The sequence below is a fragment of the Alteromonas sp. I10 genome, assembly GCF_003201515.1.
Taxonomy (GTDB): Bacteria; Pseudomonadota; Gammaproteobacteria; order Enterobacterales; family Alteromonadaceae; genus Alteromonas; species Alteromonas macleodii.
In genome coordinates, this window is sequence record NZ_QJJN01000007.1 from 57,672 (window position 1) to 115,342 (window position 57,671).

Sequence of the window (57,671 nt, forward strand, 5' to 3'; positions counted from 1 at the left end):
TCAGCAACAGCAGAAAGTTTATATACCTCACAGCCGGGTATCAGCAAACAAGTTCGCATGTTGGAAGATGAACTAGGTGTTCAGATTTTTGGCCGTAGCGGTAAGCATTTAACACACGTAACAGACGCCGGTAATGATGTAATCAATATAGCTCGTGAAATACTAGCCAAAGTAGAGAGTATTAAAGCGGTAGCAAGGGAGCACACGCTTCCAGATCAAGGTAAACTCAATATTGCGACAACGCATACGCAAGCCCGTTATGCATTACCTGATGTTATTCAGGGTTTCATGAGCAAGTATCCAAAAGTGTCATTACACATGCATCAGGGCACGCCGTCTCAAATTAGCGACCTGGCTGCCAAAGGCGAAGCCGATTTTGCTATCGCTACCGAGGCTCTCCATTTGTACAACGATTTGGTCATGCTTCCTTGTTATCACTGGAATCGCAGTGTAATAGTAAACAAAGACCATCCCTTGTCGAAAAAGGGCACTATCGATATTTCAGACATTGCCAAATATCCGTTGGTTACTTATGTTTTCGGTTTCACCGGGCGCTCTGAATTAGACCAAGCGTTTGAAAGAGCAGGGCTAACACCTAAAATCGTGTTTACCGCAACAGATGCCGATGTTATTAAAACCTATGTTCGCTTAGGTGTCGGTATTGGTGTTATCGCGTCGATGGCGGTAAGCGAAGAGTTAGATGATGATCTTGTGAAGATAGATGCAAGTCACCTGTTCGATTACAGCACGACGAAAATTGGATTTAGAAAGGGGTCGTTCTTAAGAAGTTATATGTACGATTTCATTGAGCGTTTTGCGCCTCACCTGACCAAGGACAAGGTTGAAAAGGCTATGATGCTGAAAAATAACGAAGAAGTAGAAAAAATGTTTAAAGGCGTGACGCTTCCAGTAAAGTAAACGTAGCGCTTGTTGAAAACGTTCATTAAAAAAGGGGCTAATTGCCCCTTTTTTGCGTTTCACATATTGTCTAGTTAGAACGAGGCGCTAACATTCGATAATATTTACCGCGAGTCCGCCTCTCGCCGTTTCTTTATATTTAGTCTTCATATCATTACCGGTATCGCGCATGGTTTTAATGACCTTATCTAGTGATACTTTTTGCTCACCGGTTCCGCGCAGTGCAAGACGAGAAGCATTAATGGCTTTGATTGCACCCATGGCATTTCGCTCAATGCACGGAACCTGAACCAAGCCACCCACGGGGTCACAAGTAAGGCCGAGGTTGTGCTCCATACCGATTTCCGCAGCGTTCTCTACCGAGGCAGCTGTGCCCCCCATAATTTCAGCTAGCGCGCCTGCAGCCATCGAACATGCGACGCCTACTTCTCCTTGGCAACCTACTTCAGCACCTGAGATTGACGCATTCTCTTTATAGAGAATACCAATAGCGCCTGCGGTAAGCAGGAATCGGCTTGCTACTTCTTCATCAACAGGTCGAATAAACTTATCTACGTACTGTAGAACAGCCGGAATGATACCCGCTGCACCATTTGTAGGTGCTGTTACAACACGGCCGCCAGCAGCATTTTCTTCGTTTACAGCTAAAGCAAACAAGTTAACCCAATCCATAGTCTGCATGGGGTCGTTTGTGTGTTCAGTTTGAAGTCGACGGTATAGTCCAGGTGCGCGGCGAACTACTTTAAGCCCGCCAGGTAAAATACCTTCGCTTTCGATACCTCGTTGAATACAAGCTTTCATTACTAACCAAATGTTGTGTAGCTGTTGCTTCACTTCGTGCTTGGGCCTGAAAGTTGATTCGTTACGTAGCATCAGTGAACTAATGCTTAAGCCGTTAGTTTTACACAGAGCAAGAAGGTCACCGGCCGTTTTAAAAGGGAAGGGTACTGATGCTTGCAGGCTGGCCGCATGCGCTTTGGTCGCATCGAAGTCTTCGTCTTTTATGATAAAACCACCGCCAATACTGTAATAAGTTTGCTGTTTTACAAGCTCATCTTTCGCGTACGCATAAAACGTTAAGGCATTAGCGTGTTTGGGGAGCGTTTTACGGCGGTGAAAAACGATGGCGTTTTTGTTAGGAAAGCGCACTAATTTCTGGCCATTAAGGCAAAGCTTTTCCGTGTTGCGTATTTCTTCAAGTTTAGTCTCGATGCTGTCCACATCGACAACGTCTGGAAGTTCTCCTAGTAAACCGAGGATAACAGCTTTTCCTGTTCCGTGGCCGATACCGGTTTGGCCTAATGACCCAAACAGTTCAACTTTCACGCTATCCACTGAATCAAAAAGCGCAGCTTCCTGAGCGAGTTCGGTGACAAACTCGGCGCCTGCTTTCATTGGTCCTACGGTGTGCGAACTCGATGGGCCAATGCCCACGCTGAACATATCAAATACACTGATCATAAACTTTCAAAATTAAAACAAAGTAATAGTAAGATCATGCATCCACCACGGAAAAACCACAATACAGAAAAGCTAATAAAGGGATTAGTTTTGCTAATACGCTGTAAAGTTTAATTTATAGTACACGCAAGAGCGGTTAAGCAAATACAAAGGCTATGGATGAATATGATGAGATAAATTGCGTAACATTGCCGCCGTTGCGCCCCATATCATGCGGTTTTTCCATGGGATAAAGTAAATTGGAAATGCCTTTTTATCGCGATGCGTCGTGTGAACTAAATGATTTCTTCTGTCTAAAACATGTGCGAGCGGTACTTCAAAAGCGCTTTCTACCTCATTTTTGTCAATAATCGGTGTAAAGTCAGGATTTACAAAGCCAACAACTGGCGCAATTTCATATCCGCTGATTGTTCGGTATCTAGGCAACATTCCTACTACGTCTACGTGAGTAGCGGGTAAACCAACTTCTTCTTCAGCTTCTCTAAGTGCCGCGTCAAAAAAAGAGTTATCAGCTTCGTCGACCGCTCCTCCTGGAAAACTGATTTGACCTGGATGATGCTTGAGGTGGTGCGCTCGTTCGGTAAGCAGTAGTTGAAGCGAATTGCCATAATCTATCAGAGGGATAAGTACAGCCGCAGGGCGCCCTGTTTTTCGCAACGGAAAATCTGGCTCGGTGTGAGGCTGCCTTAAGTGGTGAAACTGTGATAGAAATTCGTTCTTTGTCATAGATATTTGCTTACAAACTATATGCTTACCTTTGTGCTAGCACATCACATACAAATACTGTGCTATTGGTTAATTGATTCAAGTACTGGCAGTATTCTAGACACTTTATCTAGGGTTTCTTGATATTCTTCACTAGAAACCGAATCTAGCACAATACCACCACCGGCCCAGCAATGTAATCGACGGTTCTCTGCCAATACGGTTCTAATGCAAATACTTGAATCCATGTCTTCACGAAAACCCATATAGAACACGCTGCCACAGTAAATATTCCGGCGGTGAGGCTCTAGCTCATCGATAACTTCCATCGCGCGGATTTTCGGTGCTCCAGTTATTGACCCCCCAGGAAATGCTGATGCCAGAAGCGATAAAGGCGAAGAAGATTCATTTAATTCACCAGTTACCGTACTTACTAAATGGTGCACAGCCTGATAACTTTCAAGAGCAAAGAGTGCAGGTACGTTCACCGAGTGAGGTTTGCAGTGCTTTGAAATATCGTTGCGCAGCAGATCTACAATCATGAGATTTTCTGCACGGTCTTTTTCTGCTGAGAGCAAGTTCTGAGCACTGGCGGCATCTTCTGCTTTGTCTTCAAATCGCGGGCGTGTACCCTTTATCGGTTTTGTTTCTACAACTCCATCTTTAACGCGTAGAAAGCGTTCTGGTGAAATGGAAGCAATACAGCCTTGGGGAAGGTTATAAAAAGCTGAAAATGGCGCTTGATTTTGATTGCGTAGCTCACAATATGCTTGCCACATATTCCCTTCAAACGCCGCGCTAAAACGTTGCGCCATATTTACTTGGTAGCAATCACCGGCACGCAAATAGGCGTGTATTTTATCTAAACAAGCTTCATATTCCGTTTTAGACAAATTTGATTCGAACCGCGACGTTAACTTGAAATTTGGTTCAGGTGTTTCGTCGTTGAACGAAGAAAAAAACTGAGTCAGCGGTTGACTGTCAACGGAGCAATAATAGATATAACCTGTTTTTGTATCTTCAATAAGTGAACGAAGATAAAGGCCAACCGCGAAATCAGGGGTTTCGTAGTCATCTTTGGCGATGCTTGGCATGGTTTCATAAAAGCGCCCAGTATCATAGCCTGCCATACCAGCCACACCGATAATGAAAGGGAGGTGCGCTGTATTTACACTGGCATGTATCTCCACAATTGAAACGCGCGCATGTAAGTGTGATTGCACCGCTTCAAAGGGGGTCAATGTCAATTGCTGACGCTTTGAAGTGTTTAGTTCGATGAGTTGAACCTTATCACCTTTTGCTTCGATAACTGCAGAAGGCGAAAATGCCATAATATTGAAGCGACCTTCACTTTTCGACGAACCGGAAGTATCTAGTAAAAGGGAGTATGGGTGTGTAGATACTCGCTTAAAAAGTGCATTGAAAACGGCTGCGTTCTCGTCACAATTTAGCGCTAATTTGTCGGCTAATTCCTCTGCAGTGAAACGGGAAACATGAACGTGAATAGTATCTGCGTGTGACATAGGTGTTTTCTGTACTTCTTTTTATCGTGGGCGTTTGGTGCTTGAATTAAGCACAAACGTCCTTCTATTTCTAACTGGCGTTAACAAATAACGGCTAATAACCAATGACACTAGGCTACTTTTTCAGATATCCCTTCAGCATAGTTTTTAAAAATGACTGGAATTAGCCACAAGCACATGGTTTTACATGGTGCGTTGTCTTTAGATGCGCTAGTATACGCTTTTTTAGCTAGCTAAGACCACGAAAGCCAAATAAAAAGAGGATGTCATGACCGTTATCCGTCAACAAGACTTCATTGACAGCATTGAAGATGCCCTGCAATTTATTTCTTATTATCACCCGCTCGATTACGTTAAAGCCGTAGAAGAAGCCTATAAAAAAGAAAAGAGCCAAGCCGCGAAAGACGCGATGGCACAAATTCTTATCAACTCACGCATGTCTGCAGAGGGTAAGCGCCCTTTGTGTCAAGACACGGGGATTGTAACCTGTTTTGTTAAAGTTGGTATGGGTGTGACGTGGGATAAAACTGACATGACCGTTCAAGAAATGGTTGATGAAGGTACACGTCGTGCGTACCTTAATCCAGACAATCCACTTCGCGCCTCTATCGTTGCAGACCCTGCCGGTGCGCGCAAAAACACCAAAGACAATACGCCATCTGTTGTGCATATCGACATGGTAGCGGGTGAAAAGATCGAAGTGATGATCGCGGCTAAAGGCGGCGGCTCTGAAAACAAATCAAAAATGGTAATGCTAAACCCAAGCGATGATATTGCTGACTGGGTAGTAAAAACATTGCCGACAATGGGCGCTGGCTGGTGTCCGCCTGGTATGCTTGGCATAGGTATTGGCGGTACGGCTGAAAAAGCAGCAGTACTTGCGAAAGAAAGTCTTATGGACCCAGTAGACATTCAAGAGCTTATTGAACGCGGCCCACAAACTACCGACGAAAAACTTCGCTTAGAAATTTTTGACCGCGTAAATAAGTTGGGTATCGGTGCGCAAGGCCTAGGCGGTTTAACGACTGTTGTTGACGTTAAGATTAAGTCGCTACCTACTCATGCTGCGTCAAAACCTGTAGCAATGATCCCTAACTGTGCGGCGACTCGTCACGCACATTTCTATTTAGATGGTTCAGGTCCAGCCGAGTTAACACCACCAAAGTTAGAAGATTGGCCAGAAGTAACTTGGGAAGTGAGCGAAAACACTCGCCGCGTTAACCTTGATGAAGTAACAAAAGAAGATATCCAAGAGTGGAAAGTAGGCGAAACGGTACTGCTGTCAGGTAAGATGCTTACCGGTCGTGATGCTGCTCACAAGCGCATTCAAACCATGATGGAAAATGGTGAAGGTTTACCAGAGGGCGTTGATCTAACTAACCGCTTTATCTATTACGTTGGTCCTGTTGACGCTGTAGGTGACGAAGTGGTTGGTCCGGCTGGCCCGACAACGGCTACCCGTATGGATAAGTTCACTGACATGATGCTAGAGAAAACAGGCCTTATTGGCATGATTGGAAAAGCAGAGCGTGGTCCAGCAACCGTTGATTCAATTGCTAAACACAAAGCGGTCTACCTAATGGCAGTTGGAGGTGCAGCGTACCTTGTATCTAAAGCCATTAAGAAATCTCGTGTCGTAGCATTCGAGGACTTAGGTATGGAAGCAATTTACGAGTTCGACGTAGAAGACATGCCAGTAACCGTTGCAGTAGACAGCACGGGTGCCAATGCTCACAAAAATGGTCCGGCCATTTGGAAAGCAAAAATTGAAGAGCTTGATGCCTCGCTATCTAAATAGATATAAAGGCAAAACTTAAGATGAGCCGTTCTGCTAAAGAAAGCTAATTAGGTTTTTCATCACAATATAAAAAACGGGTGCAATAGCACCCGTTTTCATTTGTGTAGTTTCATTTTTTCAAAGGTTTACGTGCTAGACGTTTTGCCCCAATTTCATTTTAAATTTATACCAGTTGGTATATTTATCTGATTTTGTTTATAGTGCTGTACAAAATAACAGTATGAACGTGCACTATGTTAATTAACCTTATTTCTAGCGAGCCCATTTCCTTTCTTATAGCCTTCGTAAGTGTGTGTGCTTTTTCACTTTATTCATTTATTCGAGGCCAGGCGAATGCCACCAAGATAGCGCAGCTTTCGCAAATCAATGAGCAGCTACAAAATGATTTGAATAGCGAGCGTATTGCTATTGCCAAGCTTCAAGCACAAAACGAAGCGCACCAAGCAAGAATTCAGGCGCTTCATGCTGCGCATGAAGATAAGCTTGCGTCTATGAATGCATCTGAACAACGTCTGCATACGCAATTCGAAAATCTAGCAAATCGGATATTTGAAGAAAAGCAACAGCGTTACACGCAACAAACAAAACACAATATAGAAGCTGTTTTGGCGCCATTCAAAAACGAGTTAGATGGTTTTAAACGTCAAATCTCAGAACAACACATACGTGAGGGGCAGGAGCGAGCCTCACTTAAAACAGAGATTCTAAGTTTAAAGGCTCTCAACCAGAAAATTACGGAAGAAGCTGCAGCGCTGACCAATGCACTAAAAGGTGACAATAAAAAGCAAGGAAACTGGGGCGAAGTAGTGCTTGAGCGGATACTCAAAGAATCTGGTTTACGCGAGGGTCATGAATTTGAAACACAAATGTCAGCAACATCAGAGCACGGCAAGCGATTTCAACCAGATGTCGTGGTGCATTTGCCAAATGATAAAGATGTGATCATAGATTCAAAAGTAAGTTTGGCGGCCTATGAAAGGTATTACAACTGTGATGATGAAGCTGAGAAAGCGCAATTTTTAAGTCAACATGTGGCTTCTATAAAAGGTCACATCAAAGGCTTAGGCGCGAAGGACTACCAAACGCTTAAAGGCATAAAGACACTGGATTATGTGTTACTTTTCATTCCCATTGAGCCTGCATTTTTAATTGCTGTCGAAGAAGAACCAGATTTAGTCACAATGGCACTTAATCATAATATCATGTTGGTTAGCCCAACTAATTTACTGGTTGCACTGCGTACTATTAATAACATTTGGCAGTATGAGTACCAAAATCAAAACGCACAGCTTATTGCGGAACAAGCAGCAAAGCTTTATGACAAGTTCGTTGGGTTTGTGACGGATATGGAAAAAGTAGGTAAGTCGATGGATACCGCTCACGCTAACTACGAACAAGCAATGAATAAGTTAACCAGTGGAAGAGGGAACTTGGTAAGGCAAATAGAAAAGTTTAGAGAACTTGGCGTACAACCCAGTAAGCGAATGTCTCAGCATTTTCAGCAACTTTCTCAAGACGATTAAAAAAGGCCGCAATTGCGGCCTTTTTTCTCTTATCAAAAAACGTTATGAACGTTTCATGCGTCTACGTAGGTAAACTGCTGGAGCAAGAAGCAATGCAATCCAGCCCATTGAACCACCACCCGATGTATCGTTTACACGAATTGTTACGGTTTCTGTCGTAGTATCGATGCCGTCAGTTGCAGTTACTTCAACCGTTACTTGACGAGCCTGTTCATGACTTGGCGCGGTGTCAGTGATTGATGATGTAGCCATACCATTTACGGTAATAGTAACGTCGTCACCGTCCGGGTCAGTTGCAGAAGCCGTCACGGTGTATGACTCACCCTCATCTACACTTGTTGGTGCAGAGATTGAGATAACAGGTGCGTCTTGCACACCCGCAACCGCTACAGTTACTGTGCCTTCACCAACAATATCACCTTCTACCGGCTCTTCATTTTCATCAATGGTACCTTCAACACGCACGGTATACGTGAATGAATCTTCACCGAAGAAGTTAGTATTTGGAGCGTAGGTCACCGTACCATCTTCATTTACTGTAACTGTACCGTTTGCAGGCTCAGTAGTTACTTCAACAGTCGATGGATCAAGCGGCGCTTTATCAATAGTGATTGGCGTAAACGTACGGAAGTCACCTGAAAGCGATTCCATGGTAAATGTGTTGATGATTGTGCTGTCCATTTCATTAGCAAGGATGTTAGCCGTTACCGACGCATCTTCGTTAACTGACAGCATGTCATCCATGTATTCGCTTGAAGGAACAACGGTACCGTTATAGCTGAACTCAATTTCATCACCAGGAGATGATGCTAAAATGAATTCATCACCTGAAACAGGTAACGTTCCTTGTGCCCCCGCAGATGTTAACGCACCTAAAGTAAAGCCAGCTGTACCCGTTGGATTCTCGAACCCAGCAACAGTAGCGTATTGAGGGCTATCCATATTTCCGTATACGAAGTGGATGGTATCAAAAGCAAAGTCATACCAAATTTGGAAGTTAAAGCTTGTATCAGGAATGCCCCACAGCTGTGCATTTTCCCATTCAATTACAAGCAATGAGCCATTAGGACCATTCAAGCTAGCAGCATATAAGTTACCTGTACCTTCATCTCCTGCGTCAGTACCTAATAAATCAAGGTCTGTCCAGAAAGGTGCTAGTACATTGTTAGGTTCATTACTGTTTGGCATAACAGCAGGCGTAGGCGTTGTTACGTTTCCTGAAGATGTCCCCAAAGATATATAACCGTTTGAAGAAATCTGCATTGAGGTGTATGCCTTACCTAGATACGTCATCTCAGGAAGGTCTGAGATAGTGATTGAGGTATCATCACACGAACCTGAACAGGTAAGAGGTTGTACTCCCAGCGCGGCCATTGGAAGGTAACCACCCGTTAGTGCAGCGATAGTAGTATCTGCGTCTAATGAGTAAGACGAGGTGTTCAACGCACCTTCCCAGTAGATTTGACCTTTATCAGCATCGTAGGATACAGGCTCTTGGTTTCCGTTCTTAACCGCAGCAATAGTAGATGGATCAATCTGGAACTTGTGGTCTACTGTTCCTGTAACACCAATCATGCCAGTAACATTTTGGTTTGTCGCTGATGCAGAAACTCTAACCAGTTGACCTTCTTCAGCCACTTGCGTGCTAACGTCACTGCTAAATAATTCAGGTCTATCTGTGCTGATTGGATAAACTGCAACGGGAATAAAGTAATCCGTTGTTGTATCGTCTGTGTCTGCCCAGTTAATGCCCCCGAAAGACCATGACCCAGTTGAAGCCGTTGTAACGTCTACTGCAACCATGATTTCAGCAGATGCACCTGCAGGTAGCGTTGCCATTTGCGGCGTCACTGTTGCCGAAATTGCTGGATCATTGAACATAGCTGTTGCATCAACAGTTATGTCTTCATCGCTGGTGTTAGTTACCGTGATAGACATTTCACAGTTCAAGTAGCAATTACCATCTACAAGGCTTAGGTCGCTATAAGTTAGCTCAACTGTAGTTGCGCGCGGTAAGTCTAAACGGCCAGCACCCATGTCGAAGTTGTCTGCTTGTGTAGTCGCATCTTCTTTTAATACGTCACGAATTGAAGAGGTTACTAGCGCGCTCTTAATTTGTTGTGCAGTCCAATCAGGATGCATTTGTTTAAGAAGTGCAGCTGCTCCAGCAACGTGAGGCGATGCCATCGAGGTACCGTTTTTGAACGAGAAGTTCTGGTCTTCGTGTCCTGGTGCATCTGGAGATTCACCAGAGAAAATACGCGTACCAGGAGCGGCAATGTTGGGCTTAAGGAATGAAGGATCGCCATTCGGTCCACGAGAGCTGCTTTCATTCATGATGTCAGCAAGGCTATCTGAAACAACGCGAACGATGTCACTTCCAATGGTTACGTTTAGTGCTTCGTCTGTTGCTACCGCTAAAGACGCAAGTTCTTGCCCTGATGTCGCAGGAAGCATAAGTGAAGGAATGGTTTGTGCTTCACTCAGGCCGCCCATTAATATTGGCGCTTCGCCGCGTCCATCGACATTGTGAACAAGAACAGCAGTTGCACCAGCAGCCTCTGCGTTCTCGATTTTTGTTACAAAGCCACATGTACCACGGCTGATAAGCGCAATTGCACCGTCAAACGCGCCTGCAGCAAATGCATCACAACCTTCAACGTTTGCCGCATCTACTTCACCTGCATAAACAACCGGTGCGGTAATTGGGCTATCAAATACAATGGCTGGATTGCCTACAGAATAAAGTGCTGGAATTGAACCGATAGTGGTGTCACCTTCAATTGTCACTTCATTTGCAAATAGACGACCCGTTGTTGTGTTTGCAACGGTGATTACATCTTCTGAGCAGCCAGGGCAGCCAATCGTACCTTCATTTGGACCGTCATTACCCGCTGCGAAGACGGTAACCACGCCAGCATCGTGCATTGCTTCAAGTACATCTTCATAAATAGAGCCGTTCGGGTTGCCGCCAGCGCCGCCGCCCCACGAGTTATTTACAATGTCGGCGCCGTCAGTAAGCGCGGCTTCAAGCATTGATAAGAGCATTGAAGAGGCGCCGCTAGAAGACGCTGGGTTAGCAGGTGTGGCATAAAGGCCTTTATAAACCATTAGGTAAGCGGCTGGAGCAACACCTGAGATTTCAGCTTCTGCACCATCGCGCTCAGCCATTACACCGTAATTACCAACAGCAGTACCGGCAACGTGAGTACCGTGACCGTTAAAACCGAGTGGGCTTTCATATTCTTCTTCAACAACTGAGAAGCCTTCTACGATATCGGCTGCGCGAGCTACGATAAGTTTGTTGTTACAGAAATCAGGAACTTCTGAGCAGTAGTCATCAGTAGGAAGCGTTTCAGCATCTGGAGCTGTGAAGTTTTCACCACTGAATAGCGGGTTTTCTGGGCGAATACCGCTATCAATAATCGCAACTTTTACACCTGCGCCTGCATTTTCTTTACCACCAAGCTGTTCCCAAGTTTCTACGGCACCAATGAGGTCCAAACTTGCGTCCATTTGTGCGTGATGAATGACGTCAGGATATACTGCTTTCACCGTTGACAGGCTTGAAAGCTGATCAAGAGCACTTTTTGAAACGATACCCGCAAAGCCATTGAACGCAGCCGTATATGACATATCAGCTTTAAATGACTTGTCGAAAGACTTGATAGATTGAACAACGGATTGCTGTTGCGATTCAAGGAATGACTTATATTCCTTTGCTGCGCTTGACTCAAAGTTAACCTTTTTACCTTTGTGCGCAGCCATACTGCTTACACTTGGGTTTACAGCGCTGAATTGCGCCATCGGTACATCAGTTAGCTGGACGATAACACGTACACTATCGCTATTTGCTTGAATGGCATTTGCAAGAATATTCTTCTTGTCGAACGACGCCTCAATGGCATTTTGTTGCTCTACGCCGTAACCAGATAGTTGATTTGATATAGCTAAAGCACCAAAAGCTGAGCCCGCTAATGCGGTAGCAATAACTGTACTTAGGATTGTTTTTTTCATAATTATTCTCGTGTGAATAGTTCCCTGGAGCCCAACGATTTTCTTGTTTGCTTCAAAGGTCATTCGCCTCGTTTAAAACGCAACTTATCGTTGTGACTATCTATTACTAGCACACTTTTTTTCTTTTTGTAACGTGTGTTTCTGCAATACACAACTTACATATTTTGTTACATTTAACGGTGAATAGACGTTGCATAGATAACTCCCTTTTTTACTTGAAGTTATACACCGACGTGGTTTGGCATCCTAAGTTGTAAAAATCTAAATACTTTGTCCACTTAGACGAATAAGAAACATCTGTCCTACGTGATTTTCATATTTTTTACATAAGGTTTACGTTTTTAGGACGAATATCCTTTTCATTTAGACTAATTGAGTATGTCTATTTCACCCATTTGAAAAAATGCCAATGAATAAGTAGGACGCTCCTGCATTTTCTCAACTAGCATATTGGTATCACTATAAGTCGCTATTAACCCTCATATTTAAGGGGAACAAACGTGAAAGACAGAAATCATTTGGCCGAAGTAAAAACAACAAATAAGGTCGAAATTATTACTAAAGGGGTTGTTGATATCCCAATGCTGCAAATCCTTTCTGCCGAAGGTGAACTCATTGAAAAAGCAGTTGAACCTGAACTCAGCAAAGAAGAAGCATTAAAAATATTTAATACCATGCATTACATTCGAGTATTGGATGAACGTATGGTGGGTGCACAGCGCCAAGGTCGTATTAGTTTTTACTTGGCCAGTACAGGTGAAGAAGCGGCGTCAGTAGCAAGTGCAGCAGCACTATCAGGTGACGACATGATCATGTCTCAGTACCGTGAGCAAGGCGCTTTGGCATATCGCGGGTACACCACAGAACAATTCATGAACCAAATGTTTAGCAATAAAGACGATCCTAACAAAGGACGTCAAATGCCTATCCATTATGGTGACAAGCCACTTAACTTCATGACTATATCTTCACCACTAGGCACACAGATCCCTCAAGCATCTGGTTACGCCTATGGCCAGAAAATGTCGGGTAAAGATGTGGTTACTATCTGTTACTTCGGTGAAGGTGCAGCGTCTGAAGGAGACTTCCACGCAGGGTTAAATATGGCCGCTGTTTTAAACTGCCCAGTTATCTTCTTTTGCCGTAACAATGGCTATGCCATTTCAACACCAGCAGAAGAGCAATTCGCGGGTGACGGCATTGCTTCTCGTGGATTAGGTTACGGTATTAAAACTATCCGTGTTGATGGTAACGATGTGTTAGCCATTTATGCAGCTACTAAAGAAGCCCGTCGTATTGCCATTGAAGAAAAGTGTCCTGTACTTATTGAAGCCATGACTTATCGCTTAGCGGCGCACTCCACGTCAGACGACCCAACAGGCTATCGCTCTCGTGAAGAAGAAGATAAGTGGCGTGCAAAAGACCCTATCGCTCGAATGGCGAAATGGCTAGAAAGCAAAGGCTGGTTTGACGAGGCTGAGAACCAAAAACGCGTCGATAAAGCAAGACAAGACGTTTTAGCAGCAATGAAGAGTTGTGAAAAGACTGACGTATGTGCCATTGAAGACATTGTCGAAGATGTATACGACACAGCACCTTGGCACTTAAAAGAACAACTCAGTGAATTGAAAGCGCATATTAAGAAGTACCCGAAGATGTACCCTAAAACAGCAGGGAGAGTAAAATAATGGCTAAGATGAATCTACTTCAAGCAATTAATAATGCACTCATCACAGCCATGACCGAAGATGAGAAAGTAATGGTCTTTGGTGAAGACGTGGGCCATTTTGGTGGTGTGTTCCGTGCAACCAGTCACCTTCAAGAAAAATTTGGTAAAGCGCGTTGCTTTAACACGCCGCTTACTGAACAAGGCATTATTGGCTTCGCGAACGGCTTGGCCTCACAAGGCTCTGTACCTATTGCTGAAATTCAATTTGGTGATTACATTTTCCCTGCGTTCGATCAAATTGTGAATGAGACGGCTAAATGGCGCTACCGTTCAGGCGGTCAGTTCGATGTTGGTACGCTAACAATTCGTACACCTTATGGTGGCGGTATCGCAGGTGGCCACTACCACAGTCAATCACCAGAGGCGTTCTTCGCTCACTGCCCAGGGTTAAAGATTGTTATCCCTCGTGACCCATATCAGGCGAAAGGTTTGTTACTTGCATCAATTCGCGATAAAAACCCCGTATTGTTTATGGAGCCTAAACGTCTTTACCGTGCTTCTGTATCGGAAGTGCCTGAAGAAGATTACGAACTGCCATTAGGTAAGGCAGATATTGTTCAAGAAGGTAGCGATATCACCTTATTAGGGTGGGGCGCGCAAATAGAAATTCTGCAAAAAGCTGCAGAAATGGCTCTTGAAGATGGTGTGTCGTGTGAAATTATCGATTTACGCAGCATATTACCGTGGGACGTTGAAACGGTTATGCAATCTGTAATGAAAACAGGTCGCTTATTGATAAACCACGAAGCACCGCTAACAGGTGGCTTTGCGAGTGAAATCGCAGCGAGCATTCAGGAACGTTGTTTCTTATATCTTGAAGCGCCTATTGCGAGAGTGTGTGGTTTAGACACGCCGTATCCTTTGGCGCACGAAAAAGAATATATGCCAGATGAAACGAAGACGTACGAAGCCATAAAACGTACGCTTCACTACTAAGCCGGGGGACGATCAAATGACAATTGAATTTATCTTACCGGACATTGGTGAAGGTATAGTTGAATGCGAACTTCTGGAATGGTTAGTTTCTGAAGGTGAGCATATAGAAGAAGATCAACCTGTCGCGGAAGTAATGACCGACAAGGCTACCGTGCAAATTCCTGCAATGCATGCGGGTGTGGTTAATAAACTGCATTACGCGGTAGGCGATATTGCTAAAGTGCACGCACCGTTATTCTCTATGACGCCAGATGATGCCGACGCTAACTCAGATACACAAGAAGACGCTCAAGCGGAAGTAAAAGACAATGCGTCTGAAACAGCGACAGCGAATGACAGTGCTTCTTCAAGCGCTTCAAACGGCAAACACATTGAAGACTTTATTCTACCAGATATTGGTGAGGGTATAGTTGAATGTGAGATTGTGAAATGGAATGTAGCTGAAGGCGATGAAATAGAAGAAGACCAAGCCGTTGTAGAAGTGATGACCGATAAAGCAGTGGTAGAAATACCTGCTAAAAACGCGGGCACAGTGCATCGTCTTTATTACGCGCAAGGTGATATAGCGAAAGTGCATAGTGCATTGTTTGCGCTAGAAGTTGCCGGTGAAGTCACAACCACTAGCGGTACTAATGACGATTCACCATCGGCAAACAACAATGCTTCAAGCGTTGCATCTCAAAGTTCAGTGAACACGCAAACAAACGGTTCAAGTCAGCAATCAGCGCAAGTTGCTCCTTCAAAGTTCAGCGACGGCGAATACGAGCCACCTATTGCTATAGAAGGTAAGGTGTTGGCTAGCCCCGCGGTAAGACGTGTTGCAAGAGAAAAGAATATCGACCTTTCTTCTGTGGAAGGTTCGGGTAAAAAGGGGCGGATCCTTAAGTCTGACGTGTTGAATCTACAACATTCGAATGTTGACACGTCGTCTCAAAATTCGACATCTTCTGCGCCAAGCTCATCTACCGCAGGAAAAGGTGATTCGAATAGCACAAGCACTGTGCTTAAAGGCAGCGTTAGAACAGAAAAAGTACGCGGTATTCAGGCAGCTATGGCGAAGCAAATGTCGGCTTCGGTCTATACTATCCCGCACTTCACAGTTAGTGATGAGTTGGTAATGGACAACCTGATGTCGCTACGCAAGCTGCTTAAACCTGAATTTGAAGCGAAGAACGTAAAACTCAGCTTTATGCCGTTTTTCGTTAAAGCAATGTCATTGGCACTTAATGAGTTCCCTGTCATTAACAGTCAGCTTAACGAAGACGCCACTGAGATAAGCTACTTCGCAGATCACAATATTGGTTTTGCAGTAGACTCTAAAATTGGTTTGCTTGTACCCAATATTAAGCGTGTTCAAGACCTATCTCTGTTAGAGATTGCTGTTCAAATGCAGGATATTATCGAACAAGCCAGAGCGGGCCGCGTGGCTGGCGAGCACCTTAAAGGCGGTACGATTAGTATCTCTAATATCGGTGCAATAGGCGGTATTACCGCAACGCCAGTAATCAATAAGCCAGAAGCTGCCATTGTTGCTCTTGGTAAAACGCAGAAACTTCCACGCTTTGATGATGAAGGGAATGTTAGTGCGCAAAATATCATGGCGGTTAATTGGTCTGGCGACCACCGTATTATTGATGGTGCGACTATGGTGCGATTCAATAATCTATGGATGAGTTACCTAACTCAGCCGGAAAAAATGTTGATGCACCTTAAGTGATATCATTCAAAGCAATTTGATTTGCAGTAGCAATATTTTTAAAGGGCCAATAGTAAAACTATTGGCCCTTTTTTGTTTTGTATACCTCAAAGCGCGTTGACGTTATTATAGAGCACTATAAACAAACGAAAATTTTACTGAGGTTTTGTGCTTAGTTATCAACATGCCTTTCATGCGGGCAACCACGCTGATGTCATCAAACATCTTTGTTGGATTGGCGTTATCAACGCATTAAAGAAAAAAGATAAACCTTTTACGCTTTTCGACACCCACGCAGGCGCGGGCGCGTACGATCTAACCGATGCCATGTCATCAAAAAATAAAGAGTATGAGACGGGTATATCTCGTTTGCTTATAGATGATAAAGGCGTTCAGGGCTTGCCAAATTTGTTGGCCGACTATTTATCGTTGTGTGAACCGTTCTTAGCACAACAACAATATCCGGGCTCACCGGCAATAAGCGCAAAAGCGAAAAGGGATGGTGACAATTTACACCTAATGGAACTTCATCCTGCGGAATTCGATAAACTAGACAAAAACGTATCCCGTTTACGTACCCTTAATAGCCACGTCCATAAACGAGACGGTTACGAAGGGCTTCGTGCACTCACGCCACCTAAACCCAATCGCGGTGCTATTTTAATCGACCCCCCTTATGAGCGCGTGAATGAATATAGCGACCTTGTTAAGGGTGTGGAGCAGGTATTCAAACGCTGGCAGCAGGCACAAATCGTAGTGTGGTATCCACTATTGTCAGAGAGGGCTGGCGCCAAAAGTGGTGCAAGTGAAGCTATGTGTGAAAAGCTTGCAGCATTAAGTAAACCCTGTTTTAAAGCAGAAATATGCGTGGAAGAAAATACCGCTGATGCCGGAATGTATGGTTCGGGCGTATTCGTTTTGAACCCGCCTTGGCAGCTAGATACTAATTTAAAAAGCGCGTTAAAAAGCGTTGTTGGTATGCTAGGTGAAAATGAAGCAGGTTATCACGCTACAGCGCATGTTACCTGGATAAACGAAGATAATTGATTGCTGTGCAGTTTAACAATGGTAAGCGTATTGTTGCTGATTAATCTGTTTCAAAAAGTCACTAAAAGCGTGAAGTAAAAAACATGTCGCAACTCAAAGGCCTAAAACATTTCTATATACCCGATGAGCAGTCGATATATCTGCTATCTCATGCGGATGCTAAAAAGCTAAAAGACTGGGTAAACCTTTGTATCTCGCAGTTAGAAGGGTTGGGGTACAGTGACATCGAACTTTTAGGGAAAGGAGCCTTTGGGTTTGCGTTTGCAGGGAACGCGCCAAGCGGTGAATCACGGGTATTTAAGTTTTCACGAATAACGTTGCCGCAGCATGTACAAGATAGACTAGAAGAGGAAGCATTTATGCTTTCTCACGTTAATCACGAGTTTGTGCCGCGGTTTATTGAATATCAACAAATACGCAAACAATCCATCTTAGTTATGGGGCGCGCACCTGGCGAAGACCTAGAAAAAGTCAGCTTGAAAACAGGCCCACTTTCGCCCCGTATTATCGTCAAAATTGCAGTGCAGGTCGGCGAACTTTTATCCAGTTTTCGCCAATACAGTGAAAATGGAGAAATTAAACCCATTGTGCACGGAGACATAAAGCCCTCGAATCTGGTTTGGGATGCCGAAAATGAATCGGTTGGATTGATTGATTGGGGCTCTTCAGTGTTCGCACAGACTGACATCACTGGGCAATATGTGGGTAACAATGTCATGGATTTAATGTCGGGTGAACTGCATCAAACTAATGCTCGACTTGGCGATGTTTATTTTATTGGCGAGGAGCAGCTTAATGGCGCACTCTCCAGCCCCCGCTTCGATGAACAAGGCTTGGCCAGTACATTATATGCATTGGCATCAGGGCAATCGTGTCGTTACGGAAGCAAGGTTATTACACCTTCATCCCTTGGTCTTCCTAAAATGCTTGCTAATATCCTTGAGCACATGCTCAGTGAAGATCCTACAAAGAGAAGACAAGGCGGAGATTACCTGTTTAATCATCTCCACGTTTTGAAGAATATGGTTTTCACTCAAGACAAGCCAACGCAATATACACCGTTAATCCCTACATGGCTGGCCCACACTCAGAACCGTGCTGATATTGAAACCGTTGTTTACAGCTCTCGAAAATCTTACCTACGCCAACAGGCAAGACTGTCTGACTCGTTAGATGAAAAAGACGTAGAGGAACTTCGTTATATAGACGATGCGCAATTTGACCGCTACTACAAAAACTATTTACAGGGCATGGGGGATACCGAAAAAGCATTTGTTTCTGCAATAAGCAGACTAGGCCGTTACCCTGTAGTTGGCGGTATGGCTGTGCGCTGGGAGCCAGAAGGTATATATGTCGATTCGAGCTTGAACTTATATGATGAATCAATGAAAGCAGCGTTTGATTTAGCAGTGAATAATGTCATTAATTTAGCAAGGGCTATTCACAAGCCCGCTGTGTTCAAATGTTGTATGTTCAACGCCAAAAACACGCTGCACATTGAACGCGAAAGTGAAGATGAAGACTTTAAACCAGCAGGCGGTATGTTTATTCCCTACGAACTATCACGGGTTTCTGCACAAAAGGATGAAAGCCGTACTCACTCATATTTCGAAGATGGCGATGATCCAGATGAACTATTAAAGCTGCCTCAGGAGATTATCGATACCATCGTTCAACTTAATACAATACATCACACTGGTTGTATTATATTTGAAGCATTACCGCGGCATTTGAAAATTCACAACTATTACACGTTGCTTGATCACAGCCAAGAAGAGCGCTTCCACGCATTATTAGCGCAACTCGTTCAGCAAATTCCCAAAATAAAAGGGCTAGGCATTTCAGGGTTTATGAAGTTACCCTATAAAGATACGCGTTTTTTCGAGCATAAAGCAAAATTGCCTGAAAAGTACTACCCGCGAAACCCAAAAGCAGTAATTGAAGAGAAAGTACAACATGTCTGAGATTAAACTATCGTCACTTTTTGAACTCGAAACAGTGGAAGCTGGCATCTATCGAGGTCAAAGCTGGGATTTAGGCTTCCGCGCCTTGTTTGGTGGACAAGTTTTGGGGCAAGCGTTAGCAGCTGCATACGAAACAGTGGAGGCTGGTAGAGTCGCACACTCATTCCACACTTATTTTTTACTACCAGGCGATGCTAAAAAGCCTGTAGTTTACGATGTTGAAGTAGTGCGAGACGGCAGAAGTTTCTCTGCTCGACGGGTTAAAGCCATTCAGGATGGTAGAAATATTTTCTACATGACAGCGTCTTTTCAGGTTCCTCAAGATGGCATGGAGCATCAAAACCCAACAATGCCAGATGTGCCTGCGCCGGAAGATGTGCAGTCTGACATTGAATTCTATGAAGCTAACTTCAATAAAATTGCACGGCCTATGCAAGAAGCGTTGAGCTATCATAAACCTGTAGATATCCGCACGGTAGATGCAGCTAACTCTTACCAGTCAGCGAAACGCGAACCGACGCGTTATATTTGGTTAAAAGCAAGAGACACAATGAATGCATCATTGACTGTTCATCAAGCTGCGCTTGCTTACGCATCAGATTATCATTTTCTCAGTACGTCGCTTCAACCACACGGTGTTGCGGTAACCGATAAATCACTTCGAATCGCAACGATAGACCATGCTATGTGGTTCCACCGCCCAATCAATATGAACGAATGGTTATTGTATGCAATGGAGAGTCCCTTTAGCGGAGGCTCTAGAGGTTTGGTACGCGGACAAATATTTAACCAAAATGGTGAACTTGTTGCGTCAACCATGCAAGAAGGATTAATGAGAAAAGTAGACGAATAGGGAGAGGGTAATGCGCTACAAATTAGGTTCTACATCACCGCTGGTTGATGAAAGTACGTTTATAGCGCCAGGCGCACATGTTATTGGCAATGTTGAACTCAAAGTGGGTTCAAGCGTTTGGTTCAATGCGGTTATACGCGGCGATATGGACAAGATAACCGTTGGTAAAAATACGAATATACAAGATGGCAGCGTATTACACACCGATGCAGGTATTCCTTTAGTGCTAGGTGAAGGGGTAACAGTAGGACATAAAGTCATGCTTCACGGCTGCGAGATTGGTGACTATTCCTTGATAGGAATTAACGCTGTCGTATTAAACGGTGCAAAAATTGGAAAGTACTGCATCATTGGCGCTAACGCTTTGATAACGGAAAACATGGAAATTCCAGATTACAGTTTAGTAGTTGGAGCGCCTGGTAAAGTCATTAGAACATTTGATGAGAAGATCGAACCCAAACTAAAAGCGTCCGCTGAACATTACGTAGATAACGCCAAAACATATAAGTCATCATTACAGCCAGTTGATAGCTGAAACTAAGACTAGGCTGTTCGCGATATTTTGAATCCCCATAAAAAATGCCCAGAACAAACGTTCCGGGCCTAGGGGAATGGCTCATTGCTGAGCCGTGCGCTAACTTTTACACAGGAGAGTTTAAATAAAATCTTTTAAACGGACAATGAGTATAGAATACATTTGCTTAAATTATAAACAATTTTTGTGTGAATTTTATCTTACACTCTCAACGTCAATTAAATTGTAGAACTTATACGTTAGTAATCAATGGACTAAAGACTGGTCGGATGTGGTGTTTTTTGAGCAAAAAGGTGTACGGTTTATATCCACATGTTGCACACATTTTATCCACGTGATGAAGCGTTGTTAATATATACCCTTGTTAAATATATAGACATACTTTCATTCATGTAGGTTATGTTGAAAACAGACGGTTGTACCATGCCATTATCCTTGTAGTATGACGTCAACGTTCATGCTAAATATGCGTGATACTGACTCTAAAAACAGGCTCTTACATTAATACGAGGATGGATTATGCAATCATTTTCTACTTTTATTCCCCCTGAACGGACTTTGATGGGTCCAGGACCATCCGATGTTAACCCCAGAATTTTAAACGCCATGGCGAGACCCACCCTGGGCCATCTTGATCCATTATTCATTGAGTTAATGGACCAAACCAAGCAGCTTTTACAGTATGCGTTTAAAACTGAGAATGCACTTACTATGCCTATTTCTGCTCCGGGCTCAGCAGGAATGGAGGCATGTTTTGTTAATCTTGTAGAACCAGGCGATAAGGTACTCGTGTGTATTAACGGCGTATTTGGCAATCGAATGGTCGAAAACGTAGAGCGTTGTGGTGGTGAGGCTATTACCGTCAACAATACATGGGGCGAGCAAACTGACCTTAATGTGGTAGAAGACACCCTTAAAGCCAATCCGGATATTAAGATCCTTGCCTTTGTTCACGCAGAAACATCTACGGGCGTACGCAATGAAGCCAAAGCGCTTTGTGAGCTGGCTAAAAAGTATGATTGTCTTAGCATTGTTGATGCAGTTACTTCTCTTGGAGGTATCGAGTTAGATGTTGACGGTTGGAGTATTGACGCTATTTATTCAGGTTCGCAGAAGTGTTTAAGTTGCGTGCCGGGTATTTCTCCTGTTTCATTTAGTGAAAGAGCAGTTAACGTTATTCAAAACCGAAAAACGAAAGTGCAAAGCTGGTTTCTAGACATGAACTTGATTGTTGGTTATTGGGGGCAGGGCGCCAAGCGTGCCTACCACCATACCGCACCTGTCAACAGTATGTACGCTATGTACGAAGCACTTCTGATTTTAAAAGAAGAAGGCTTAGAAAATGCGTGGCAGCGTCATGCATTGGGTCATGAAAAACTTGCGCAGGGTTTAAGTGAACTTGGGTTAGAACTAACGGTAGACAGTGCTTATCGTTTACCTCAATTAAATGTAGTTAAAATTCCAGACGGCGTAGACGATGCTGCCGTTCGCAAGCAATTGCTTGAAGATTTTAATTTAGAAATCGGCGCCGGTTTAGGCGATCATGCCGGTAAAGTATGGCGAATTGGTCTTATGGGATACGCATGTAAACCCCGTAATATCGATCACTGCCTTGCTGCGTTGCGCACTGTGATTAAGTAAAACGCCTAGCGCCTTTTACTCTTTTCGGTCAACACGTTCAGCGAGATGCTTAGCTGAACGGTTGGCTTTTAGCCGTTTAGCATATAAAACCCATTTAACATAGCGCTTTGATATCAGTCCGCATAGATCATTACCCACTCAGTGAGATTTAAAATCTTCGTAATCACGTCGTGTTACCGCAGGTATAGTGGCACTACATCAAGTTGACTGGTATTACTTATCCATTTTTGGGTCTTGCCTCATAAAAAGCACATCTCGGCGAAGTTATATCTCTTCTCGTTTCAGTTCAGTGCTAAGATTTCGTTTATTGCGTATATTCATAAACTATTCAGTTTTAAACATTTATCCTTTAGGTAACGTAATTAAAAGGCACCATAAAAAAGGAATCTCTATGAAAATGATCACGCGTACTAATAGTTATTCGAAAGCTAAAAGTGTAGTTAAAAAAGCATTGTTAGCATCATCATTGATTGCCTTATCTGCAGCTATGGTTTCTGCACAGGCCGCACAAGAAGCGGTTATAAATGTGCAAGGCGTAGGAGCGGTAGAAGTGACACCAAACGCTTATTCAGTCACACTCGTTGTTGAAGAAGAAGGTAATACAGTAGGTAAACTGAACACTCAGCTTGATTCGGATCTGCGTTCTATTGTTAAGTTCTTGCTTAATCAAGGTATAGATGAAAAGCACATTCAGAGTATGCAAGTACGCTTACAACCTCGCTATATCAATACGCCTCAAGGCCGTCAGCAAGAAGGTTTCACGTTGTCACGAGATATCACCGTCACATCTACTGACCTTGAAACTTATGACAAAGTATTAGATGGCGTGCTTAAACGAGGTGTTGATCGCATACAACAATTTAATTTTATTTCAGTTGGTGAAGGCGATGCCTATCAAAAAGCACTTATCTCTGCGGTAAAAGACGCAAAGCAACGTGCACAGTTATTAGCAAAAGAATTAGAGATTGAAGTAGGTGAAGTTGTTGCAATCTCAGAATCTGGTGGCAATATGCCGATTCCAGTAATGCGCGCAGAAGCTTTTGCCAAAGACATGTCTATGTCTTTACCTGGCCAAGAGCGCATAGAAGCGCGTGTTAATGTGTCTTTTAACATTGTTCAATAGCAGGAAATTCGTTTGAAAGAACAACAGTACGGTCAGTTAATAAACCAAGCAAAGAGTTTGGTTTCTGGCGAGCACGATCTTATCGCTAACATGGCAAATATAAGTGCGCTGCTTTTCAATAGCCTCGAAGAGGTTAATTGGGCAGGTTTTTACCTTTATAAAGAAGAGCAGTTGGTACTCGGTCCATTCCAGGGGCAACCAGCATGTATTCGCATTCCACTTGGAAAAGGCGTTTGCGGAACGAGTGCAAGTACCAGAACTGTTCAGCGTATAGCAGACGTTCATCAGTTCGAAGGACACATTGCCTGTGATGCTGCGTCAAACTCTGAGATTGTTGTTCCACTAGTGCTAAACGATGTGCTGGTTGGCGTACTTGATATCGACAGCCCTGTTTTTGAACGCTTTACCGAAGAAGACGAAAAAGGGCTCGTTGAAATTGCTCAAATTCTTATGGATTCGCAGAAATAATTATGAAATCCAGTGTTGATATTCACGTTGTTTTATCCACGTATGAGGATATGGAAGACTTTCATGATGACCCAGATGAGGCATCTGAACGTTTAAATTTTATCTTACATGCGGTGTACGACAATGCAGAAGAAGATATTGAAACACAGCGTTTAGAGCAAATTTTGCACTACGCATGGGAATCTTGGCAACAAGATAAGCATTTATTAGAAATAGATGACGACGAATTGCTTGATTGGGTTGACCACACGCTGGCAACTTGGGATGATGCAAGTAACGATGAAATCTCCTGAATAATTTAGAAAGTTAATGGAATCACCAGAGAAGTTTACCAACAGTAAGGAAGTGATAGCTTTCCTTGCAGAGACCTTTCCGAAATGTTTTAGCATTGAAGGCGAGGCCCGCCCACTTAAGATCGGTATTTTTCAAGATCTTGCCACACGTTTAGAAGAAGAGGAACGCGTTAGCAAAACCTTACTTCGTTCTACACTACGACATTACACCAACAGCTGGCGCTATCTTCATAGCATCAAAGAAGGTGCAAACCGTGTAGATTTAGACGGCGTTGAAGGCGATGCAATTGAAAAAGAACACGCTGATCATGCGCAGCAGCAGTTAGAAGAAAGCAAAGCAAAAGCAGCTGAAAAGCGCAAAGCTAAGCTAGCTCAGCAGCCTAAGCGAAAAGATAAACGTCAATTTAATCGTCCAAAAGGTGAAAAATCTGCAAATTCGGACCATGCTGATACTAAGCGCGGAACTAAACCGAAAAATAACAGACCAAACAATACACCACCTGCGAAATTGACAGATAGCGATTTACAGCAAGGTACGCAAGTTACCGTTAAATTAGGTAAGGCACCTATGCCTGCAGTAATTACCGAAGTAGCTAAAGATGGCATTCACGTTCAATTAGACTCAGGCATGGTAGTTAAAGTAAACGCAGACGCTTTACGTTTGGCACGCTCCAAGAGGTCGTAAAATATGAGAGACATCCTTCGAATTTCCATCGCCAGTGCTTTTCTTACCGTTGGGGTAGGAGCAGGCGCAGTTACGTCAACACCAGAGGTAGACGAGCTTCCCATTTTACAACAGGAATCTCAACACAGTGTTGCAGCTAAGCGAGTAAGCGCACTCTTTACCAGGGCGCACTACAAGGAAATTTCGTTGGATGATGCACTCTCAGCTAGAGTTTACCAGCGCTTCATCGATTCATTAGATCACAATAAACAAGTGTTATTGCTGTCTGATGTTGTGGGTTTTGAGAAATACCGCACATTGTTTGATGATGCGCTGAGTAAAGGCAACCTCTCTGTTGCCTATGATATGTATAACGTAAGCGCAAAACGACGCATTGAGCGTTATGAATTTGCACTTGCACTGTTAGAGAAAGGCCCGTTCGACTTTGAAAAAGAAGGCGATAAGTTCTTTTACGACAGAGAAGATGCTGAATGGCCAGCTAATAAAGCTGAGCTGGATGAAATTTGGCGTCAACGCGTTAAATACGACGCATTGAATCTAATACTTGCAGACAAAACGTGGGAAGAGGCGAAGGAGCTTCTTACCAAACGCTATACGCGAGCGATTAAGCGCACTAAGCAAGCAAAGAGCGAAGACGTTTTTCAAACTGCAATGAATGCATTCGCACGTACAATTGAAGCTCACACCAGTTACTTATCTCCGCGTAACGCTGAACGTTTTCAAATGGACATGAACTTGTCGTTTGAAGGTATTGGTGCAGTATTACAAAGCGAAGATGATTACACGGTAATCAAAAGCGTTGTACCTGGCGGACCTGCAGACGAGTCTGGCGCAATAAAACCTGAAGATAAAATTGTTGGCGTAGCACAAGACGACGAAGAGTTTGTTGATGTGATTGGTTGGCGATTGGACGAAGTGGTTGAGTTAATTAAAGGCCCGAAAGGAAGTACTGTCCGTCTACAGGTTGAAAAAGGAGCCACGGACGCTAAAACCACGTCGGTAGTTAGCCTTACTCGCGATAAAATTAAGTTAGAAGATCGCGCAGCCAAATCGGAAGTATATGTGCCAGAGACTGGCCCTCACGCGGGTGAACCTCTAGGTGTAATCACCATTCCAAGTTTTTATAACAACCTTAGTATGGACGTTGCTAAAGAAATAGAAAGCTTGAAAGCGCAAAACGTTAAAGGCGTTATCGTAGACTTGCGCGGTAATGGCGGTGGTTCTCTAACCGAAGCAACGTTACTTACTGGCCTATTTATCGAAAAAGGCCCGGTGGTTCAAATTCGATACGGTCAAAGCAAAGTTAGCGTTAACCGTGATACAGATGGCGAAGTGGCTTATGATGGCCCGTTAACCGTATTAGTTGACAGATATAGCGCGTCTGCTTCAGAGATTTTTGCGGCAGCGATGCAAGACTACAACCGTGCTCTCATCGTAGGTGAACAAACCTTCGGGAAAGGGACAGTGCAGCAGCATCGCGGTTTAGGTAAAATTTATGACCTTTACGACAACCCATTAGGTAGTGTTCAGTTTACTATCGCCAAGTTCTATCGCATTGACGGCGGCAGCACACAGCATAAAGGCGTTATTCCTGACATTCTTTATCCATCGGCGGTTGAACCAGCTGAATGGGGAGAAAGCCAAGCGGAAAATGCGTTGCCATGGGACAGTATCAATCGCGCTAACTATACGACGTTTGCAGACGGTACTGCTGCGCTTGATGTTTTAACAGCGAAGCACAACAAACGTATTTTACAAGATCCTGAGTTTTCTTATATCCAAGACGACATAAAGGAATATAAGGAAAATAAAGACAAGAACTTCATCTCATTAGTTAAATCTGTACGTGAAGGCGAGAAGAAAGAGGCGGAAGAGAAGTCGCTTGCTCGTGCTAACGAACGTTTACAGCGATTGGGAATGGAAACTGTCACAACATTGGACGATCTACCAGAAGATATGGAAGAATTAGATCCATTCTTGGACGAGGCAGCCAATATTACTTTCGATATGATCGAAACAGGCCGTTACGCTATCACAAGAAATTAAGTGATTAGAAAAAAGGGCTGGTCTAGGGCCAGCCCTTTTTTTGTGTCTATAAATTATTAAAACAATAATAAAGGGAAATAACATGGCTATCAGAGGCGAATTTTCCTCTCGAATAGGGTTCGTGCTAGCAGCGGCAGGCTCGGCAGTAGGACTAGGTAATATTTGGGGCTTTCCTACAAAGGTAGCAAGTAACGGTGGCGCAGCATTTGTTCTCGTATACTTACTGCTGGCTTTTGTACTCGCTTATCCCGTACTTATGGCAGAACTTATAATCGGACGTAGTTCACGTTCAAATATGGTTGACGCTTTAGGTAAAATATCGGGCAATTTCGTCGGAAGGCTAACGGGCATTTGGGGCTGTGTTACCGTGTCACTTATCCTTGCATTCTACGCTATTGTAGGCGGATGGATGCTGGTTTATTTCGCCGATGCAGCCGTAAGCATGGTGGGATTTACGAGCGCTAGCGACTGGCTGCTTACTTCATCAGTTACGCGTAACACTATTTTCTGCTTCTTATTCATGGGCTTAACTGCATTTATCGTTGTCGGTGGTGTAAAGTCCGGCATTGAGAAGTGGTCAGTGCGTTTGATGCCTACATTGGTTATTCTCATTCTTGCATTGATTGTTTATGTGAGCCTACAGCCTGGTGCCGTAGAAGGTTGGTCAGCATATTTAGTACCTGACTTCTCTCGCGTTCTAGACCCAGACTTATTAATTAACGCCATGGGACAAGCCTTTTTCTCAATGTCTTTAGGTGTGGGTACCATGCTGGTTTATGGTTCATACCTAAGTAAAAATGAAAATCTACCTAGCATTGGTGCGTCGGTAGCGCTTGTCGATATCGGTGTTGCGGTTATTGCGGGTATGCTTATTATCCCGGCCATGTACGTTGCATTAAACAACGGCGTTGAAATCTTCACACCGGAAGGCGCGTTAATCCAAGGTGACACGCTGATTTTCAAAGTACTACCAGCACTGTTTGATACCATAGGTAGCGTAGGTCTTTTCGTTGCTTTTACCTTTTTCGCGCTTATGGCGATTGCTGCCGTCACGTCTTCAATTTCAATGTTGGAAGTTCCCGTCGCGTTTATGGTAGAAAGCAAAGGTCTTCAACGTAAAAAGGCCGTGTTATTAATGGCATCGGTCATCTTTATATTAAGCTGCATCATCATTTTAAATTTTGAAACCTTGTTCGGCTTTGTTATCGCATTAACTACCGAGTATAGCCAACCGTTACTAGGGCTCGCCTTGTGTATTTTCGCAGGTTGGGTGTGGCGCAGAGATGCAATACTCGATGAACTTAAACAAGGTGATCAGTTTGCTGAACATAGCATTTTCTGGAAAATTTGGCCTTGGTACGTACGCTTTGTGTGTCCCGTCATCATTGCGCTTATGTTCTACCGCTCAGTTTTCTAAAGCATTCTGGTAAAAAGCGGACAGCACGCTTAACGCGTTACAAATACAATAATAAGGTTTTAAAAAACGACAATGACGAATAAAGAAATAAAAACGCCGTCACTTCTCGATGCAATGCTTCCTATTCTTGCGTTAGTCATAATGATGGGAAGCGCAGTTTATTTGTTTGCCGATAACTCTTCTTACGGTCCAAATCAAATTGCACTTCTTTTAGCGATGGGCTTAGCTGCTATCATTGGAATGAAAAATGGCTACAACTGGAAAACTATCGAAAAGGGCATTGTAGACGGTATCTCAATGTCTTTAGGTGCCTGCTTAATTCTGTTAGCGGTAGGTTCTCTTATTGGGACATGGATGCTAGCTGGAACCGTGCCTACGCTTATCTATTTCGGTTTAGAGTTGCTTAACCCCTCGTTTTTCTATGCTGCCGCTTGTCTGATTTGTGCGGTTGTTGCAATGAGTATAGGTAGTTCTTGGACTACCGCGGCGACTGTGGGTGTTGCGCTAATGGGCGTTTCTGCAGGCATGGAAATGTCGGCAGCCATAACCGCCGGCGCAGTAGTATCAGGTTCGTACTTTGGCGATAAAATTTCGCCCTTATCTGAAACAACAAACTTAGCGCCTGCCGTTGCGGGCACGGATTTATTTGAGCACATCCGTTACATGCTTTGGACGACGATTCCGAGCTTTGTTATTGCGCTTATTCTATTTACGGTACTGGGCTTTAGTGAAGTGGGTGAAGCCAAAGCAGAACGCATTGAGCAGATGCAACTTTTGTTAAATGAGTCTTTTGACTTAGGTTGGCATTTGTTAATTCCCCTTGTCGTTTTGCTCACCTTAGCGATTAAAAAGATGCCTGCGTTTCCAGCTGTTTTTATCGGCGCTTTGTTAGGTGGCGTCTGGGCAGTAGTTTTCCAGTGGGATGTGGTTACTTCTATGGCAAGTGCTGACGACTCAGTGAATGTAGGCGCGTTGAAGGTAGTTTGGACTGCGCTATTCGATGGCGTAAGCTTCTCAACGCCTGACGAGAACTTAAACAGCTTGCTTTCTCGTGGTGGCATGTCTTCTATGTTAAATACCATTTGGTTGATCATTTGTGCAATGTCGTTCGGTGCCGTATTAGAGCGTGTTGGCCTATTAAAGCGTGCAGTTTCTGCCATATTAATTGGTGCAAAATCCGCAGGGGATATGGTGAGTAGAACCATTCTTACTTGTTTTGGTACCAACCTGGTTACTGCAGATCAGTATATTTCAATCGTGATGCCAGGCCGTATGTACAAAGAAGAATTCAAAAAGCGTGGTTTAGACCAATTGAATCTTTCTCGAAGCCTTGAAGACGGCGGCACACTTACGTCTCCACTTATTCCTTGGAACACCTGTGGTGCTTACATGCACAGTGTTTTATTAGTCAATCCATTTGATTACGTATTCTATGCATTCTTCAACGTAATCAACCCGATCCTTGCTGTTATTTATGCGTATTTAGGTATTAAGATTTTACGTATTACGCCACCGCATGTTGAAGTAAACAGCAAAGATACGGTTTAACACAGAGTTCCAATTAAACCCACGTAGGCTTTCTTCCAGGAGGATCTATGTCAGTTCAAGCTAAACGCCGGGCGGATTACCAGCCGCCCGCTTTTTCAATAGCGACAGTTGACCTACATATAACGCTACACCCAACGCAAACCAAAGTTATCAGCACGTTGTCCGTCACTCGTAATGGCGCGCACGATAGTCCATTAGTACTTGATGGCGATAATTTATCGCTAGATTCTATTTCTATTAACGGTACGCACCTATCTGATAATGAATACACGGTAACAGATAGCGCTTTAAGCGTGGTTACTGAACTTGATGAGTTCGTCTTAGAAATTACCAATACCATTGCCCCTGAGCACAACAAAGCGCTGGAAGGCTTGTATTTATCAGGTGGTGCCTATTGTACGCAGTGTGAAGCGGAAGGGTTTCGTCGCATTACGTACTTCATGGACCGCCCGGATGTTTTGTCGGTCTACACAGTAACGGTAGTTGCCGACAAGTCAGTACCGATGCTTTTGGCCAATGGCAACCCAGTGGACAAGGGCGAAGTTGACGAAAATACGCATTTTGTTAAATGGCACGATCCACATCCAAAACCTTGCTACCTTTTTGCTCTAGTTGCCGGTGACTTCGATTTACTTACCGATAGCTACACTACCACAAGCGGTAAAGAGGTTGCGTTAGAACTTTATGTTGATAAAGGCAAAAAGTCTCAAGGCATTTTCGCATTAGAATCTCTCAAACGGGCGATGAAGTGGGACGAAGATGTGTTCGGGTTAGAGTACGACTTAGATATCTACATGATTGTTGCCGTCGATTTCTTCAATATGGGAGCGATGGAAAACAAGGGCTTAAATGTATTTAACAGTAAGTTTGTATTAGCCGATCAAAAAAGTGCCACCGACGATGACTTTTTCAATGTTGAGTCGGTTATCGCGCACGAGTACTTCCACAATTGGACCGGCAACCGTGTTACTTGTCGCGATTGGTTCCAGCTAAGCCTTAAAGAGGGGCTTACTGTATTTAGAGACCAACAGTTCAGCGCTGATATGACTTCGGCGTTAAGTAATCGTATAAAGCACGTTCGTGTTATGCGAGAACACCAGTTTGCAGAAGATGCGAGTGCAATGAGTCATCCAATTCGTCCAGAAGAAGTCATTGAAATGAACAACTTCTACACGGTGACGGTTTATGACAAAGGCGCTGAAGTTATTCGCATGTTCCACACATTATTGGGGCCTGACGGCTTCAGACGTGGTATGGACGAGTACTTTAGAAGACACGACGGTCAGGCTGTCACCTGTGATGACTTCATTTCAGCAATGCAGTCTGCTACTGATTTAGATTTAACCCAGTTTACCCGCTGGTATAGTCAATCTGGTACGCCAGTGATTTCTGTCGCACACAGCACTGAGGTCGATGATGATGGCATTGTTAAGCATAGCTTTACATTGTCACAGCACACACCTGCAACCTCCGATCAGAAAGAAAAGCTTCCTCTATATATTCCTGTAAATATCGAGATTATTGATGATGAGGGGAAAAGCTATACAGACAACGAGTCGTTAATACAAAACGGCATGGTCATTTTAAAAGATGATGCTATGCGTTTTACTGTAGAAGCCAAAACTACTAATTTAACACCTGTAGTATTGGGTAACTTCTCAGCGCCAGCGAAAGTAGAAAACCCATTGGGGACAGAGTCTTTACTTACTATATTTAAGCATGCGAAGGATCCATTTAATCGTTGGGATGCAATGCAAACATTGTATGACCGCTGTGTGAAGCAATTAGAGGAATCGCCGGGGTCTGGTATCAGTAATGAAATCTGGAACGGTATCAAGCAAGCGATTGCCCAAGAGCAGAACAACCTTGAATTGCTGAGTGAATGTTTAGTCATACCTTCGTTTGAGACACTGTGCCAAAGCCGAAGTAACATAAACGTTTCCGCACTTTCGAAAGCGAGAAAAGCGTTCTGCGACCAGTTTGCTCGCACACTCGAAAAAGAGCTAAAACAAGTCTTCGAAAATATCGAGAAAAGCGCGTATTGCTACACGCAAGAAGCGGTGAATCAACGTCGCTGCAAAAATGTCGTGCTTGCACACTTAGCGCGGTTACCCCAACACGAGCATATTGTGGTTTCTCAGTTTAAAGCCGCTGATAATATGACAGATACGCTAGGCGCGTTGAGAAGCGCACAACACTGTAGCGCCACCACTTTCGACAGTTTGATGGCTCAGTTTGAGGAATCGTGGAATCATGACCCGCTTGTTTTGGACAAATGGTTCGCACTCCACGCTACACAAAATCGAGACGATATCTTTGCGACTATCACAATGTTATGTGAGCACCCCCAGTTCGCAATGAGTAACCCGAACCGTGTTCGTTCTGTTATTGGTAGCTTCGCCTTCTATAACAGCGAAAGGTTTCATGCACTCGATGGCAGTGGATATAAATTTGTAACCGACTACTTACTTAAGCTCGATGCGGTCAACCCACAGGTTGCCGCCCGTATTGTAACGCCACTGGCGCAATGGCAGGGCTTTGCAAGCGAGCATCAGGTTCATATGAAGCAACAGCTTGGCCGTTTGCTTAATCACAAAGGTTTAAGTAAAGATTTGTTTGAGAAAGTAAGTAAAAGCCTTGCTTATGACAAGCATTAGCCAAACTGACTCAGTTTTTTACTTTTCAATAAATGCACCTTACAAACAATGTGAGGTGCTTTATATTCCATCTATGCCAGATGTGGTCATGGTCAGTGAATCAGGTCTAAGCGTCCAAGTACCGACCAACCGGCTCAGGCAATTTGTTACGTCTGATGGTATTAAAGGTCGTTTTAGGATGATTATTGATGCCAACAAAAAAATAAAATCCTTCGAAAGGCTCGCATAGAGCCTTTTTTGTACGCGACGAATTACTCTCTTGCATACGAGTTTTCACCACTCCCATACGTTACACTTATGCGTTTTCTTTTGTCATTGAGCGTTCCAAAATACTTAACGCAACAGTTTCGCAATATTTCTGTACATTTTTCCTGCAAGTTTATAAATGCCTTTTATACTCACAATAAAGCAATAACTATTTGATACGACTAATGTTGTAAATTTTGTTAACTGGTAGGATTAGTTCTTGCGGTTATGGCAAAATGATGTAATGATTTTGTTAATCGTTATGGTTGGTCATGATGTCACGTATTAAGTCACATCGACTTGGGAGTATAAAAATATGAAAAACGGGCCTAGCGCTTTTAAGATATCACCAGTAGCAGCGGGAGTTCTCTCACTGCTAGGTGCTGCTGCAGTACCAGCACACGCTGCGAATTGGCAAGTGGGTGATGTAAGTATATCTTTAGATTCAACATTTACATTAGCTACAAGTATTCGAACAGAGGCAAGAGATTACGACCTTATAGGTAACAGTAACCATCCTCAATTCGACTGGAGCGGTTATCACGCAGCTTTCAACCCTTTATACCCAAGTGGCGACGTGTGGGGTTTAGCAGATGGTGGTTATTCCACCAATGGTGACCTTGGTAACCTTGCACACGATCCAGGTGACGCGTTTGCAACGCAAATTTCAGGTACTCATGAATTAGATATCAATTTTGGCGACTATGGTTTCTTCGCCCGTGGTTTCTGGTTCTACGACTTTGAGCAAATGGACGGCGACCGTCCATACTCTAACCCAATAACGGGTAACCAATACGACTTGTGTCAAGACCCTGAAGCAGAAGACCTACTGTGTACCGATGTACGTCTTTACGACGCATTCTTCTATGGCGATTGGTGGATTGGCGACAAACCACTTACGCTTCGTGTAGGCCGTCAGGTGATCAGTTGGGGTGAAAGTACATTCATCCAGCACGGTATTAACACAACGAACCCTGTTGATGTAACACGAGCTCGTGCTCCAGGTGCAGAACTTAAAGAAGTATTCCTTCCAGTAGGGATGGTGTACGCGTCTTTAGGTTTGACTGACACAGTGAGTATTTCTGGTTATTACCAGTACGAATGGCAGCGCAGCTGGCTTCCAGTTTCTGGCAGCTACTTCGCGGGCAACGACTTTGCAGGTGAGGGCGGTCAACGCCAAAACATCCAGCTTGGTTTCAGTGGTAACCCAGACATCGACTTAGATCACCTTCTCACTGCGTTAAACGGATATGGCGATTTGCTTCGCTCTGGCGCTAATCCAGCTGACATTTCGCAAGCCTACCTTGCTTATCCAACCAAAGTGGCTATCCGCGGTTTTTCTGACGAAGCGCACAATGACGCGGACGATCAGGGTCAATACGGTTTACGCTTGACGTGGTTTGCTGAGAATTTGAATGAAACAGAGTTTAGTTTCTATCACATCAATTACCACAGCCAACGCCCGCTTATTTCAGGTAAGACATCCGATTTTACTGCTGAAGGAATTGGCGCGGATCTCGCGTTCCTAGCGTCTAATACCGTTACTCGCGACAACATCACTGAACTGGGTGCATTTACACAGTCAGAGTTCTTCTACCCAGAAGATATCAAACTTTATGGTATGAGCTTTAACACTAACATCGGTACTACGGCTCTTGCGGGTGAATTTGCTTACCGTGTAGATGAGCCGCTTCAAATCGATGATGTTGAATTGCTTTACATGGGTATGCCAGAGCAGCTAGCGAATGCTGGGCTACGTCCAGATTTAGAAGGTATTTCACAGCTAAACAATATCGGAAGAGCAGTAGGCCCAGGCGAAACAGCGGAAGGTTATCTATTCTCTGATACATGGCAAATGCAGTTTACTGCCTCACACGTGTTTGGCCCTAAATTTGGCTCTGACAACTTCGTACTATTAGGCGAAGTAGGCTATGTGAACGTTGTAGATATGCCAGATCCGAACGTAATTCGCTTAAATGCGCCTGGTACAGCACGTACGCCGTCACTAGAGCCTATCAACGGCAATAGTCGTGAAGGTTTACACCAAGCGCTATCAGACGGACCAGAGACTAACCCGTTTGCTACTGACGATGCGTGGGGTTACCGCTTACTTGCTGTCGCTGATTACAACGACGTCATGGCCGGAATTAACTTACGTGCTCGTGCAACATTCTCTCACGATGTAGAGGGTACAACACCAGACCCTCTATTCCTTTTCACAGAAGATGTTAAGTCTGCTGCAATTTCATTGACGTTCGACTACCTAAGCAAGTGGTCAGCAACAGCGTCGTACAGCGCTTTCTGGGGCGGTATTGGTACTACTAATGCGCTATCAGACAGAGACTTCGTTTCATTTAACATCAAATATGCAATCTAAGAGTGGTATTTATGATTAGAAAAGTAGGAATTATCGCTGCGGCTTTGTCACTTGCTCTGTCAGGTGCAAGCGCGATGGCAAAGGTGTCTGACGCAGATGCCAATAAACTAGGTAACGAATTGACGCCACTGGGCGCTATGAAAGCAGGTAATGCAGACGGCAGTATCCCAGCGTGGACTGGCGGTATTACTTCAGCACCAGCGGGCTACACAGTGGGTGATCACCATCCAGACCCGTACCCTGAAGATAAAGTGCTATTTGAAATCACGGCACAAAACTACAAAGAATATGCTGACTTTCTATCTGAAGGTCAGAAAAAGCTTTTCGAAGCTTACCCTGAAACCTTCCGTATGCCGGTTTACCCAACGCGTCGTTCTGCGTCTAATCCACAGGCTATCTACGACGCAACTAAGGTAAATGCAACTAGCGCGGAGCTACTAGACGGCGGTAACGGAATTAAAGGGGCTGTTCTCGGTATTCCGTTCCCAATTCCACAAAATGGTCTTGAAGCTATTTGGAACCATATACTTCGCTATCGCGGTGAAGCGGTTCAGCGTAATGGTGGTCAAGCTGCAGTAACAACTGGTGGTGATTACAACGTAATCGGTTTTGACGAGCAGTTATTAATTAAGTACGCAGAAGAAGGTGCTACACCAGAAAAGCTTACTGACGAAAACGTCCTTTTCATGTTTAAACAAAAAGTAACAAAGCCTGCTCGTTTGGCGGGTACAGCACTGCTTGTACATGAAACAGTTGACCAAGTAAAAGAGCCGCGTAAAGCATGGACCTACAACACGGGTCAGCGCCGTGTACGTCTAGCACCAAACATTGCTTATGATACACCTGGAACTGCAGCTGATGGCCTTCGTACTACCGATGACTTTGATATGTTTAACGGCTCACCAAACCGTTACAACTGGAAGTTAGTTGGTAAGAAAGAAATGTTCGTTGCATACAACAACTATGCACTTCATTCAGATAATGCGAAGTACGATGACATCTTAAAGCCAAACCACGTTAATCCAGACCTAACACGTTGGGAAAAACACCGCGTTTGGGAAGTAGAAGCCACATTGAAAGACGGTTTCCGTCATATTTATCAAAAGCGTGTATTCTTCATTGATGAAGATAGCTGGCAAATTCAAGTTGCTGATATGTATGATAATCGTGGCGAACTTTATCGTGTTGGTGTAGCGTATGGTGTGAACTATTATGAAGTACCTACCCAGTGGTCTACGCTGGATGTGTACCATGACTTGAACTCTCGTCGTTACCTGGCCATTGGCCTCGATAACGAAGAAGAGATGTACGACTTCACCGTACGCCCACGAGATGTGGAATTCACACCTCAGGCATTACGACGAGAAGGTATGCGCTAATCGCCTTAAACAACAAACGGTTGGCAATTGCCAGCCGTTTTTGTATGCAGACAATTATAAATAGGGGGAATGGTTAATTATGAAAAAAACCATTGCAGCGTGCATTGCCGCCACTTTCGCAGTTAATTACTCTACAACTGCAATCGCCGAAGAAGCATTCATGGCACCACTGGTTGAGCAATCGGTTCTTTTGGACATAGACGCTGATACATTTGTCGTTATTGTCGGTGAACGCGGTCACGTGTTAGTTTCAGAGGATGGTGAGGCATTTACTCAAAAAGCCGTACCAACACAATCAACGCTTACAGCGACAACTGTTGTAGGCGATAATATTTGGGCAGTGGGCCACGACGCTGTCATTCTTCATTCTTCAGATAAAGGCGAGACGTGGGAGATACAAAATTTCCAACCTGACCTTCAGCGCCCATTTCTAGACGTATTATTCTTCAATGAAAAGCAGGGGATTGCTACAGGTGCCTATGGCTTGTTCTATCGAACCTTAGACGGTGGAAAAACGTGGACGGCAGAACGTCATTCCAGTCTGCTTGACCCAATGGATCAAGAATACCTTGAAGATATTCGAAAAGAAGATGAAGACTTCTATCAGCAAGAACTTGAATCTATTTTACCCCACTTAAACAGAATTACCCTTGATGGTGATACGCTTTACCTAGCAGGCGAAGCCGGTCTGCTAGCCAAAAGTACCAATATGGGAGAATCGTGGGAACGGTATTACGTCGACTATACAGGATCGTTTTTCGATATTAAGCCGCTTGATGAAAATACCGTTCTAGCGGTTGGCCTTCGCGGAAATATATTTGTTAACAGAAACGAAGGTGAGTGGGAATACGTACAAACTTGCTCAACCAGCACACTAAATTCAATTCTAATTGGTTCTGAATCGAAGGTTTATGCTTTGGGTAACAACGGGATGATGGTAAGCGCACAGCGACCTTTACCCACCAGTATGCGAGACCCCTATGCGAACCTTTCAGATTGCGAAGCTGATGAAGGCATTGTCGTTTCACAAATTAAAGACAAAGCCGCGCTTCTTAATGCAACACAGTTTAATGGTAAGAATATTGCCGTTACTGCGAATGGCATTAAAACGTTGAATTTAAAATAGGGCAGTATAAAAACAATGACCCATTTTCTTGAAAAATTAGTATTCGGAAACCGTAAAATTGTCGTAGCCTTGTTTGCTATAGCCACAGTTTTCCTTGGTTACCAAGCTTCACAAATGCGCTTAGACGCAGGTTTTGAAAAGAACATACCGCTAAATCACGAATACATGAAAACGTACATTGAGCACCGCCAAGATTTTGGTGGCGCTAACAATATATTAGTTTCTGTGTGTGATAAAAACGATAACATCTACAATCAAAACTTCTTCGATACATTAAAGAATGTTCACGACCAACTCTTCTTTATTAATGGGGTGAACCGTTCGTTAGTTATTTCGCTTTTCTCTCCTTCAACCCGCTTTACTGAAATTGTAGAAGGCGGCTTTGCAGGCGGACCGGTCATTCCTGCCGACTTTAATTCTGCAAGCCCAGAAGCATTAGAGTTGGTGGCTGCCAACGTAGAAAAGGCAAACATTGTCGGAAGACAGGTATCCAGTGATTACAGCTGCGCAATGGTAACAGCGCAATTGCTCGATATTGACCCGCAAACTGGCGAACCTCTCAATACATTGGCATTAGCGGCAGAGCTTGAAGAGCAGCTTCGCGGTCAATATGAAAACGAAAATACGTCTATTCATATAATTGGCTTTGCGAAAATGATTGGCGATGTGGCCGACGGTGCAAAAGACGTGTTGATCTTTTTCGCCATTGCTATCGCGATTACTGCCGTAATGGTGTATTTCTTCTCGCGCAGCATCATGCTTACGTTATTGCCATTAGTATGCTCAATCATTGCCGTTATCTGGCAGCTAGGCCTGCTTACTTCAATTGGCTTTGGTATGGACCCTATGTCAATACTGGTGCCATTTTTGGTATTTGCCATTGGTGTGAGCCACGGCGTACAAATGATTAACGCGGTAGAAAAACAAGCAGTAACCGGTATTGGTGCTAAACGGGCATCTATGGCGGCATTCAGAAACTTGCTGGTTCCAGGCGGAATTGCATTGTTATCTGATACGGTTGGCTTTATGACGTTATTGGTAATCGATATCGGCATTATTCGCGAGTTGGCGATTACGGCAAGTATGGGTGTAGCGGTAATCATTCTTACCAACTTGTTGCTGCTGCCTGTGCTGATGAGCTTCTTAAAACTTGACCAGAAATATGTCGAAAAATTCGCGGGTAAAGAAAACGCTAATTCGAAATTCTGGGAAGTCATTGCTGCTTGTTCACGTAAAAAGCCTGCGGCAATAATTCTTATCGTTACTGCTATCCTATTCGTGTTTGGTCATTTCCAAGCTCAGAATATGAAGATAGGGGACTTACATGCGGGTGCACCTGCGCTTCATGAAACATCACGCTACAATCAGGACACTTTCCTGATTACCGATAAGTACGAAGTAACGGTAGATTACATTTCTATTTTGGTTGAAACCACACCAGAAGCTTGTACGTCACACAGCGTGATGAAGGCCATGGACGATTTCCAGTGGAAAATGGAAAATGTTCAAGGCGTTCAATCGGCGGTTTCGTTGGCATCTGTAGCAAAAATTGTTAACGCAGGTTACAACGAAGGCAACGTTAAGTGGCAGGTACTCCCTCGTAACCAGCAAACATTGGTGCAGGCAATTTCTCGCGTTCCAACGTCGTCTGGTTTACTTAACGGCGACTGCTCGGTCATGCCAATTATTCTGTTTATGGAGGACCACAAAGCAGAAACGATCTCTCGTGTCGTTGAAGCGGTAAAAGCGTATCGCGATGAATATCAAACCGATGATATGAAGTTCAGTCTTGCTTCTGGGCCTGTTGGCGTGATGGCCGCAACTAATGAAGCAGTTAGTGCAGCGCAGGACCCTATGATGCTTTATGTATTTGGCGCCGTTATTGCGTTGTGTCTAGTTAGCTTCCGCTCGCTGCGTGCTACGTTAGTTGTTGTTATTCCGCTGTATGTGGTGTCTGTACTGGCGCAAGCCTTAATGACATACCTTCAAATTGGCCTCACCGTTTCTACATTACCAGTTATCGCACTTGGCGTGGGTATAGGTGTGGACTATGGTATTTATATACTCTCTACCAAGAGCTTAATGCTGAAGAAAGGCGCTACCGTTCAAGAAGCATATTTCGCTGCATTAAAAGAACGTGGAAGTGCTGTGCTATTTACCGGTATTACGCTGGCAATAGGCGTGAGCACATGGGTGTTCTCTTCGCTTAAGTTCCAAATGGATATGGGCATTTTGCTTACATTTATGTTCGTCGTGAACATGCTTGGAGCAATAATTGTACTGCCTGCACTAGCAAGATTCCTATGGTGGAACAAGAATGACCCTGATGCATAAAATATTTTTGCATAGCTAAGCATTAAAAAGGGCCTTTAGGCCCTTTTTTTTGGGTGTTTTCTGCATACTTATCTATGCTGTTAATATAAGGTTAAAAATGGGCTTTCATTAGCGTCATTTATTAGAGAAAATAGTTAGGTACTCGGCACTTATACCAAGCTGGATTGGTATTACGACATTCAAAAAAGGTTAACAAATGACAGTCACCTCACAGCGACACTCAGTACTGCTAGACAATGTATTTGCACTTATCGACAAAAAAGTAGATACCAAGCAGAAGTCTCTTGTGCAGCAATTCGGACGTCTGTTGTATAAAAATATTTCAAGCGATGACCTAGAAAATCGCAACGACAGCGACCTTTATGGTGCAACACTTAGTTTATGGAATGGCTTGGCGAAGTTTGAACATACGTCGCCATACATACGCGTATTTAACCCGGAAATTGCCAAACACGGCTGGCACTCAAGCCACACAATTGTTGAGATTATTGTGTCGGATATGCCATTCTTGGTTGACTCGGTGCGCATGTTGCTAAATCGTTTGAACATCACCGCACATTTATTCCTTCACAGCCCAATTGGCATTAAGCGCGACAAAGCGAACAAAGTTGAAGCGTTTGCTGAGCCAGGTCAATCGCTTGAAGGTGCGAAAAAAGAAACGGTCATCTTTATCGAAATCGATAGACAAACATCGAAAAAAGATATCGATGCTCTAACACAAGAACTGCACTCTGTCGTTGATGAAGTTTCTCTGGCAGTTCAAGACTGGCAAGGCATGACAAATACCTTGCAAGACGTAATTAAAAACAATGCTAAATTTAACTGGCCTGTATCTGCAGAAGCCAAAAAGCAAACTAAAGCTTACTTAGAATGGTTAGGCGATCACAACTTCACAATGATGGGTTACCGTTATTATGACGTTAAAGCCATTGAAGGGGACCATAGATGGATCCCTCAAAACGACACCAGTTTGGGTTTGCTTAAAAACTCAGTAAACGACCGAGAGCGTTTGTTGTCTCGCTTACCTGCGTCGGCCCGTGCCGAAGCGCTTAGCAAAAACCCATTGATTCTGACCAAAACAAATTCGCGCGCGCGAGTACACCGTCCTGCATATATGGACTATGTAGGCGTGAAGGTGTTTAACAAAGAAGGTCAGGTTGTTGGTGAGCACCGCTTTTTAGGTCTGTATTCTGCCTCTTTCTATAACAACAGCGTAACTCAGCTTCCGATTTTACGTGAAAAAATCAAACGTATTTGTGAGCTATCTGGTTTCGAGCCTGGAACTCACGCATACAAAGCGTTTGCAAATATTATAGAAACCTACCCACGAGATGAGTTGCTACAAACGCCAGCGGAAGAGCTAGCGCAAATTGTGATGGGTATTTTTCAAATGCAAGAGCGTGGAATTTCACGTTTATTCATTCGAAAAGACATTTTTGGCCGCTTTTTCTCGTGCATGGTGTTTGTGCCAAGAGAGCGCTATAACACCCAGTTACGCAAAGAAACCCAAGCGCTACTTAAAGCGTCATTGGGCGCAACTGAAGAAGTGGAATTTACTACGTTCTTCTCAGAGTCTGTATATGCCCGTACGCATTACATTGCTAGAGTCAACGACAACAACGCGGAATTCGATGTGAAGGAAATAGAGCAAAACATTATTGAGTTGACCAAAACCTGGAATGACAGACTCGCGTCAGCTATTTCAGCGGCACACGGTGAGGCTTCGGGTAAAGCGTTGGAACGCAAATACAACAATGCTTTCTCTCGCAGCTATATGGAGCATAACCTACCGTCAGCAGCGCTTGTAGATATTGGCAAACTAGAGATGTTAGACGACAACCACACACTGGATATGTTGTTCTATCGTCCACAAGAAGAAGACGCTGACAGCCAGGTAGTTAAGCTTAAGCTTTTCCACCGTGCCGAGCCTATCCATTTGTCTGACGTGTTACCGATGCTTGAGAATTTTGGGTTACGCGTAATCGATGAAAGCCCTTATAAAGTCACGTGTTCAGAAGGTGAACGTAACTGGGTCATGGACTTCACCATGTTACATAAAAGTGGTCAGCACTTTGACATGGAAAACGCCCAGGTTCTCTTTCAAGATGCCTTTGCCAAAGTGTGGTACAAGACACTAGAAGACGACGCGTTCAACCGCCTTATCCTTGGCGCGAATATGACTGGCCGTAAAGTTACTGTACTCCGTGCTTATGCTAAATACATGCGCCAGACCGGCAGTTCTTTCAGCCGTGACTACATCGCAAACACACTAGCTAACTATCCAGACATTGCTCGTTTACTCGTAGACTTTTTCGACCAGCGTTTTAATCCTAAGAAAAAGCGCAATGAGAAAAAAGAGGAAGGTATTCTTGAGACTATTAAGGAACAGTTAGATAACGTTAGCAACTTGGATGATGACCGAATTATTCGTCGTTATCTGGATATGATGTCTGCAACGTTACGTACAAACTTCTATCAGGCAGACGATGCCGGCAATGAAAAATCATATGTATCATTTAAGATGATGCCTGAACTCATTCCTGACATGCCATTACCACTTCCTAAGTTTGAAATTTTTGTTTACAGTCCTCGCGTTGAAGGTGTGCACCTGCGTGGCGGCAAAGTTGCCCGCGGCGGTCTTCGTTGGTCTGATAGACAAGAAGACTTCAGAACAGAAGTACTCGGCTTAGTAAAAGCGCAACAAGTTAAAAACACGGTGATCGTGCCGGTTGGTGCAAAAGGTGGTTTCGTTTGTAAGAACCTACCTGTAGGCGAAGGTCGCGCAGCTATTCAGGCTGAAGGCCAAGCATGCTATCGCACTTTCATCACCAGCTTGTTAGATATTACTGACAACATTGTAAATGGTGAAATTGTTCCTCCTAAGGATGTTGTTCGCCTTGATGATGACGACCCTTATTTGGTTGTTGCTGCAGATAAAGGCACTGCCACGTTCTCTGATATCGCAAACGGTATTGCGGAAGAGTTTGGGTTTTGGCTGGGCGATGCATTTGCATCTGGCGGTAGTATTGGATATGACCATAAGAAAATGGGTATTACTGCACGCGGCGGATGGGAGTCGGTTAAACGTCATTTCAGAGAAATTGGTATCGACTGTCAGACCACTGACTTTACCGTTGTTGGTGTGGGTGACATGGCAGGTGACGTATTCGGTAACGGTATGTTGCTATCAGAGCATACGCGACTAATCGCTGCGTTTAACCATTTACATATTTTCTTCGATCCAAGCCCAGATGCAGCAGCAAGTTATAAAGAGCGTCAACGCCTATTTGAGAACCCAAGCCTAAGCTGGGAAGACTATGACAGTAAGCTGATTTCAAAAGGCGGTGGCGTATTTAGCCGCGCGTCTAAATCTATCAAGCTTACACCTGAAATGAAAAAGTGGTTAGGTACGCGTCAACTAACCATGACGCCTAATGAGCTAATTCACAATATATTGAAAATGCCAGTTGACCTACTGTGGAACGGTGGGATCGGTACGTACATTAAGAGTAAGAAAGAATCTCACTCAGACGTAGGTGACCGTGCTAATGATGACTTACGCGTCAATGGTCGTGACGTACAAGCTAAAATTGTGGGCGAGGGCGGTAACTTAGGTCTAACGCAGTTAGGTCGTATTGAGTATGCGTCTAACGGTGGCCGAGTTAACACTGATTTCATCGATAACGTAGGTGGGGTTGATTGCTCGGATAACGAAGTAAACATCAAAATCTTGCTTAACAGCCTAGTTAACGACGGTGAACTTACGCTTAAACAGCGTAATAAGTTGCTCTACGATATGACCGACGATGTAAGTCGAATTGTACTGAAAGACTGCTACCGTCAAACTCAGTCTATCTCTATTACTGAGTTAGCTGGCGTTAAGCAACTTAAAGAACAGCTTCGCTTTATCCACGGTCTTGAGCGTGAAGGTCAGCTAAACCGTGAATTGGAATTTATTCCAAGTGACGATGAGATTTCTGATCGCGTAGCCACGGATCAAGGTTTAACTCGCCCAGAGTTAAGCGTATTGATTGCGTACGGCAAAATGGTACTTAAAGATGCGCTTAATATTCCGGAAATCACTGACAATCCTTACCACGGTAAGTTGTTAGTAGAAGCCTTCCCTAAAGTGCTCCGCGAAAAATTCGCAACACACATGCAACAGCATCCGCTTAGAAGCGAAATTATTGCGACTAAGTTAACCAATAACATGGTTAACGACATGGGCCTTAATTTCGTGTTTAGAATGCAGGAAGAAACTGGGGCAAGTGTGAGCGAAATTGCTGACGCATACGCAATTGTTCACGGTATCTTTAACATGAAGACGCTGTGGGAGCGCATCGAACAACTGGATAACGTTATTCCAGCTCAGCTACAGCTTAAAATGTTAGATGAAGCACGTAGAATTATGCGTCGCGCTTCGCGCTGGTATATTCGCCACGGTAATAAGACGCAATCCATTGAAGAAGCCATCGCGAGCTACCGTGGTACCTTCGATATTTTATCGAAGAACCTGCAAAACTACTTGGTTAAAAGCGAATTTACTCAGCTTGAAAACGCTACGCAGAAATACATTGATAAAGGTGTACCAGAAGACATCGCTTATCAGGTTGCAAGCTTCTCTAACATGTTCTCTAGCTTTGACCTTGCGCAAATCGTTGAAGCAGATAAGCACGATACCGATGTAGTCGCTAAGCTTTACTATCAGCTAGGTTCTCGTTTAGAACTTCACTGGTTCTTAGATCAGATAAACAACCAGGCGGTAAGCAACCACTGGCAAGCGTTAGCTCGCGCCTCGTATCGTGAAGAGTTAGATTGGCAGCAGCGTTCCATTGCAGCTAACCTGCTAGCTTCTCGCGAAGATGTAAGTAGTGCAGATCAAATTCTTGATGAGTGGATTGAAAGCAATCAAGTCCTACTTAAGCGCTGGTATCACATGATGTCTGAGTTTAAGACCAGTACAACGCACGAATTTGCGAAATTTTCTGTCGCTTTACGTGAATTGATGCTTTTAAGCGTGAAGTCTAACCATTAGAATACACGCACCTTAATGATTTAAGCCCTGTTTATCAGGGCTTTTTATTGGCCGACTGAACATTGCTGTACGTTTTTGCAGCATCGTTTGTAAATGCAAACCTCATACAAGCGCAATATACCTTGATGATCAACAGGCCCTTAATTAGCGAGCGGTAATAATAACCATGCAATCTCTAGTGCAAAAATTCTTGCTTCAGTGTGAACCTGAAAAAAGTCACGATTTCACCATTAACTGGTTAAACAAGACCCAACATACACCGCTGAAATGGATGTACAGCACACCGACGATAAAAAAGCCCGTTACCGTTGCAGGCATGACCTTCGATAACCCGGTAGGACTTGCCGCCGGGCTTGATAAGAACGGCGATTGTATTGACGCATTTGCGAGCATGGGATTTGGTTTTGTTGAGATAGGCACGGTAACGCCTCGTCCGCAGCCAGGAAACCCAAAACCTCGTTTATTCAGAATTCCGGAAAAGCACGCCATTATTAATCGCATGGGATTTAATAATAAAGGTGTTGATCATCTTGTCGAACAAGTGAAAAAGGCTCAGTTTAAAGGGCCTATTGGTATTAATATTGGTAAAAATAAAGATACCGAAGAAGCGAATGCGCTCGACGATTACCTGATTTGTTTAAACAAAGTTTATCCTTACGCAAACTACGTCACTATTAACATTTCGTCACCGAACACACCTGGCCTAAGAAACCTCCAATACGGTGAAGCGCTCGATAAGCTGTTAGTTGGCCTAAAAGCAGCACAGGAAACGCTAACGCAAACCCACGGTAAATATGTGCCGCTGTTCATTAAAATAGCGCCAGATTTGAGCGATGTGGAAATTGACAGTATTGCTGCTTCGCTAATTAATAGCAAAATGGATGGTGTAATTGCTACTAATACGACACTTTCACGTGATGCCGTTGCCGGATTACAGCACGCTGAGGAAATGGGCGGTTTAAGTGGCTCAGTTATGACAGATATGAGCTTAGAAGTAACACGCAAGCTAAACAAAGCACTTGACCGCGCTATTCCTATTATTGGCGTTGGTGGTATTGACTCACCCGAAGCGGCACAAGCACGCTTGGACGCTGGCGCATCACTGGTGCAGGTCTACTCGGCTTTTATTTATCAAGGCCCATCGCTCGTTAAACGCATCGTAAACGCGTTATAATATACCCAAACCAATCTCTCGTGTACGTGCTTTTTCTTAAGCACGTACATCAAAAACAGGTACATGAATGAATACTATTCTGGTTACGACCAGTCGCGGTCTTGACGAACTATTAAAACAAGAAGTGCTACGCCTTTGCCCTGATGCGCAAGTTAAGCAAGGGCCTGGCACTATTCAGTTTGAAGGCTCAAAAGAGGATGCGTATAAACTTTGCTTATGGTCACGCTTAGCTAACCGCGTAGTTTGGGTGTTGGCATCAGGCAAAGCAGGCGATGCAGATGCACTGTATAATACGGCTATGGGTATTGACTGGCAAATGCAGATGGATTCACGTCATACCTTATCTGTACAGTTTATCGGCACAAACTTTGCCATAAAAAACACTCAATTTGGTGCGGTTCGTGTTAAGGACGCCATAGTAGATTCATTTGTAGAGCAAGGCTTACCGCGCCCATCAGTAGAACGAAAGAGCCCTGATATTTCTGTGTATGCAAGACTACATCGCGATAATGTAATTTTAGGCATAGATTTAGCGGGGGCAAGTCTGCACCAACGCGCATACCGACAAGAAACCGGTGACGCGCCGCTTAAAGAGCATATCGCAAGCGCAATGCTAATGCGTAGTGGATGGACAGAGAATACCGATGCGCCATTGGTCGATTTGATGTGTGGCTCGGGCACCATCGCGATTGAGGCAGCCTACATCGCTCGCAATATTGCGCCAGGTATAAAGCGTATGTATTGGGGCTTTACTAAGTGGCTCGGCCACGAAGAGAAGCTTTGGGATGATTTGGTAGAACAAGCTATTTCCGCGCAAAAGCCTAGCTGCAGTGGTATTTACGCGGGTGATTTCAGCCGTAAAATGGTAGCAATTGCAAAAGCAAACGCTGATTTTGCTGGCGTATTTAACGATATTTCGTTCTCACAGCAAGACGCAACAAAATCTTCTCCGCCCGTTGCCACACCAGGCTACGTCGTTTCAAACCCTCCTTACGGAGAACGTTTGGGCGAGCTAACATCGTTAATACCGCTATTTAGTGATTGGGGTAAGCGTTTTAAAGAAGCCTGGAAGGGATGGCATGTGTCGCTTCTTAGCAGCAATCGTGATTTGCTTCGGGTTTTAAAGCTTCGCGCCACCAAAGACTATGCCATGAATAACGGTAAGCTGGAGTGTCGTTTAGCGAATTATGTGTTGGATGAAGAAAACACGGTACAGTTTAGCGAGGACGCTAGCAACCACGAGTTTGCTAATCGTTTGAAGAAAAACCTCAAACGCATGAAAGGCTGGATCAAGAACGCTAACACTAACTGTTACCGCATATACGATGCTGACCTGCCAGATTATAACGTTGCCGTAGATAGATATGGTGACTGGCTGGTCGTTCAAGAATACGCGCCGCCAAAAACGGTTTCTGAAGATAAAGCACGCAAGCGTCTGCAGGAAGTCTTGCTTCATTTGCCAGCAGTAACAGGTGTTTCACCAAAACAGATAGCGCTTAAAGTGCGTAGCCAACAAAAAGGTACAAAACAGTACGAGAAAATTAATCAGACTGGCGACATGATGGAAGTGTTTGAAAATGGCGCTCGTTTCCTGGTTAACCTTACTGACTACTTGGACACAGGCCTTTTCTTAGATCACCGCAATACCCGCCAAAAAGTGCAGACGTTGTCCCAAGGTAAAGACGTTCTTAACTTGTTTTCATATACGGGTAGTGTGTCGGTATTCGCCGCTAAAGGTGGCGCAAAGTCTGTAACGACAGTGGATATGTCTAATACTTATTTAGAGTGGGCAAAGAAGAACGTAGCGCTGAACAAACTCACTGCGCCTCATGCTTTTATTCAAGCTGACTGCACCACTTGGTTAGGCACGCATAAAGGCAAATACGACTTAATTTTTATCGACCCACCTTCATTTTCGAATTCAAAGCGTATGCAAAATACGTGGGATGTGCAGCGCGACCACGTAAAAATGCTTACCGATGCTAAAGCGTGCTTAAAAGAGCAGGGGATCATCATCTTCTCTAACAACAAGCGTGGCTTTAAGCTAGATGAGACAGCCATCAGTGAACTGGGCTTGTCAGTAGACAATATTACCAAAGACACAATTCCAGAAGATTTTGCACGTAAAGGCAATATCCATCAGTGCTGGGTACTAGCTTCATGAAAATTTATTTTTACACCGGGCCCCAATGTAGCCTGTGCGACTTAGCCGATGTTGAGCTTCAACAAACGTCTATGTTTTCATCGCTTAATATAGAGAAGGTTAACATTCGCACTAGCACTGAGCTTTATCATTTGTACGGTGCAAGGATCCCCGTTTTGAAACGGGCAGATAATGAAAAAGAAATCGGCTGGCCTTTTAATACAGCCGATTTAGAGGAGTTTCTTCAGTGAGCATTTTGCAGTTAAAAAACATCACTGTTATTTATGGGAATCCGCCGCTGTTAGACGGTGTCGAACTGGTTGTACAGCCTAAAGAGCGCGTCTGCTTAGTAGGTCGCAACGGTAGTGGTAAATCAACGCTAATGAAAGTTATCGCTGGCGATATTATTGCCGACGATGGGCAGCGTATAATTGAAAATAATACGGTCATTGCGCGCCTAGAGCAGGACCCGCCCCAAACTACCGATGTGACGCTTTTTGACTATGTTGCCGAAGGCTTATCTGACGTAGGTGAAACACTGAAAGCCTACTTTCATCAAACCCGTATCGTTGGTGAAGATCCAAGCGAATCGAATTTAAATAAATTACAGCGACTACAAGAACAGTTAGAAGCCAGAGACGCGTGGCAGTTTGAACAGCAAATTGAACAGACGCTAACCATGCTAAAGCTAGACCCTGAGATATCGCTATCTACTCTTTCTGGAGGATGGCGTAGAAAAGCAGCGCTAGCTCGTGCGCTTGTTCGACAGCCGGATTTGCTCCTGTTAGACGAACCAACTAACCACCTTGATATTGAAATGATCCGCTGGCTTGAATCCAGCTTGAGTAATTACCAAGGCGCAATTGTGTTTGTGAGCCACGACCGTGCATTTATACGTGCCATGGCTACGCGAATTATTGACCTTGACCGCGGCTCGGTTACGAGCTATCCGGGTAACTACGAAACATATTTAGAAAAGAAGCAGCACGATTTAGAGGTTGAAGCTTCACAAAACGCTGAGTTTGATAAAAAACTAGCGCAAGAAGAGGTATGGATTCGTCAGGGCATTAAAGCCCGCCGTACCCGCAACGAAGGCCGAGTAAGAGCGCTGAAAAAACTACGCGAGGAGCGTAAAGCGAGAAGAGCGGTTCAGGGCAATGCGGTTGTCAATCAACACCAGGGCGCGCGCTCTGGAAAGATGGTGTTTGAAGTAAAAGACTTAAGCTATAGCATTGAAGGTAAGCCTATTGTTAAAGGGTTAAACCTGAATGTTTTGCGTGGTGACAAGCTTGCTCTCATTGGTCCTAATGGTAGCGGTAAAAGTACGCTTATCAAGCTCCTACTCGGCGAACTCCAGCCCGATAGCGGCAACTGCAAACAAGGCACTAACCTTGAAGTTGCTTACTTTGACCAGCACCGCCACGGGCTAGATTTAGAAAAGTCTGTAATAGACGCGGTAGGCGACGGTAAACGCGACCTGATGGTAAATGGCCACCCGCGCCATGTGATCAGCTATTTACAAGATTACTTATTTACGCCTGAACGCGTTAATGCCCCGGTTAAGTCGCTATCAGGTGGAGAAAAAAACCGCTTGATGCTAGCAAAACTGATGCTTAAACCGAGCAACGTATTGGTGCTGGATGAACCTACCAATGACTTAGATGTTGAAACCTTGGAAATGCTCGAAACCTTACTAAACGAATATACCGGCACCGTGCTTTTAGTTAGTCACGATAGGGAATTTGTTGATAACGTAGCAAACAGCAGTGTGGTATTCGAGGGTAATGGAATGCTTCGCGAATTTATTGGGGGTTTCACTGACGTAGAAAACTGGTATAAAGAGCAACAGGAAAAACGTCAGCAAATCGAAAAGGAAGAAAAAGCCAAGGTAAAGAATGAAACTAATTCAACTTCAGACAGTCCTAGTGCTAAGTCTTCTCCCCGTAAGACGAAAAAGCTATCATACAAAGACCAGCGTGAACTTGAGTCCTTACCTAAAGAACTTGAAAATCTTGAGGAAGAACTTGAGGCTATGCAAGAAAAAGTGAACGACCCGGACTTTTTCAAACAAGACAGTGACATTACTGCCAAAGCATTAGCAGAATTGGCAGATAAAGAAGAATTACTTTCCCAGAAATATGCGCGCTGGGATGAACTAGAAAGTATGCTGGAAGATAATCAGCAGTAAATAGGATTTTAAATGAAACGAACTCAGCTTGCCGCCGCCGTTCTGTTGGCAACAGGAAGTGTTTCGGCATTCGCCGCGACCTATTCAGTGACGCCTCTTCCTTTACAGGATACCGCTAGAAACAATTTTGCTCGTTCGATCGATAACTCAGGCAAAATGCTGTCTGTTGCACAGTTGGAATTCAACCCACCTATCGACGCTGAACAGCTTGAAGAAGATACAACTTTTTTCGATCAATTCGGTGAAAGCCTAGAAAACGAAGACAATGCGCGTCAGGGCGTTTTTACTGATGTCGATTACACCACGATCGTAAACTATCTTCTGTCGAATTCGACGTCGACAACGGGTCAGAAACTGGCGTCATACAGAACCTATGCCACCGATACGCAAGATATCGCTTTGGTGCCAGGTCTTGATCAGGTAACAGATAAGTTCGATGACTACACGCAGTCTGTTGAATCAACAGGGCGAGATAGCCTGAACGGCAACTTCATCGTTGGAGATTCAACGGCGCTAGTGGTACTCGACCCATATGAAGACGAAGATGGCGACACAATTAACTACACGTATCCGGAGTCGGCACAACAAGCGTTTGTCCAAGCTTCGGGCGAAACTAAAGTACTACCTGCAGTTGACACGACAGCGGGCGGCTTTTCGTCAGCTCGTGCAGTTAACGCGAATCTACAAGTAGCGGGCTTTAGTACGGTTAGTTTCCGTGACGATGTAAGTGATGCAGTAGATACATGTGCAGATGATGAAACCCGTGGAGACAGATCGGAAGGACGCTGTTTATATACAATATACAACGGTGAATTTGCTGTTCCACGCATCTCTAGCTATTTTATCAATTCCTCTTCTGCCTACCTGCCTAGTTTCGTTCTCCTATCTGAAGTGAATGCCACAATATGGCAAATCGATGTTAATGGTGATGTGATAAGCACCGACACTTACCCTCTATTGTTTGAACCTGATGAAGATGATGCACTTCACTACTTCACTTATGCCTATGACATAAACAATCAAGGTATCGCAGTAGGCGAAGGATTAACGGGCGATCGCATTACGATTACACGCCCAAATTCCTCAGGTAGAACCGAAAGTGAACGTGTTGCCACAGTGTTCAGAGATGGTGAAACCATTGAGCTTCTTCCTCGCGAAGAAAATATCATTAGCCAAGCTATCGCAATTAATGACGAAAATTGGGTGACGGGCGCAGTGCTTCGTTCACAAAGCGATATCGCACGTTCTCGCTTATTTGTTTATAACCTTGATACCCAAGAGCAGCATTACCCCGATGGTTTCTTCGTGAGTGCCGGTGTAACCGCAAACGCTATCAACAATAATAATATTGTTGTGGGTAAAGCAGACGTAGATGCAACAAGCGATACTCTTCGTGAAAGCGCAGCATTTATGTACAATATAGACACTGAAGAGTTTACTGACTTAAATGATTTAGTGTCTTGTGATAACCCGTACGAGCTAATTGAAGCGGTAGATATCAATGATGACAATGAAATCATTGCGAACGCGAGAATTAAGGCGACAAATAAATACGTTACTGGCGTCGATGTAATTAACTCTGACGGTGAAACGCAAGAAGTTGACACAGTCGTTGCTGTTAAGCTGTCTCCATTAGCAAATGGTTCTATCGAAGAATGTGAAGTCCCTGAAGACGAACAACCTTACGAGCGAAAAGGAGCTGCAACAGGTATACTCGCATTTTTTGGTCTATTTGCTGCAGTATTTATGCGTAGACGTTTAAAGAAATAGCTGACCATTTGGACAATATGTAATCAACATTAAAAGAGCCACCTATGCGTGGCTTTTTTTATGCCTAAAAAACGTAAAAAAAGACATATTTATGCATAAAAAATGTAACATAAATTTCATAGAAACTTCATTTATTTAAATTTTGTCAAGCCCTTTTATTTTTTATTTTTCTTGAACCATTTAGTGAATTGCACTATCACAGTATTGTACGCAATCACTTTTCCGGCACTATCAACCGAAATGATGTAGAGCGCTCGAGAAAATGATTTGTTGTACTTTCAACAAACAAAAGAGGCTAATCAATGAAAAGACAAAAAAGAGATAAACTGACACGCGCCCATTCGAAAGGCTATCAAGCTGGCATTAGCGGTCGTTCAAAGGAAAATTGTCCATTTCAGCAAAACGATGCACGTTCACAGTGGTTAGGTGGATGGCGCGAGGCAGTAGAAGACAGACACTTAGGTTTAAGTGTTAAATAATACTTCTCTTTTATGAACTGATTATGCAAAAAGGAAAGCCCCTGAAAAGGGGCTTTTTTGTTGGTCAACGTTAATTGACCTTATAGCTCTATAAAGGCAGTTTAGAAGTTTGAGGTATCTTGGAACAAGCCAACTTTCAAATCTTTCGCTACGTAAATCTCACGGCCATCAACTTCTACTGAACCATCTGCCATACCCATGAAAAGTTTACGCTTTATCACGCGCTTCATCGTGATCTTATACGTTACCTTCTTAGCGGTTGGAAGGATTTGACCGGTAAATTTAACTTCACCTACACCCAAAGCTCGGCCTTTACCAGGGCCGCCGCTCCAACCTAAGAAGAAACCAACTAACTGCCACATCGCGTCTAGGCCTAGGCATCCCGGCATTACCGGATCACCTGGGAAGTGACAATCAAAAAACCATAAATCGGGGGTAATATCTAATTCAGCGATAATTTCGCCTTTCCCGTGCTCACCGCCATCTTCTGTAATTGAAACTACGCGGTCCATCATTAACATGTTAGGTGCGGGAAGTTGACTGTTACCTGGGCCAAACATTTCACCACGGCTACACGCCAATAAATCTTCTTTATTAAAACTATTTTTCTTCTCTGACATTCCCAACTCGTTGCTGTTATTAAAGTGACGCTGCTAATTTAGCGAACAGTTGTACGCCAAACAACTCTGAACAGTCATTTTTCTGAAGAAAAACGCATGCTAATATAGGTTTAGCAACTTTGGCTTGTACAAACATCGTTCTACACGTGTGATTTTTGTACGACTTCTAAATACAAGCTCTACAGTAACGTAACATTGTGTGAAAACTATGACAGAACAAACAACGAAAAAAAGCATTAAAAAGAGTGCCGCAGATAGAGCTAAAGCCAACGCTGATAAACAACGAAGGTTCAGAGAAAGGCAAAAAGACGCAGGTAAGAAACTTGTACGGGGCTATGTTAGCCCTGAAGCAAAAGCATGTTATGATGAAATACGCGACAAAACTGGCTGGACTGACAGTGAAGCTATGTCAAATGCCATGCGGCTTATGTACGCAGCTTACAAATGTGGACAAATTAAACTACTGAATGAATGGCTTCGCAAAAATAACCGTTAGCCGGTTTATTTAATTTTTGTTTTCAGCCATGCACGACTTGGACTATTTTGCATGGTGTGGCGTTTAACAATACGATGCGCCTCTTTAACCACATCATCTCGCTCGCGATAGTCCCATAAGCGCTTTGCCGTGATGCGATTATTCTCTGTTATATCAACGAGCGGTTCCACGTAGTCGCGTTCAACGTCAAAATCTAACATTTGCGCTTCTAGGGGTGGCAATAGGTGAGGGGCGTGAACAGCTTCACTGGGTAATTTAGCAAGTTCTGGCACCCACTTCTTGATGAATACACCGTCAGGATCTAATTTTGAAGATTGTGTTGCAGGGTTGTATAACCGCACGGTGTGAATGCCGGTTACGCTAGCCTGCATCTGTATTTGGGGGTAATGAATGCCTGGCTCAAAATCTAAGAACTGTGTTGCCAAATAATGCGCTGCCTTTAGCCAGTGTACATTTAGGTGATGACACAGAAAACTGGTTACCATGGCACGCATTCGAAAGTTTAAGTACCCGGTATATTTAAGTGCTCGCATGCAGGCATCTACCAACGGATAGCCGGTCAATCCCATTGTCCAAAGGTAAAAGCGACGCCCGGCTTCTGGGCCATCTATAAACGGAAAGTTTTCGTATCCACTATTCATTGGTCGCCATTCAATACTGTGTTCGCTCTCAAATTTTTGAATAAAATGGCAGTGCCAATGTAACCGAGACGTTAAAGCGGCTAGGGCGCGGCTCCATTGTTTTCTATCAGAATTCGGCAGTAACTTTTTCGTCTGCTTTTGATGTTGAACGCTTTGGTAAACTTGCTTAATTGATAGATTGCCCCATGCCAAGTAGGGACTTAAACGAGAACATGCCCGTCTTGCATATTCCGGCTTAGAAATATGCTGATGGTAGTATTGTCCTCTAGCATCGAAAAAATCTTTTAATACTTGCCAAGCACGCCTTTCACCGCCTGGCTGCATCTTGTTTAATTTTTTTAACTTGTCTAAAACATCCTGCCGATAATAATTCGATTTCTCGCTACAATGAGTGCCGGTTTGACTAGTAATATGACAATCAAACAGACCAAGCTCATCTAAATTTTTGCAAGCAGTATTGATGTTGTTGTGCTGGGCCCAGTCGACCCAATTAACGCTGTTTATATCAATATCATAGGTTTTCGTTGTAAAGTGACGATCCCAGTTTTGCTGCCATTGCTCGCGGTGAGGCAAACCACGCATCACTGCGCCATACTGGGACTCAATATGGTTTATTTTTCTTTTCTTCAAATAGTTACCAACTGAAATATCACGGTTATGCGTAACGCTCAACCCTATTTCTTGGTAACTCCTAACTGCTGAAATGGCGTAGTGCTGGGCAATAAGTTCGAGCGCATCAATAACTTCACAGTGTAAGGTAAGTAAACGGGCGTCTGAAGGCAACTGGGCGTTAATGTCGTCGATACTTTGCTGGATAAATTGCCAATGACGCATGTCCATATGCGGGTCGGCTATAAGGGAAGGTTCCCAACAAAAAAGCGGAAGAATGTTTTCGTTTTTTTCAACTGCACGGTAGAGAGGCTCGTGGTCTCGAAGACGAAGGTCACGTTTAAACCATATGACAGTCACAGATTGTTTAGAATGTACTGGAACCATATGACGAACTAACTACAACCACTTTTTACGAAATTGGCCGTCCGAATCATAAATCTCAGTCTGCTTTTGAAGGTTGAACTGTCTGTGGCCGCGAGGGTCGCTTCCAACACCAGCCAAGTAAAGCCAATTGCCCCAATTACTCCCCACATCGTAATCGATTAATTGATGCTCAAACCACGCTGCACCGTATCGCCAGTCCTGCCTTAGTTCGTGAACAAAACAGCTCGCAACCAGTTGCCTGGCTCGGTTTGACATATAGCCAGTTTCAGCGAGTTGTCGCATGCAAGCATCGACTATCGGGTAACCGGTTTTTCCTTCGCACCATAACGCAAAGGTTTCCGGACAATGCTGTGTCGACGGCTTTTTACCCTGGATACCGCTAAAACGAAACCAATTGGCCCCATATTTACACTGTAACCAATGAAAAAATTCGCGCCAAAGTAATTCAAAGTATATCCAATAAGTGGAATCGTTTTTTTCAACAGTTGCTTCAAACTGTTGAACTTGCCGAATGACTTCCCGTGCAGACAGCGACCCGTTCGCTAACCAGGCCGAAAGCTTGGTACTGTCTTGCCAAGTATCTAAAGCGTTCCTTGTGTCTTTATACGTTGCTGCAGCTTTCCAATCGAAGAGATAAGTATTTAAATGCGTCAGCGCTGCTGTTTCACCTCCAACAAACGATGATTGAGACGGGCTTGGTAAATCAGTATCAATGGCGAATAAAAAAGACTCATCTAATTGCGGTGTAAAAGGGCTTGGTAAGCTTTCCATGGGTGGATGGACAGATAATGGCTTACAGTGCTTTTCCACTTTTCTGCGAAACGGACTAAAAACGTCGGGCATCTCTTCGATGTTGAAAGGAAGGGTTTGTGCATCAAATAAGCCAAACGTCGGAGTTTCTATTACTGTTACCGAATCGAAAAAGCGCTTTACTGTATTTAATTGTGCTCTCTCATCAAAACCACAGTGCTCGCTTACCCCAAGGTGAGAATATTGTCCGGACTTCATCAATTGAACTAAACACTCAGCAGGGTCGCCTTTGACAATGAGCAAATCATGTCCGAGCTTAGCTAATTGCCGTTTTAAATCCCCGAGTGTTTGAAGCAGGAATGTGTGCCTATGTTTCCCCATAGGCGCAAAACCATATGTCGTAGGTGTAAACGCTTTATCATCAAGAATATAAAGAAAAGTAACCTGCTGAACTGCTTCACACAGCGCAGAAATAGCAGCATTATCGTGAAGTCTAAGGTCATGTCGAAACCAATATAAACCTCGTTGATTGTTGTTCATACGTTTTGATTGTTGGTGGTGATTTATCATACTAATTTTGAGTACTTTTTTACTATTTCTACGGATCCTGAATCCGAGTTTTATCGTAGTACATGCAATACGAATAATATTAAGATTTGGCGCAATGCCTGAGGAAAAAAAGTGACCGTTCCCGTTAGTATAATGTGGTTCAGACAAGACCTTCGTGTAAAAGACAATCCGGCCTTAAACGCTGCCTGTGATATGGGAAAAATAGTACCCATCTACATATATGATGACACTGCACCTAATGGCAGAGAGCCTGGGGGGGCAAGTAAATGGTGGCTGCATCATTCACTCTCGTCGCTCAATAAACGCTTGAACGGACATTTACAAATATTTAAGGGTGACCCACAGACACTTATTCCAAATTTAATGAAGTCATTTAACGCTAAAGGTATCTTTTGGAATCGGTGCTATGAGCCATGGCAAATAAACCGCGATAAAACGATCAAGAAAACCTTAATCGAGCATGATTATGAAGCCCATAGCTGTAACGGCAGCTTACTATGGGAGCCAATGAAAGTATTGAAAAAAGACGGTACACCGTATCGCGTATTTACACCCTACTACAAGAAGGGCTGCCTGCAGGTTGAAGAGCCTCGTTATCCCAAAGCACCACCCGCACGTATTACTTATGCGGATGTCAACAACGACAGCGATGGATTAACATCGCTAGACTTACTCCCTTCCATCAACTGGGATGCAACCATTGAAAAAGAGTGGTCACCAGGCGAAGACGGCGCCGCTGATAATTTAGCTGACTTTATTGAAAA

At 43.9% G+C, this 57,671-nt stretch carries 40 protein-coding genes (2 of these 40 cut by a window edge); 33 read left to right on the forward strand and 7 right to left on the reverse strand.

All coding sequences use genetic code 11. The annotated features are described in order from the left end of the window. A protein-coding gene (gene cysB / locus BZA03_RS14035) for an HTH-type transcriptional regulator CysB (RefSeq protein WP_014949524.1) crosses the window boundary here: on the forward strand, positions 1-918 show its 3' portion. It extends 57 nt beyond the left edge of the window; 918 of the gene's 975 nt are visible here — the last part of the coding sequence; its start codon lies beyond the left edge, outside the window; the stop codon is at positions 916-918. Positions 919-1,005: 87 nt separating this feature from the next. On the opposite strand, the gene BZA03_RS14040 is transcribed toward cysB, so the two are convergent. The 3 genes from BZA03_RS14040 to pabB form a co-directional block, all read right to left on the reverse strand. Further along, entirely contained in the window at positions 1,006-2,379 is a 1,374-nt protein-coding gene (locus tag BZA03_RS14040) for an L-serine ammonia-lyase (RefSeq protein ID WP_014949525.1), read from the reverse strand. A 153-nt stretch (positions 2,380-2,532) separates the two neighbouring features. Then, positions 2,533-3,105 (reverse strand): CoA pyrophosphatase, encoded by a 573-nt coding sequence (locus tag BZA03_RS14045; RefSeq protein ID WP_014949526.1) that lies wholly within the window; start codon positions 3,103-3,105, stop codon positions 2,533-2,535. Between the two features lie 62 nt (positions 3,106-3,167). Beyond that, entirely contained in the window at positions 3,168-4,607 is a 1,440-nt protein-coding gene (gene pabB / locus BZA03_RS14050) for an aminodeoxychorismate synthase component I (protein WP_110289102.1), read from the reverse strand. A 268-nt stretch (positions 4,608-4,875) separates the two neighbouring features. Between pabB and BZA03_RS14055 the strand changes: the two genes are divergently transcribed. Then, on the forward strand, positions 4,876-6,405 hold the full coding sequence (locus BZA03_RS14055; RefSeq protein WP_014949528.1) for a fumarate hydratase: 1,530 nt from the start codon (positions 4,876-4,878) through the stop codon (positions 6,403-6,405). Positions 6,406-6,638: 233 nt separating this feature from the next. Continuing rightward, positions 6,639-7,928 (forward strand): DNA recombination protein RmuC, encoded by a 1,290-nt coding sequence (gene rmuC, locus BZA03_RS14060; RefSeq protein WP_110289103.1) that lies wholly within the window; start codon positions 6,639-6,641, stop codon positions 7,926-7,928. Positions 7,929-7,970: 42 nt separating this feature from the next. Here the strand turns inward: rmuC and BZA03_RS14065 are convergent, their stop codons facing one another. Then, positions 7,971-11,945, reverse strand: a complete 3,975-nt coding sequence (locus tag BZA03_RS14065) for a S8 family serine peptidase (RefSeq protein ID WP_110289185.1) — start codon at positions 11,943-11,945, stop codon at positions 7,971-7,973. 500 nt (positions 11,946-12,445) lie between these two features. On the opposite strand from BZA03_RS14065, the gene BZA03_RS14070 reads away from it, so the two are divergent. The 28 genes from BZA03_RS14070 (at position 12,446) to rmf (ending at position 52,834) form a co-directional block, all read left to right on the forward strand. Beyond that, entirely contained in the window at positions 12,446-13,633 is a 1,188-nt protein-coding gene (locus BZA03_RS14070; RefSeq protein ID WP_110289104.1) for a thiamine pyrophosphate-dependent dehydrogenase E1 component subunit alpha, read from the forward strand. Further along, positions 13,633-14,610, forward strand: a complete 978-nt coding sequence (locus BZA03_RS14075; RefSeq protein WP_014949532.1) for an alpha-ketoacid dehydrogenase subunit beta — start codon at positions 13,633-13,635, stop codon at positions 14,608-14,610. Before BZA03_RS14070 ends, BZA03_RS14075 begins: the two co-directional genes overlap by 1 nt. 16 nt (positions 14,611-14,626) lie before the next feature. Next, entirely contained in the window at positions 14,627-16,327 is a 1,701-nt protein-coding gene (locus tag BZA03_RS14080) for a dihydrolipoyllysine-residue acetyltransferase (RefSeq protein ID WP_110289105.1), read from the forward strand. A 147-nt stretch (positions 16,328-16,474) separates the two neighbouring features. Continuing rightward, positions 16,475-17,353 (forward strand): 23S rRNA (adenine(2030)-N(6))-methyltransferase RlmJ, encoded by an 879-nt coding sequence (locus BZA03_RS14085; protein WP_110289106.1) that lies wholly within the window; start codon positions 16,475-16,477, stop codon positions 17,351-17,353. Positions 17,354-17,436: 83 nt separating this feature from the next. Then, positions 17,437-19,317: a phosphotransferase gene (locus tag BZA03_RS14090; RefSeq protein WP_039227720.1), complete on the forward strand. Its 1,881-nt coding sequence runs from the start codon at positions 17,437-17,439 to the stop codon at positions 19,315-19,317. Continuing rightward, the gene (gene tesB / locus BZA03_RS14095) at positions 19,310-20,170 is read left to right on the forward strand and encodes an acyl-CoA thioesterase II (protein ID WP_014949536.1); all 861 of its coding nucleotides are present in this window, start codon (positions 19,310-19,312) and stop codon (positions 20,168-20,170) included. The genes BZA03_RS14090 and tesB overlap by 8 nt, the downstream gene beginning before the upstream one ends. Before the next feature lie 10 nt (positions 20,171-20,180). Continuing rightward, positions 20,181-20,705 carry a gamma carbonic anhydrase family protein gene (locus BZA03_RS14100; protein ID WP_110289107.1) on the forward strand — a complete coding sequence of 175 codons (525 nt, stop codon included), beginning with the start codon at positions 20,181-20,183 and terminating at the stop codon, positions 20,703-20,705. 519 nt (positions 20,706-21,224) lie between these two features. Then, positions 21,225-22,346 (forward strand): alanine--glyoxylate aminotransferase family protein, encoded by a 1,122-nt coding sequence (locus BZA03_RS14105; RefSeq protein WP_258364647.1) that lies wholly within the window; start codon positions 21,225-21,227, stop codon positions 22,344-22,346. Between the two features lie 391 nt (positions 22,347-22,737). After that, complete coding sequence (locus tag BZA03_RS14110) at positions 22,738-23,469, forward strand: SIMPL domain-containing protein (RefSeq protein ID WP_110289109.1); 732 nt, start codon at positions 22,738-22,740, stop codon at positions 23,467-23,469. Positions 23,470-23,481: 12 nt separating this feature from the next. After that, a complete protein-coding gene (locus BZA03_RS14115) occupies positions 23,482-23,937 on the forward strand; it encodes a GAF domain-containing protein (protein ID WP_014949540.1) in 456 nt (151 codons plus the stop codon). 2 nt (positions 23,938-23,939) lie between these two features. Beyond that, a complete protein-coding gene (locus BZA03_RS14120; RefSeq protein ID WP_014949541.1) occupies positions 23,940-24,230 on the forward strand; it encodes a hypothetical protein in 291 nt (96 codons plus the stop codon). Positions 24,231-24,246: 16 nt separating this feature from the next. Further along, the gene (gene proQ / locus BZA03_RS14125; RefSeq protein ID WP_014949542.1) at positions 24,247-24,915 is read left to right on the forward strand and encodes an RNA chaperone ProQ; all 669 of its coding nucleotides are present in this window, start codon (positions 24,247-24,249) and stop codon (positions 24,913-24,915) included. A gap of 3 nt (positions 24,916-24,918) precedes the next feature. Continuing rightward, complete coding sequence (prc, locus tag BZA03_RS14130; RefSeq protein WP_014949543.1) at positions 24,919-26,961, forward strand: carboxy terminal-processing peptidase; 2,043 nt, start codon at positions 24,919-24,921, stop codon at positions 26,959-26,961. Positions 26,962-27,043: 82 nt separating this feature from the next. Next, entirely contained in the window at positions 27,044-28,378 is a 1,335-nt protein-coding gene (locus tag BZA03_RS14135; protein WP_110289110.1) for a sodium-dependent transporter, read from the forward strand. Between the two features lie 72 nt (positions 28,379-28,450). Next, the gene (gene nhaC, locus BZA03_RS14140; protein WP_110289111.1) at positions 28,451-29,926 is read left to right on the forward strand and encodes a Na+/H+ antiporter NhaC; all 1,476 of its coding nucleotides are present in this window, start codon (positions 28,451-28,453) and stop codon (positions 29,924-29,926) included. A 47-nt stretch (positions 29,927-29,973) separates the two neighbouring features. Beyond that, positions 29,974-32,583, forward strand: a complete 2,610-nt coding sequence (pepN, locus tag BZA03_RS14145; protein WP_110289112.1) for an aminopeptidase N — start codon at positions 29,974-29,976, stop codon at positions 32,581-32,583. Next, positions 32,570-32,812 (forward strand): DUF2835 family protein, encoded by a 243-nt coding sequence (locus tag BZA03_RS14150; protein ID WP_014949547.1) that lies wholly within the window; start codon positions 32,570-32,572, stop codon positions 32,810-32,812. Before pepN ends, BZA03_RS14150 begins: the two co-directional genes overlap by 14 nt. A 333-nt stretch (positions 32,813-33,145) precedes the next feature. Next, positions 33,146-35,206, forward strand: coding sequence for a DUF1302 domain-containing protein (locus BZA03_RS14155; RefSeq protein ID WP_014949548.1), 2,061 nt, complete (start codon positions 33,146-33,148; stop codon positions 35,204-35,206). Positions 35,207-35,217: 11 nt separating this feature from the next. Continuing rightward, entirely contained in the window at positions 35,218-36,585 is a 1,368-nt protein-coding gene (locus BZA03_RS14160) for a DUF1329 domain-containing protein (RefSeq protein WP_014949549.1), read from the forward strand. A 79-nt stretch (positions 36,586-36,664) separates the two neighbouring features. After that, entirely contained in the window at positions 36,665-37,711 is a 1,047-nt protein-coding gene (locus BZA03_RS14165; protein WP_110289113.1) for a YCF48-related protein, read from the forward strand. Between the two features lie 15 nt (positions 37,712-37,726). Further along, positions 37,727-40,045: an RND family transporter gene (locus tag BZA03_RS14170; protein ID WP_061485905.1), complete on the forward strand. Its 2,319-nt coding sequence runs from the start codon at positions 37,727-37,729 to the stop codon at positions 40,043-40,045. A 196-nt stretch (positions 40,046-40,241) separates the two neighbouring features. Continuing rightward, on the forward strand, positions 40,242-45,080 hold the full coding sequence (locus tag BZA03_RS14175) for an NAD-glutamate dehydrogenase (RefSeq protein WP_110289114.1): 4,839 nt from the start codon (positions 40,242-40,244) through the stop codon (positions 45,078-45,080). 166 nt (positions 45,081-45,246) lie between these two features. Then, complete coding sequence (gene pyrD, locus BZA03_RS14180; RefSeq protein ID WP_110289115.1) at positions 45,247-46,254, forward strand: quinone-dependent dihydroorotate dehydrogenase; 1,008 nt, start codon at positions 45,247-45,249, stop codon at positions 46,252-46,254. A gap of 67 nt (positions 46,255-46,321) precedes the next feature. Next, complete coding sequence (gene rlmKL / locus BZA03_RS14185) at positions 46,322-48,418, forward strand: bifunctional 23S rRNA (guanine(2069)-N(7))-methyltransferase RlmK/23S rRNA (guanine(2445)-N(2))-methyltransferase RlmL (RefSeq protein WP_110289116.1); 2,097 nt, start codon at positions 46,322-46,324, stop codon at positions 48,416-48,418. Further along, positions 48,415-48,648, forward strand: a complete 234-nt coding sequence (locus BZA03_RS14190; RefSeq protein ID WP_014949555.1) for a glutaredoxin family protein — start codon at positions 48,415-48,417, stop codon at positions 48,646-48,648. Before rlmKL ends, BZA03_RS14190 begins: the two co-directional genes overlap by 4 nt. Further along, the gene (locus tag BZA03_RS14195; protein WP_110289117.1) at positions 48,645-50,585 is read left to right on the forward strand and encodes an ABC transporter ATP-binding protein; all 1,941 of its coding nucleotides are present in this window, start codon (positions 48,645-48,647) and stop codon (positions 50,583-50,585) included. Before BZA03_RS14190 ends, BZA03_RS14195 begins: the two co-directional genes overlap by 4 nt. Positions 50,586-50,597: 12 nt before the next feature. Next, positions 50,598-52,355, forward strand: a complete 1,758-nt coding sequence (locus BZA03_RS14200) for a DUF3466 family protein (protein ID WP_110289118.1) — start codon at positions 50,598-50,600, stop codon at positions 52,353-52,355. Positions 52,356-52,657: 302 nt separating this feature from the next. After that, positions 52,658-52,834, forward strand: coding sequence for a ribosome modulation factor (gene rmf / locus BZA03_RS14205; RefSeq protein ID WP_014949558.1), 177 nt, complete (start codon positions 52,658-52,660; stop codon positions 52,832-52,834). 101 nt (positions 52,835-52,935) lie between these two features. Here the strand turns inward: rmf and fabA are convergent, their stop codons facing one another. Then, complete coding sequence (gene fabA, locus BZA03_RS14210) at positions 52,936-53,454, reverse strand: bifunctional 3-hydroxydecanoyl-ACP dehydratase/trans-2-decenoyl-ACP isomerase (RefSeq protein ID WP_014949559.1); 519 nt, start codon at positions 53,452-53,454, stop codon at positions 52,936-52,938. A 208-nt stretch (positions 53,455-53,662) separates the two neighbouring features. Here fabA and BZA03_RS14215 point away from each other — a divergent pair, with 208 nt between their 5' ends. Further along, positions 53,663-53,950, forward strand: coding sequence for a hypothetical protein (locus BZA03_RS14215; RefSeq protein ID WP_014976601.1), 288 nt, complete (start codon positions 53,663-53,665; stop codon positions 53,948-53,950). Positions 53,951-53,955: 5 nt separating this feature from the next. Here the strand turns inward: BZA03_RS14215 and BZA03_RS14220 are convergent, their stop codons facing one another. Continuing rightward, positions 53,956-55,587, reverse strand: coding sequence for a cryptochrome/deoxyribodipyrimidine photo-lyase family protein (locus tag BZA03_RS14220; protein WP_110289119.1), 1,632 nt, complete (start codon positions 55,585-55,587; stop codon positions 53,956-53,958). Positions 55,588-55,599: 12 nt separating this feature from the next. Continuing rightward, positions 55,600-56,907 (reverse strand): DASH family cryptochrome, encoded by a 1,308-nt coding sequence (locus BZA03_RS14225; protein ID WP_110289120.1) that lies wholly within the window; start codon positions 56,905-56,907, stop codon positions 55,600-55,602. A 111-nt stretch (positions 56,908-57,018) separates the two neighbouring features. Between BZA03_RS14225 and BZA03_RS14230 the strand changes: the two genes are divergently transcribed. After that, a protein-coding gene (locus BZA03_RS14230; RefSeq protein WP_110289121.1) for a deoxyribodipyrimidine photo-lyase crosses the window boundary here: on the forward strand, positions 57,019-57,671 show its 5' end (the start). It continues 772 nt past the right edge of the window; 653 of the gene's 1,425 nt are visible here — the first part of the coding sequence; the start codon lies at positions 57,019-57,021; its stop codon lies beyond the right edge, outside the window.

Bases quoted from the DNA above. Each gene is read 5' to 3' on its own strand.
- BZA03_RS14170 (WP_061485905.1), top strand. From the start codon at position 37,727: ATGACCCATTTTCTTGAAAAATTAGTATTCGGAAACCGTAAAATTGTC.
- pepN (WP_110289112.1), top strand. From the start codon at position 29,974: ATGTCAGTTCAAGCTAAACGCCGGGCGGATTACCAGCCGCCCGCTTTT.
- BZA03_RS14190 (WP_014949555.1), top strand. From the start codon at position 48,415: ATGAAAATTTATTTTTACACCGGGCCCCAATGTAGCCTGTGCGACTTA.
- rmuC (WP_110289103.1), top strand. From the start codon at position 6,639: ATGTTAATTAACCTTATTTCTAGCGAGCCCATTTCCTTTCTTATAGCC.
- BZA03_RS14080 (WP_110289105.1), top strand. From the start codon at position 14,627: ATGACAATTGAATTTATCTTACCGGACATTGGTGAAGGTATAGTTGAA.
- BZA03_RS14090 (WP_039227720.1), top strand. From the start codon at position 17,437: ATGTCGCAACTCAAAGGCCTAAAACATTTCTATATACCCGATGAGCAG.
- BZA03_RS14200 (WP_110289118.1), top strand. From the start codon at position 50,598: ATGAAACGAACTCAGCTTGCCGCCGCCGTTCTGTTGGCAACAGGAAGT.
- BZA03_RS14110 (WP_110289109.1), top strand. From the start codon at position 22,738: ATGAAAATGATCACGCGTACTAATAGTTATTCGAAAGCTAAAAGTGTA.
- proQ (WP_014949542.1), top strand. From the start codon at position 24,247: ATGGAATCACCAGAGAAGTTTACCAACAGTAAGGAAGTGATAGCTTTC.
- pabB (WP_110289102.1), bottom strand. From the start codon at position 4,607: ATGTCACACGCAGATACTATTCACGTTCATGTTTCCCGTTTCACTGCA.
- BZA03_RS14105 (WP_258364647.1), top strand. From the start codon at position 21,225: ATGCAATCATTTTCTACTTTTATTCCCCCTGAACGGACTTTGATGGGT.
- tesB (WP_014949536.1), top strand. From the start codon at position 19,310: ATGTCTGAGATTAAACTATCGTCACTTTTTGAACTCGAAACAGTGGAA.
- nhaC (WP_110289111.1), top strand. From the start codon at position 28,451: ATGACGAATAAAGAAATAAAAACGCCGTCACTTCTCGATGCAATGCTT.
- BZA03_RS14150 (WP_014949547.1), top strand. From the start codon at position 32,570: ATGACAAGCATTAGCCAAACTGACTCAGTTTTTTACTTTTCAATAAAT.
- fabA (WP_014949559.1), bottom strand. From the start codon at position 53,454: ATGTCAGAGAAGAAAAATAGTTTTAATAAAGAAGATTTATTGGCGTGT.
- prc (WP_014949543.1), top strand. From the start codon at position 24,919: ATGAGAGACATCCTTCGAATTTCCATCGCCAGTGCTTTTCTTACCGTT.
- rmf (WP_014949558.1), top strand. From the start codon at position 52,658: ATGAAAAGACAAAAAAGAGATAAACTGACACGCGCCCATTCGAAAGGC.
- BZA03_RS14075 (WP_014949532.1), top strand. From the start codon at position 13,633: ATGGCTAAGATGAATCTACTTCAAGCAATTAATAATGCACTCATCACA.
- BZA03_RS14055 (WP_014949528.1), top strand. From the start codon at position 4,876: ATGACCGTTATCCGTCAACAAGACTTCATTGACAGCATTGAAGATGCC.
- BZA03_RS14175 (WP_110289114.1), top strand. From the start codon at position 40,242: ATGACAGTCACCTCACAGCGACACTCAGTACTGCTAGACAATGTATTT.
- BZA03_RS14135 (WP_110289110.1), top strand. From the start codon at position 27,044: ATGGCTATCAGAGGCGAATTTTCCTCTCGAATAGGGTTCGTGCTAGCA.
- BZA03_RS14220 (WP_110289119.1), bottom strand. From the start codon at position 55,587: ATGGTTCCAGTACATTCTAAACAATCTGTGACTGTCATATGGTTTAAA.
- BZA03_RS14215 (WP_014976601.1), top strand. From the start codon at position 53,663: ATGACAGAACAAACAACGAAAAAAAGCATTAAAAAGAGTGCCGCAGAT.
- BZA03_RS14120 (WP_014949541.1), top strand. From the start codon at position 23,940: ATGAAATCCAGTGTTGATATTCACGTTGTTTTATCCACGTATGAGGAT.
- BZA03_RS14165 (WP_110289113.1), top strand. From the start codon at position 36,665: ATGAAAAAAACCATTGCAGCGTGCATTGCCGCCACTTTCGCAGTTAAT.
- BZA03_RS14040 (WP_014949525.1), bottom strand. From the start codon at position 2,379: ATGATCAGTGTATTTGATATGTTCAGCGTGGGCATTGGCCCATCGAGT.
- rlmKL (WP_110289116.1), top strand. From the start codon at position 46,322: ATGAATACTATTCTGGTTACGACCAGTCGCGGTCTTGACGAACTATTA.
- BZA03_RS14100 (WP_110289107.1), top strand. From the start codon at position 20,181: ATGCGCTACAAATTAGGTTCTACATCACCGCTGGTTGATGAAAGTACG.
- BZA03_RS14155 (WP_014949548.1), top strand. From the start codon at position 33,146: ATGAAAAACGGGCCTAGCGCTTTTAAGATATCACCAGTAGCAGCGGGA.
- BZA03_RS14065 (WP_110289185.1), bottom strand. From the start codon at position 11,945: ATGAAAAAAACAATCCTAAGTACAGTTATTGCTACCGCATTAGCGGGC.
- BZA03_RS14045 (WP_014949526.1), bottom strand. From the start codon at position 3,105: ATGACAAAGAACGAATTTCTATCACAGTTTCACCACTTAAGGCAGCCT.
- BZA03_RS14225 (WP_110289120.1), bottom strand. From the start codon at position 56,907: ATGATAAATCACCACCAACAATCAAAACGTATGAACAACAATCAACGA.
- pyrD (WP_110289115.1), top strand. From the start codon at position 45,247: ATGCAATCTCTAGTGCAAAAATTCTTGCTTCAGTGTGAACCTGAAAAA.
- BZA03_RS14160 (WP_014949549.1), top strand. From the start codon at position 35,218: ATGATTAGAAAAGTAGGAATTATCGCTGCGGCTTTGTCACTTGCTCTG.